This is a genomic window from Adlercreutzia rubneri (assembly GCF_009755265.1).
In the GTDB taxonomy this organism is placed as follows: Bacteria; Actinomycetota; Coriobacteriia; order Coriobacteriales; family Eggerthellaceae; genus Adlercreutzia; species Adlercreutzia rubneri.
Genome location: NZ_WPOO01000007.1, coordinates 57,672 through 107,842 on the forward strand (window position 1 = coordinate 57,672; position 50,171 = coordinate 107,842).

Sequence of the window (50,171 nt, forward strand, 5' to 3'; positions counted from 1 at the left end):
TCCCGCGGCTGCGGTTCATGCTGCCGGAAATCGTGCTCATCGAGAACGAACGCGGGCGGTTTCTCCAGGTAAACTCGCTCGGTCCGGTGTATCCCGGTCGCGTGGCTCGCTTCACGCGCATGGTGGCCGCTGCACCGCCCCGCCAACGCGCGGTCATTCCATTTTCCCTCGAGCCAGATTCTCGCGAGGCTTGGGACGAGGCCATGGGTGCGGCGCTTGCGGCCATTGGGGAGGGCCGGGTGTCGAAGGTGGTGCTCTCGCGTCGGTTGCGCCTTGTGGCTGAGCATCCTTTCTCGTCGAAGGATCTGCTCGTGAACCTCATCGATGGCGACGCCCGGGGCACGGTGCTGCTGTACCGCTACGCCGACGTGTTCTTCTGCGGCTGCACGCCGGAGCTGCTCGTGCGCAAACGCGGCGATGCTGTGGCGTCGATGTGCCTTGCGGGAACGTGCCCGACGGGGGCCACCTCGGCGGAATCGGATGCGCTGGCGGAGGCGCTCATGGCTGACGGGAAGAACCGCGCCGAGCACGATTATGTGGTGCAGCTCATCCGCAGCGTGCTCGACCGTGTCTGCTACGACGTGGATGTGCCCGCAGTGCCCGAGATCATGCGACTTGCCCATGTGCAGCACCTGTACACGCCGGCCCGCGCCCGTGTGCTCGCCGGCGTCACCCTGACCGACCTGATGGAAGACCTGCATCCCACGCCTGCCGTGGCCGGCACGCCGGTGGGCGAGGCGAAGATGCTGCTGCGGGCCATCGAGCCTTACAGCCGCGGCTTCTACGCGGGAGCCTGCGGCTTTGTGGACGGTGCCGGCGACGGCGAGTTCTCCGTGGCCTTGCGCGCGGGGGTCTTCGACGGCGAGATGGGCTATGTCTACGGCGGTTGTGGCATCGTGGCGAGCAGCGACGCCGACGCCGAATATGCGGAGATCGACCTGAAGCTGCGCACCATCCTTTCCGCTTTCGGCGCGTAGCCTCTTGTCGCGCGGCTCTCCGGGGGCGTTTCGTGCGCTATCATGGACGGACGAAATTCGCGAAAGGAAGTGGCGATGGCCATAACGACGACTCATCAGCAGGATACCGCGCTGTTCGTGGCGACGTTTTTCGACGAGATGGTGCGCTGGGGCGTGCGCGAGGTGGTGGTGAGCCCCGGCTCGCGGTCGACGGCCTTGGCTATGGCGGCCTACGAGTTAGAACAGCGCAGACCTTGCGACCTGCGGGTTTACGTGGATATCGACGAGCGCGGGGCTGCTTTTCTCGGCCTGGGTCTTGCGAAGGCGAGCGGTCGCCCCGTGGCGCTCGTGTGCACCTCGGGCACGGCCTTGGCGAACTACTACCCGGCGGTTATCGAGGCGGAAACGTCCCGGGTGCCGCTCATCGTTCTGTCTGGCGACCGGCCCCCGCAGCTGCAGGGCCTCGGCGCGCCGCAGACCACCGATCAGCTGAAGGCCTATGGCAGTCACGTGCGCTCCTTCCGCGCCATGCCCACGCCGCGCGGACGCGACCGCGACATCGCCTTTGCCCGCCAGGCGGCTCGCGAGGCGGTGCTCGCCGCGCTTGGCCCGACGGCTACGCTGGCTCCCTACCGAGAGCCGGCGCCGGTGAAGGAGGGGTTGCGCGAGCCCGTGGCGACCGGCGTGCATGAAGGGACGGATTCTGCGGTCGCGGCGGCTTCCCTCGGCAAGCATGCTGCTGTTTCAGCTGGCTCCGGGGCCGCCGCGCTGCCGAAGGACCCTGCTGCCACCATCGCGCTGCCGATGGATCCTGCTGCTACCGTCGCGATGCCGGCGAATTCTGCGATCGATGACGCTCCCGCCGATGCTCCTGCGTGGGATACTGCTGGCGACTTTGCGGCCGCAGCCGTTGAAGAGGCCGATTCTTTCCAGCCTGTCTTCTACAACGAGGCCGGCGACATCGTGAACTACGATCCAAACCTGCAGGTGGCTTCCCGCGCCTGCATGCACCTGGCCGGCCCCGTGCACGTGAACTTCCCCTTCGATGCCCCGCTCAAGCCCGATTTCGCCGGCGCCGATTTGCAGGCCATGCAGCGCGCCGCCCACGACTGCTTCGCTCTGGGCGCTCGCAACGCCAGTATCGCCGCGAAGGACGGCACCCTTCTCGATTTGGGGCCGCTCGTTGGCCCTGCCGGCACATTGCCCCCCTCGAGTATCGAGGCCATCGAGCGCTTGCTGTGGAAGCGCCCCTCTTTGGTGCTCGCCGGCGAGGGCTCCTGCGAGACCGTGGCGGAAGCCGAGGAGATTCTCGCTTGGGCCCGCAAGCTGTCGCTGCCGGTGCTTGCCGATCCGCTGTCGGGTCTGCGCTCCATCGACGACCCGCTCATCATCGACAACTACGACAACCTCTGCGCCCGCGCCGACTGCCCCGTGCCCGAGGTGGTCATCCGCTTCGGCCGCTATCCTGTCTCGAAGAGCGCAACCGCCCTGCTTGAGAGGACGCGCCCCGTCTCCCTGGCCGTCGACATCGCTGAGACCCGCGACTTCAACGCGACCACAGACGTGTTCGTGGGCACGACGCCCCTCGGGTTCGTGCGCAGCGGATGGCGCGCCGAGGGCCGCAAGGCTCAGCACCGCTTCGCTGATACCTGGGTCGCCCTCAACGACGAGGCGCGCCTGCGCATTCTCGCCGTGGAATGGGACGGCGTGGCCACCCACGATTCCGAGGCCACGGAAGGCGCCTACGTGCGCTCGCTTCTCGAGCTGGCGCCGGAAGGCTCGTGCCTCTTTTCGGCGAATTCCATGAGCATCCGTGCCGTGGACACCTTCTATGTAAAGGACGGAAAGCCCCTGGCTGTGATGGCCAATCGTGGACAGAACGGCATCGATGGCGTGGTTTCCACGGCGGTAGGCGCGGCGCAGCACTTCGCCCAGACGACGTTTCTCACCGGCGACTTCACGCTGCTGCACGACCTTTCCGGTTTGGCGCTCCAGCGCGAGATGTTGCTCCAGCGCCGCGGACCCGCAGGGACGCCGTCGCTGGTCATCGTTCTTCTGAACAACAACGGCGGCGCCATTTTCGACATGCTGCCCCAGGCCTCCGCCGACCCGTACTTCGAGCGGCTGTTCCTCGCGCCCCAGGACGTGCGCTTCACCGAAGCCGCCGCCGCCTTCGGCATCCCCTCGGCCAGCGTGCACACGGTCGGCGCCTTCCGCAGCGCCTACGAGCAGTTTCTCGGCACGCCGGGCATAAGCCTCATCGAGGTCGCCCTGCCCCTGCGCGGCGTCCGCGATCGCTACGCCCCCTATCAGCGATAACGCTTGTGGGTTCGGGTGAGTTGCGCGATGGCGGGACGATTACGGAGGGACGCGGTGGAACCGTGGTGAGATCTGCCGGTGAAGGGATGGCCCCCTGCATCCTTCTGCACGGGTTCGCTCAAACGCCTGCGTCGTGGGATGCGGTAGCGCAGCGGCTGCAGGCGGCCGGTCACCGCACCTGTGCACCCGATTTGTACGAGTGCAAGGGCGACCTCAATCTGTCAAGCGTTGAGGAGGTTTTGGAAGGTACGGAGGCGGGGGAAGACGGGGAGGGCGCGGAAGGCGACGCGAATGCCAAAAACGTCTCTGGGGCGGTGCGCGACCCGCTGACCTCCCTCGATGCGGCGTGTGATCGGGTGGCGGCCATCGTGCGTTTGGTCGCGCAGGTCGATGCCGCGCCCGTGCTCGTTGGCTATTCCATGGGCGGCCGCATCGCCGCTGAAACCGTGGTGCGCTATCCCAATCTGCCGCTGGCCGGGCTTGTTTTAGAAAGCGCGGGGCTCGGGCCTGCCGACGAAGCCGCTCGGGCCGCCTTAGCCGAGCGCAATGGCGCCTGGGCTCAGCGGCTTCGCGATGAGGGCGTTGCGGCCTTCATGGACTGGTGGGAGACGCTGCCGTTGTTCGCCAGCCAGCGTGCGCTTCCCGCGGAAGCGCGCGCCGCCATTCGAGCCGAGCGCACCTCCCGCGATGCAGAGCCTTTGACCCGCTCTCTGGAAGCCTGGGGTGCTCACCATCAAGCTGCCGAAACGGTTACGCTTGGCGTCCTTGCCGACCTGGCCAACCGCGGCGTTTCGGTGCTCTACGTTGCCGGCGTCCTTGATGAGAAGTACTCCGCGGTAGCCGCCCGCGTCCGCGCTGCCGGCCTTCCCACAGAGCTCGTCCCCGATGCTGGCCACAACGCGCACCTCGAAGCCTCTTCCAATTTTGCGGGAATCGTTGAAGGCGTTCTCGCTGAAGATGTTCTTGATGGAGATGCCTTGGCGCGAAATGTGGCTTCAAAATCACGAAAGATCGGATACGGGGCCTAAAAGAGACCTTCCCGCGGCCTTTTTGGCTTAGAAATCACGAAAGATCGGGCGAAGAGCGCCAAAAAGGCCTCTCAGTAATACAAAAGCGCTCGTTTTCCCAGGTGGCGTATTACAAAAAAGTCTCTACTACTCCGATCGCGCCGATTTTTCGTGATTTTCAAGCCAAAAAGGAACTCGAAGTCGCGAAAGGGACTTAATGTCATCACGGCTTCCTGATATCTTCTAAGCCATGGCCGCGACAGTCGTGGCTGCAGCACCTTCTCGCCGGCTTTTCCAAATTATGACTCACAAACACACTTTATTATGCTAAAGTGTCGGCCATGATTTTCGTTCAGGGACATAAAGGTGGCATGGATGCGGCGGCGCTCGCTGTGGCAAGCCAGCACATCGCCCAGCAGTCGTGTGCCCGCGAGGCCGCGGCTATCTTCGGTGTTCGCGCGATGACTCGGGGGGCCGGAGCGGTTGCGCTGACCTGCCGCGATGCGGTGGCCTGCGCCCTCATGAGCGCGCATAAGGCTGCCCAGTGTTGCACCGACGCGGTCGAGCGTGCGCTGGCCAGTGCGCACAAGGCGGCTCAGTGTATCGCCGAGGCGGCCCGCGCTGTTGCCAGCCAGCATGAAGCCCAGCAGTCCCTGCGCGAGGTCTCCCCACAATTTGAGTTCCGATACCAATAGCACACGGGTTTTCGCCCGTGGCTATTTTTTTGTAGCCCCGGGCGAAAAGTCGTGTGCGCCATCGGACGTATCCGCACACTGGAAGGAAAGAAGAGGGAAATGATCGCGAAAGTTCTTTTGGTAATCGCCTTCGTGGCCGTGGCCGTGGCGGTGGGCATCTACTGCCGTCGGCACACGGGCACCGTGGATGGCTTCATCCTGGGCGGCCGCAACGTCGGTCCGTGGATGAGCGCCTTCGCCTATGGCACGAGCTATTTCTCGGCCGTGGTGTTCGTCGGCTATGCGGGCCAGTTCGGCTTCAAGTACGGCATCTCGGCCACCTGGGCCGGCATCGGCAACGCTATCATTGGCTCGCTGCTTGCCTGGTGGGTCTTGGGCCCCCGCACCCGCGAGATGACCCATCGCCTGCAGGCCTCCACCATGCCGGAGTTCTTCGGCAAGCGCTATAACTCCCGGGCGCTGCGCATTGCGGCGGCGGCCATCATCTTCGTGTTCCTCATCCCGTATACCGCCAGCGTCTACAATGGCCTGTCGCGCCTGTTCGGCATGGCCTTCGCGCTGCCCTACGACGTATGCGTCATCGGCATGGCGGTGGTCACCTGCATCTATGTGGTGCTTGGCGGGTATATGGCCACGGTCATGAACGACTTCATTCAGGGCATTGTCATGCTGCTCGGCATCATCGCCGTCATCGTGGCGGTCATCTTGAACAACGGCGGCTTCTCCGAGGCCATCATCTCGCTGTCGCAGATCCCCGCCGAGGGTTCGGCCATGCAAGGCCCCTTCGTCAGCTTCTTCGGGCCCGATTTGTTCAACCTGCTCGGCGTTGTCATCCTCACGTCGCTGGGCACCTGGGGCCTGCCGCAGATGGTGCAGAAGTTCTACGCCATCAAGACCGGCCCGGCCATCAAGCAGGGTGCCATCATCTCCACCATCTTCGCCTTCGTGGTGGCCGGCGGCTCCTATTTCCTCGGCGGCTTCGGTCGCCTCTACGAGGGCCAGATCGAGTACGCCGCCAACGGCACGCCCATCTACGACTCCATCATCCCGACGATGCTGTCCACCTTGCCCGACGTGCTCATCGGCCTGGTGATTGTGCTCGTGCTGTCGGCCTCCATGTCGACGCTCTCGTCGCTGGTGCTCACGTCATCTTCTACGCTGACCATCGACTTTATCAACGGCAATATCATCAAGAACATGTCCGAGAAGAAGCAGCTCATCTGGATGCGTGGGTTGCTCGTGGTGTTCATCGCCATCTCCGCGCTCATCGCGTTGTTCCAGTATCATTCCTCGGTGGTGTTCATCGCCCAGCTCATGGGCTACTCCTGGGGTGCGCTCGCCGGCTCGTTCCTCGGCCCCTTCCTGTGGGGCTTGTACTCCGGCCGTATCTCGAAGGCGAGCGTGTGGTGCTCGTTTGCCGTGGGCGTGGGGCTGACGGCCGTGAACATGGGCCTGGCCCTGTCCGGTGGCACGCCGCTTATCGCGAGCCCCATCAACTGCGGCGCTCTGTGCATGATCCTTTCGCTCGTGATTGTGCCGGTGGTGAGCCTGTTTACGCCAGCGGTGCCTTTCCAGATTAAGCCGCCGACTCCGGAAAGCGCCATCGACCGCGAATACGACCGCGAACTCGCCCAAGAGGAGCTAGAAAGCGCCACCGCAAGCGCCGCCGCCGACGTGTAAGTGCGGAAAGCCACAACTGAAGACGAGAAACCTGGAAAGTCCCGCGTGATCGCGGGACTTTTCTCTGACCAACTCGGATATACTTAACGAGTTCTGTCACCAGAAGGCCGGGGGCAGGGCACCGATGCCGATCGCTTGCGGTGTCATGCCCTCGGCCTCTTGAGGAAGGAAGGTCATGGAAGGGTTCGAACTCATTGCCACGGGCCTGTGGTCCATTGTGCCGCCGATTCTGGCACTGGTCCTGGCGCTCATCACCAAGGAGGTGTATTCGTCGCTGACCATCGGTGTGTTCACGGGCATGATCATCTACCAGTTCACGTTGAACGGCGCCGGTGGCGAGCAGCTTATCGCCTCGTTCACCATGGTGCCCCAAATGATGGCCGAGCAGATAGCCGGCAACGGGGCGCTGTTGTTATTCCTTGCGCTTTTAGGGGCGCTCACCGTGGTCATTGCCACGGCCGGCGGCTCCCGCGCCTATGCGGAATGGGTCACCACCCATGTGAAGAACGCCCGCGCCGCTTCAATTCTCACGGCGCTGCTTGGCATCATCATTTTCGTGGACGACTACTTCAACTGCCTCACCGTGGGTGCCGTCATGCGCCCGGTGACGGACAAGTTCCGCGTCAGCCACGAGAAGCTCGCTTGGATTATCGACTCCACGGCGGCCCCGGTCTGCATCATCGCACCGGTGTCCTCCTGGGCGGTGGCCGTGGGCGGCTATATGGGCGAGGACGGCTTCAACACTTTCGTGGCCTCCATCCCCTACAACTTCTACGCGCTGCTGACCATCTTCTTCGTGTTTTTCATGCTGTTCCTCCAGAAGGATTTCGGTCCCATGGCCGCGGCTCAGGCCGATGCCGAGGGGCGCATTCCGGCTGAGGGCTCGGCGCTGGAGGCGATGTCCCTCGCTCGTATCGCCGACAAGGCCCAGGTCGATTTGGAAGGCGCGCCGAACATCCCCACGGTGGTGACCGAGGAGGGCGACATCGACGACGCCGCCGCCGGGGCCATTGAGGAGTACAAGGGCCTGAACATCTCCGAGCGCGGTACCATCTGGGATCTTATCGTGCCCATTTTGGTGCTCATCGTGTTCTCCATTCTGGGCATGATGTACATGGGCGGCTTCTTCAGCGGCGTCGACTTCGCCACGGCTGTGGGCGAGAACCCGGTCATGGGCCTGTGCATCGGCGCGGTGGTGGCCCTGTGCGTGGCGGCTGCCATGTTCCTGCCGCGCAAGCTCATGAACCTGGGCGGTTTCGTGGAGGCCATGTCGGAAGGCGTGCGCTCCATGATCGGCGCTATCATGATCCTCGTGCTGGCCTGGTCGCTCGGCGGGTGCTGCCGCTACCTCTTGGGCACCGGCGAGTTCGTATCCGGCTTCCTGAACGGCCTGGGCGTGGGGCTCGACCTTCTGCCGGCCATCATCTTCCTGGTGGCGGCGTTCATCGGTTTCGCCATGGGTACGAGCTGGGGCACCATCGCGCTCATTCTGCCCATCATTATCGGCGTGTTCGCAGCCGACGATCCGCTGTTCCTCGTGGCTGTGGGCGCGGCGCTGGCCGGCGCAGTGTACGGCGACCACATCTCGCCCATCTCGGATACCACCATCCTGTCCTCGGCGGGCGCGAAGTGCAACCATCTGCGCCACGTGGCCACGCAGATTCCCTACGCGACGCTGGTTATGATCGTGTGCTTCGTGGGCTACATTATCGCCGGCATCACCAAGACGCCGTGGATCTCGCTCGCGCTCGGCGTGGTGCTCATCGTGGCAGCCGTGCTCGTGCTGGTGAAGATGGAGGCGGGGAAGGCTGCTGCGGAGCAGTAAGATCTCGGCGCCTAGAAAAAGGTTGTTCGATCGTCATAGAACGCCGCGATCTAGAGTGGTGTATCGCAGAAGGTCGCAGCCCTCATGGGCTGCGACCTTTTCTATTTAATTACGCTTTTGTCGATGGTCCGTGACACGAGTTCGATGAGTTCATCCTGAGAGCTAACTCGAAGCTTGTCGTATATATGCCTGATGTGGGTTTTGACTGTTCCGTTTGCAAGGTAGAGTGTCTTGGCTATGTAGGGACCGCTGTAGCCGTTGGCCAAAAGCGCAAGAACGTCGCACTCGCGAGCTGTCAGTTGTTGGAAATATGCTGAAAGCTTCTTTTTTTCGTTCATATCGGAAACAATCGGCTCATCTGCGCTCGCTGTCGGCTGGTAGTTGAGGATATGTCGAATTAACGCGCCGGCAGAGAAAAACACCAATATGGATGTTGCCGATACAACAAGGAGGGGTATTAACTCAAAGGGGATGGCGACAGAAGTCGGGTAGCTAAATGCGGCAACGGCGATATAGAACGGTATGATTTGTGCAGCGTACTCGTAGTAGGCAAACGTCGAGGGCCTTATCGCGGTCATCTTCAAATATAGAGGAAGCTGGAAGAGGTTCTGCGTTGACCACACAATCTCCGCCATCAGCGCACCAAGAGACACCAGACCTAATGGACTATTGTCAAAGAAGCTCACAATGATGAAGCAAATGGAAAAGATCGGAGTTACAACGACAAAATAAAGGCTGCTCCTCGATTCACGGCCAAGCGTTAACACGCCCCCCAGAAGCAAGAGCGTAGTCAGCAAAGCGACAACGATGAGCAGAGGTGATTCAGAGGCGCCTGCGGGAGCGAGGGTAGATAGGCATAAAGTGAATCCCAGTGCTGCTCCATAAAGAACGCGGGCGCCAAAATAGAGGACGCGGGTACGAGGTACTGATTCTTTTATCACATCGTTTCTGCTTAAGGATTGACTCTTGATAGCTTCATCAAGCAGCTCGGCATTTTTCTGTATACCTACGAAGCCAAAGTTGATGACGGCGCTCGCCATCGCCGCAAACAGCATGAGAGTGAGTGCCGCATGGGCGCTCATTAGATTTGAAAAGAGAAACAGGGCGACGGAGGAGAGTACGGCTCCTGATGTGTACCAAGCGACATCCGTTGCCCGCTTCAGCGAGAAGTGGAAATTCCATTGGATATTGATAAACAAAGTCGCTAATCTGCCACACACGCCGATAGCCACTCCAAGTACGGCTGCTGCGTCACTTCCTGACTTTTCAATCCAAAATTGCCAAAGGAGAAGCAGACACCACAAGCTACAGAGAAGAAGGCTGAGAAGTGCAAAAATGCGTCTTGCAGGTCCACCCGCTAGAAGGGGGACAGCTAACACGAAGAGAATTGCAACTAAGGCGCAAAATGCGAAAGAAGGGTATTGAAAGTACTCATACCCAGTAATCTCGGTAATTCTCCCCGACAAAGACATGAGCAAAACGTAGAGTGCGCAAGCTTTTCCCGTAATAACGGCCGCTGCAGTACCCCAGCATTTCATAGGTGCCCCTCCTTAGGTCCTTTGGTCGCATATTATCAGAAAAGTATGCTTAGACAGGTAATTTACCCCTTTAGGGTAGAGGAAATTGCGCCTTGGAGGGGGAGCAAAATATCCGTTTACGGTCGATGCGATTAAACGTCAAGGGCGAGAGAATCTTGTTCGTCAGCACATGAAGCATTGGCTGGCATCGAGAGAACGCGTCGCCCACGACGGGCAACGGAACTAAAGGAGGACGGCAATTATGAAGAGCATGAGCAGACGAGGGTTTCTGGCGGGTGCCGGTATGATGGCAGCGGCGGCGGGATTGGCCGGCTGCGCTCCTCAGAGCCCAGAAGCATCAAGTAATGAAGGGCTGGCAGAAACCGGTACCACGAATCAGGACGCTCGTTGGAGCTGGTCTGTGGTGCCGGAGCCTCCCTCTGCAGACGAAATTTCCGAAGAGGTCGATTGCGAGATTCTCGTAATCGGTCTGGGTTCTGCGGGCGTGCCTGCCACCGTGTATGCTGCCGCCATGGGAGCCGATGTGGTAGCCGTTACCGCCAGCGCTACACCCGAGGGAGAAGGTGCCTACATCGGCGCCTACAATTCCAAGTATAACGAGCAGTATGGCATCAAGTACGATCCCGCGGAACTCCGCTCCGAGTACGCTTACTGGGGATTCGGCTCTAACAACGGCGATGTTACGGGAACTATCTGGGATCGCTCCGGCAATGCCGTGGACTGGTTCGCAGAGTATTGCAACGATGTCTGGAAGTTCGAGTGCGGACCCGACAGCGTCATCAATGAAGGTATTCACATTCGCGATACGGCAACGCATATGGTTTACGTGTTCCCGGATCCCGATGAGGAGCAGGCGCAGGAGCGCGTGTACAACGGCTTCCCCAAGTTCCTCCAGGCAGCTTGCGATAAGGCTGAAACAAAAGGTGCTCGTATCTTCTACTCTACGCCCGCTCGTCAGCTTATTCGCGAGGACGGCGGCAGGGTAACAGGAGCGTATGCACAGAAAGAGGACGGAACGTACTTAAAGGTGAACGCCTCGCTCGGTATCGTTCTCGCTACGGGCGATTTTCACCAAAATGATGAAATGCTCGAGGCTTGGCTGCCTCTCATGCGCGGCGATTTGCAAACGCGCAATCCTTACGGTACGGCTCAGGGCGACGGTCAGAAGATGGCTTGGTGGGTTGGAGCAGCGCAAGACAGCGGCCCCTTTAATATCGGTCTGTGCTGGCCGCACGACTTCACTTTTGCGCAGAATTCGCCTTCCCGTTGGGGCTCGCTGCCTTGGCTTCGCGTGAATATCGCGGGCTATCGCTATACGAATGAAACCATCGGATCGCACGAGTGGTACTCGACGAGCCCCATGTGCATGATCGACGTGAAGCAGCCTGGTCATACTGGTTATCAAATTTGCGATAGCAAATTTGGCAAAATGCTCAAAGATGACGAGAGCGAGATTGCCATTTTCAACGACTGTGTCGAGCGCGGTGTTATCTGGCAGGCGGACACTATTGAAGAGCTCGCAGAGAAGGTTGGGTTCACCGACCCGGAGCGACTTGTCGAGACTGTGAAGCGCTATAACGAGGTATGCGCTAGCGGGTCCGACACAGACTTTGGCGTACCTTCGGAGTATCTGGCTTACTCGAGCGTTGTGGAGCCTCCCTTCTACTGCATGCATCGCGAAGTACTGAAGCAGTGGACCGACGGTGGCGTGAACACCAATCGCTACGGTCAGGTCCTCGATGCAGAGTGCGAACCCATTGAGGGTCTGTATGCTGCTGGCAATATCCGATCGGGCCTTTGCGGTACCCATTATCTTTGGAAGTCGTTTGGCTCTAACAAGTTGAATGCAACAACGGGTGGCATGCTTTGCGTAAAGCATATGCTTGGCACTTGGGATGAGGAGTTCTAAGTTCTAGCATTCGAAGCCCTCCTCTTTAGCCGCCGCAACGCATCCCTCCCACGTTGCGGCGGTTTGCTATTGCGGGGATTAATGCTCTGCCATCGTTTGGTGCAGCGATATTATGACTGGCAATCAAGCAAGAAAGAAGTTAAAGCTAGATTGTCGGGCAATGTGAAAAAGCCCCTGAACAGGGGCTTTTTCTGTGGGTGATTACGGAAGCGGCGCGGTCCTAGGCCGCGGCAGCAGCTTCGGCGAGCAGGCGCTGGCTCTCGGCGATAAGGCGTCCGGCCAGAAATTCCTTGCCCATGGACTCATCCTGGGACGCGTCCAGCAGCATTTGCAGCGTGATGCTGTCGAAATAGGCGTCGTAGCCGGTGAGAACCAGATCGTACGCTTGCTTGATGCCCTGCACCATGGACGCGTCGGCGCGACCCTTGCGGCGGGCGCGTGTGGTGTCCTTGGCGTCGTCGTCCAGCGCGTTTACCACTTGCAAAAGCGTGATCTTCGAGGGCTCCTTGGCCAGGCGGTAGCCGCCGTGCTTGCCCGGGCGCGCCTCGATGATGCCGGCGTTGCGCAGCAGCTGCGCGAGCTGGATGAGATAGTCGCGGGGGATGGACATGTCCTGGGCGATATCCTTCGACGAGCAGGTTTGGCCCTGCGCGGCCAGATACAAAACGGCACGCAGTCCATAATCGGTTGATGCTTTGAGTTGCACTGCAGCCTCCTAACGGGTCGACACCTCGGGGCTTGCAGCGTGCGCCGCATCGACGGCCGCATCCGACGAACCGCCGGTGCGCGTCACCCCCAGGTGTGCCGGAAAGCGGTCTTCTTGCCTTCCGACACTTGCAGTTTAGCCATGGGCGGCGCGTTAATACAAGGGTTGTACCAAACGATGAGCGCACCGATTCGCATACGTTGCCGCCACGTTAAATTCGCCGCCGATTTCGCAGGTGAAAGGGCATCAGGATTGGATTCATAGGGCGTTGGACGAGAAAACTAGGTAGCGTAAAACTTAAGTAGGGTTTGAGCGTCTCATGTTTTTCTTAAAATGTGGTGGTATGGTGGGTGCGGGCTAGACGGAGAGAGTTTAAATGAGGAGGATCGCTGGTGATTGACCCCGTAACTAACGCACTTACTCCGGAGGCGAAATTTTTATTATTCGCACTCTTCATGGCGATCTTGGTTCTGGTCGCCGTGATCGTACTAGTGGCAATTATAAGAGGACTCCCTAGGAGAAAATTTAACAAAGAGTACGGCATTGATCTGTCGCGTCAAATAAAAGTTAAGCACCGCAAGCAGGCTTTAGGGGGTGACGGTCTCTTTACTCTCGGATGGCCTGTATGGGCAAGTGCCAAGAAAGATGGCACTCGGGATAGGCGTGTGAAGGGAAACTCAATCATATGGATTTCGAGCGTTCTCGATATTGATGGATGGCATCTTGAGGGGAAAGACCCTTTTGTATTCTACTGGGTGGTCAATAAGTTGCGCGCCCAAGGGAATAGGATCCGACTGTGCTCTGAGGAGGCAGATAAACGGCAGTGGCTTCTAGCCGAAGCCGCATCACAAGCGAAGAGCGATTCGATTGATGAAATAATCGCTCGCTTCGAAAGCCGACCATCTGAATTTGAAGCATACTGCGCGGATATCTTTGCCGCCTTAGGCTGGGAGGCCGAAGTTACTCCCCCTGTTCGTGACGGAGGGTTTGATCTTCGTCTGAGAGACACCCAAGGCCAAACGATTATCGCAGAGTGTAAATGCTATGCTCCGGCAAATAGAGTGGGGCGTCCCGTAATTCAGAAACTGCATGGGGCAAATGCAATTGAGGGGGCGGACAGGATGATGGTGATTACAACATCAACATTTTCCTCTGATGCGGTTCTCTATGCTAATCAGGTTGACATAGAACTGTTCGATGGAGATCGTCTGTTTGAATTGCAAGAGATGGCATGGGGATCCTATAGCGATGCGAAGCCTGTAACGGAATATGACTGTCGCCTGACCACCGCCGAACTCAAAGAATATTGTCCAGAAGATATGTTTTATTAGGCGAAGTAAAATGCTTTGCCAAGCTAGGCGAGCCCCATCACCTGCATGACGAGCAGCACCGCGGTCAGCGCCGCCACCACACCGACGGTGGCCCACAGAAGCACCTTCGACACGCGCCCGCTTCGGTAGTCGCCCATGATGTACTTGTCCGCCGAGATGATGGCCATGAGTGCCAGCAGAATGGGCAGAATCACGCCATTGACGAACTGGGCCGTCAGCATCATGCCCAAAAGGTTCACGTCGGGAATGAGCACCACGATGGCCGAGAACGCGATCACGAAGGTGAAGATGGACTTGAACGTGGGGGCCTCGCGCCATTTGAAGGACACGCCCGCTTCCCAGCCGAAGGCCTCGCAGATGACAAATGCGGTCGTCAGCGGCAGCACGCAGGCGGCCAGAAACGACGCCGCGATGAGCCCCACGGCGAAGAGCGCCTCGGCGTAGGGGCCGGCGAAGGGGGCGAGCGCCGCAGCGGCATCGGCCGCCGAGTCAATGGTGATGCCGGCGGGGAAGAGCACCGCACCTGTGGTCACGATGATGAACCAGGCCACCACGCAGGCGGCGATGGTGCCGGAGACGGCGTCGGCCTTCTGCGAGAAAAGGTCTTTGGGCGTGAGGCCCTTCTCTACCACGTTGCTCTGTGAGAAGAACATCATCCAAGGCGCGATAGTGGTGCCGATCATGGCGATGACGAGCGAGATGAAGCTCACATCGCCGACAAAGGTGGGCACTACGGTGTCATGCAGCGCCTCGCCCCAGTTCGGTTGCGCGAGGAACGCCGCCACCACATAGGTGAGAAACACCAGCGACAGCCCGAGGAACACCCGCTGCACGCGCTTGTAGGAGCCGCCCACCACGAGCAGCCACACGCCGAGGGCCGCCACGGGCACCGAAATGTACTTCGACACGCCGAACATCTCCATGCCCGAGGCGATGCCGGCGAACTCGGAGAACGTCGTGGCCACGTTGCCCACCAGAAGCGCCAGCATGGCGAAGGCGGCGATGCGGATGCCGAAGCGCTCGCGGATGAGCGCGGCGAAGCCCTTGCCCGTGACGGCGCCCATGCGGCCGGCCGTGGTCTCCACGACGGCGAGCAGCACGCACATGATGGGGATGACCCACAGGGTGCCGAAGCCGAAGTTCGCACCGGCCGTGGAATAGGTGGAGATGCCGCCGGCGTCGTTGCCGGCCATGGCGGTCACGATGCCGGGGCCCATGGCCGCCAGCACCAGCAGTAGCTTCGACGGCTTTTTCGTCGCGGCGGGGCCGATCTGCTCGCCGGCGGGAATGCCCGTATCGGCGACCTCCTCGGCTGCCTGGTGCCGCGCGCTCTCTTCGGCGCCCAGGCGCCCGGCGGCCGTTGTGCGCATGTCCTTCGCGTTCATGGCAGCCTCCTAGTAGTGCAGGCCGCCGAGATGCAGCGAGCCCGCCAGTTGCAGCAAAATCAGCGAGTAAAGGAACAGGCCCATGAGAGACGCGACGGTAATGCCGGCAATCGACAGCACATTCATCTTCGTCTTGTCGCCCGCCACATCGTCCTCGATGGCGTCCCAGGCGTCGTCGGTGGTGACGATGCCGAGCAGGGTGCCGTGCTCGTCCACCACGGGCATGGCCGGGATGTCGTACTTGAAGATGTCGGCGGCCACGTCCTCCTCTTCCTCGGAGGGAAGGCAGCTGATGATGTCGTCGTACATGATGTCGCCCATGAGGCGGTCGGCGTTATACAGAACGAGCGTGCGCAGGGAGTTCACGCCGAGCAGCTTGCCGTACTCATCGGTGATGTACACGTAGTGCACCGTCGGATGATCCTCGGGCAGCGCGCGCAGCACTTCGATGGTGTCAGCCACGGTGGCCGTCTTCGGCACGGAGACGAACTGGGTGGTCATCATGCCGCCGGCGGTGCCGTCCTTGTAACCGAGCAGGCGGCGGATTTCCGCGGCGTCTTCCACGCCCATGAGGCGGAGCAGCGTCTCGGCCTTCTCGTAGGGAAGGTCGCGCACGATGTCGGCGGCGTCGTCGGGGTCCATGTTGCCGATGAGCTCGGCGGCCCGGGCGTCGGGCAAGTCGTCGATGAACTCGGCTTGGTACTCGTCTTCCATCTCGGAGATGGCCTCGGTGGCGCGGCTGTCGTCCAGGTGCGCGAACACGCTGGCGCGCTGCTGGGGGTCCAGCTGCTCCAGGATGTCGGCTACGTCGGCGGGGTGCAGCTCGTCCAAGCGGCGGTGGGTCACCGACAGCTGCACTTCGGACAGGTCGCGGTCGAGCAGATCCATGTAGTTCCAGGCGATGAGCTGCTCGTCCACCTTCTTGTGGAAGAGCTTCGCCACGTTCACGACGGCCTTTTCCAGCAGCGGATGCAGCCCGCGCAGGATGCCGCGCACGCCCACCTCGGCACCGAGCAGGCGCAACTGCGTGCCGGACTGTGAGAGCTTCAGGTCGTTCACGCGCACGACCTTAAGGCCCTGGGTGTCGACGATCTGGCGGTCCATAAGGTCGCGGGCCAGCAGCACCTCGTCGGGCTGCAGGTAGCTGAAGCGGATGTCGTGGGCGTCCACCGACAGCGTGATGCCGTCGTCGTCGAAGGTGTCGACGTACTTGCGCCACGAGATCATGAACGGCACGCGCCCGGGCCCCTGGAAGGCCAGGCTCGTGATGCGCGGAAAGACCTCGCCGGTGGAAATGGCCAGGTCGGATATGGTGCCGAGTCGCTCGCCTTGGGCGTCGACTACGGGCTCGCCGATCATTTGAGAGAGATAGAGCATGTGCGTTCCTCCGTGCGGTGGGCATCAGCGCATCGGAATGGGACGGCGTGCGCGAGTCGCTGACTCTGCGAGATTAAGCGCGGTGACGCCCAGGGCGATGGATGATGCTCAGCAGTCGTCCCTTCCGACGACCGCGCGGAGGCGAGAAGCCGGAAGTCTACATACTGTGAGGTTTCGATTTTCGAACCTTCAAGTACGTTCCTTTCCTTGGCCTGACAAAAAAAGAACCGCTCGAGGCGGCTTCTATTCTGTTCTGAACGATCTAAAATGGTGCGCCGTGAGGGATTCGAACCCCCGACGTACTGATTCGTAGTCAGTCCCTCTATCCAGCTGAGGTAACGGCGCACTTCCGAACAGCAACGACTATTTAACCATGACCCCAAAGCCTTGTCAACGAGAATTTTCAACTTTTTTGAAAATGCGCCGTTCGCCGCGCGGGGCGGCGGTCGCCGAAGCCCCCGCGCGCCCCGCCTTGTGCAGGCGTTAGAATAGTCCGATACCCGTGTAGCGACCATTTTCCGGGAGGGTGCCCCATGGCCATGGAAATAGATGAAGCCGTCATCCGCGTGGACAACCATGCCGAAATCGACGAGGTCGAGCCTATCGAGATCAGCGACGACGAGGCCCGTCGCGTGCGCCTGTACGAGAACTTCTACCAGGTGAACTCCATCGACCCGGCGCTGTACGCCGCCCACGACGTGAAGCGCGGCCTGCGCAACGCCGACGGTACCGGCGTGCTGGCGGGCATGACCAACATCTCCAACGTTCACGGCTATGTGATGTCCGACGGCGAGAAGATGCCGGCCGAAGGCTCGTTGCGCCTGCGCGGCTACGACCTTTACGACCTTCTGGGCGATTTGGATCCGACGCGCCGCTTCGCTTTCGAAGAGGTGGCCTATCTGCTGCTCATGGGAGAGCTGCCGACGCAGGAGCGCCTCAACCGGTTCGTGGAAGTGATCGATTCCCAGCGCGAGCTGCCCGACGGATTCACGGCCAGCACGCTTATGGTGGACACCTCGCCCGATCTCATGAACATGATGGCTCGTTCCATCCTGCGCCTGTACGCGGCCGACGAGTCCGCCGAGGACCGCTCTCCCGAGCACGAGATTCACACAGCGCTCTCGCTCATCAGCCGCCTGCCGCGCATCATGGTGCTGGCCTACTACGCCAAGCAGGCCGCCTTCAACCACGAATCCATGATCATGCACCGCTTCGTGCCCGGACAGTCCACGGCCGAGACCATCTTATCCATGCTGCGCCCCGACCGCTCGTTCGCACCGGAAGAGGCCCGCATGCTCGACATCATGCTGTGCCTGCACGCCGAGCACGGCGGCGGCAACAACTCGTCGTTCACGACCCATGTGCTCTCCTCGGCGGACACCGACCCTTATTCCACCTATGCGGCGGCCTTCGGCTCGCTGAAGGGCCATCGCCACGGCGGCGCGAACCATCAGGTGCGCGCCATGCAGGCGGAGATCAAGGAAAATGTGAAGAACTGGGAAGACGACGACGAAGTGGCCTCCTACCTGGCGAAGATCGTGAACAAGCAGGCCTACGACGGCACGGGGCTCGTCTACGGCATGGGGCACGCGGTGTACACTTTGAGTGACCCGCGCGCCGTCATCGGCAAGCGCTTCGCCGAGCAGCTGGCCGCCGGCACGGAATACGAGGCTGAGCTGAACCTGCTGAAATCCATCGAGCGTTTGACGCCCGAGGTCTTCGCCCGCGAGAAGGGCTCCACCAAGGAGCTGTGCGCGAACGTGGACATGTACTCGGGCTTCATCTACTCCATGATGGGCATCCCCGAGGATCTGTTCACGCCGCTCTTCGCCTGCGCTCGCATGGCCGGCTGGGCAGCGCACCGCTTCGAGGAAATCGCCGCCGGCAAGCGCATCATCCGCCCCGCCTACAAAAACACCATCCGCGGCACCAAGCCCTACGTCCCGATCGAGCGGCGGTAGGGATCGGAGCCGGCAAGGCTGGTATACCCGGTGACAGAACGCCCGGTTTTGCGCCGGTCGAGCGGCGATGGGGGTCGGACACGGCAGCACTGCTAGCCTGGTGACAAAACATCCCTGTTTCGTGCGCGTTTTTGGATTTATATAGGCATCGGTCTTCCGTTTCGTAGCGCGCGCCAACTCGTCACGCAAAGCATGATGGGTCTGACCAGGCAAAATGCAAATGTGGCATTCCCGCACCTCCTGACTAGGATCTTAGCAGGCTTTCTGAATGTCTATATAAGTCCATAAATGTGCACAGGAGGGTCTTGTTTTGTCACCGACAAGGGTCGAGATTTGAAAAAGGCCCGAGCGAGTCGGGCCTTGGAGGTTCTGGCGGAGGCGGTAGGATTTGAACCCACGGTACCTTTCGGCACGACAGTTTTCAAGACTGCTTCCTTAAGCCACTCGGACACGCCTCCGCATCATCGGGCTGTCGCCGCTGTGCGGCGAACGCGACGCACAGGATACCACATTCCGCTGCGATTATGGGGAATCGCCTGCTTTGCCGCGTCGCGCGGCGGTTGTTTGCGCGGCACCGCTTATAATTCCCTCCATGAACGAACATCGCACACTGGAAGAGCAGCAGGCGCTGGACGCGCAGTATATGGCGCTGGCCTTGGAAGAGGCGCGGGCTGCGGGCGCGGCGGGGGAGGTGCCCATCGGGGCCGTCGTGGTGTACGAGCCCATCGACCGCGGCACGCGCCGGCCGATGGCCGAGCCGCGCGTCATCGCTCGGGGCCGCAACCGCCGCGAGGCCGATCGCGACCCGGCCGGGCACGCGGAATTCCTCGCCATGAAAGAGGCGGCCCGCGTATTGGACGCCTGGCGTCTAACCGATTGCACCGTCTACGTCACGCTGGAACCCTGCATCATGTGCGCCGGTCTCATGCACCAGGCGCGCATTGCCCGCTGCGTGTACGGTGCGCCCGACCAGAAGGCGGGTGCGGTGGGCACGCTGTACGACATTCACGCCGATGGGCGCCTGAACCACCAGTTCGAAGTGACCGGTGGCGTGCGGGAGGAAGAGTGCGTGGCCCTGCTGCGCGACTTCTTCCGCGCCCGGCGCAAGAAGCCGATGTCAAATCTTGGATGAGGCGTGGCCGGTCTCGCCTACGAGTCAACCCATTTATCTCTCCGGCGCAAATGTATCTAAAATTTGAGCGCAAATCTCTCCAACAGAATATCGCAAATCAGTGTAAAATACGATGTAGATAATGAAATCGGATAAGCTCTGAGAAGGGAGTAAGCGACAGTGCAGTATCGCAATCGCATTGCCGATCGAGAGCTTGAGTTTCGTCTGGAATCTTTCGGTGCAACGCTTATTGTGGGCCCTAAGGGCTGCGGTAAAACTACCACAGCGAAGCAGAAAGCCGCCAGTGTCGTGGAGCTGCAAGATGAGGATAAGCGCGACAATTACCTTGCTGTAGCGGCAACGCAGCCTTCGCGGCTGCTGGAGGGCCCGAAGCCGAGGCTCTTCGACGAGTGGCAAGATGCGCCGAAACTATGGGGCGCTGTTCGCAAGTCGGTGGATGATGAGCAAAAGAACGGGCTCTATATTCTTACTGGATCGACGTCGCAAGAGGTGGACACCCCGCATACGGGTACTTTGCGCATCTCAACGTTGAAGATGCAGCCGATGAGCCTTTTCGAGAGCGGCGAGTCAGAGGGCTCCGTATCTCTTAAAGCGCTCTTTGATGATTCGACGAGTTATGACGGCTGCACCTCGAAGCTTTCCATCGATGAGTTGATCGTGGCGATATGCCGAGGAGGATGGCCGCACGCCATCAACAACGCCTCCTTGCGTTCGCAGCTAGCAGTGGCCAAGGATCTCTTTCGCCAAACATGCTTTGTTGATATGTCTAACATAGATGGACAAAAGAGAAATCCGCGCTGGGCTGAAGCGATTCTGCGCTCCTACGCACGCAATCTATGCACTTTAGCAGAGACGAAGACGATCTACTGCGACGTGCGAGCAACGACGGAGCTGTCTGAGTCGACGTTCTACGATTATCTTGAAGCGCTCGAAAAACTCTACATTGTTGAGGACGTTCTTGCCTGGTGCCCGGCCATTAGATCCAAAACGGCAATACGGGCTTCGAGAAAGCGAAACATGGTAGACCCGTCAGTTGCCGTCGCCGCGCTTGGACTGAGCCCAGCGTATTTCAACGAGGATTTCAAAACGTTAGGCTTCCTCTTTGAGTCGCTCTGCATGAGGGATCTGAAGGCATATTCCTCGGCGCTCGGGGGCGAGTTGTCGTACTATCGCGACCGGTACGGATTGGAGGCCGATGCGGTGCTCCATCTTGACGATGGGCGGTATGCGCTTGTTGAATTCAAGCTGGGCGAAAGCGAAATTGATGAAGGCGCAAAGCATCTTCTTGAAATTGAGCGGCTTGTTTCCGAGCGCAACAAAAAGGAGGAGCAAGTTCCATTACGTCTTCCCGACGTGAAGCTCGTTATCACCGCCACCGAGTACGGCTATCGTCGTGAAGATGGTGTCTGCGTGGTGCCCATTGGATGCTTGAGACCATAGGTTTCCAGTTTTGGTCAACTGGATTTCTGACCTGTCTCTATTCCTGGCGGAGATTTGAAAGAGCGCTGGTGACTCTCTCAGGCGTCGCTTTCCCATTCGCTATAATTTTTCCCACGAACGAATGACGAACGCCTAGGGAGCGGCAAGCGGCCGACTACGGAAAGGAACGCGAATGACCGAGAACGCCCAGCGCAATCGCGAGGCGGAAGTGAACCTGCTGGCGGCGGCCCGGGAGGCCCAGTGGTCGGCGGCTGCTTTCATGGGGCCGAACACGATGAAGCTGGTGTCGCCGGCGAAGGTGAACCTGCTTTTGGCCATTGGGGCGCGCCGCGAGGACGGCTACCACGATGCCGATACCATCATGCACGCGCTCGCGTTGCATGACACGCTGTATTTGCGTGCGGAAGATATCTCGGCGGATGAACTGGCGAAGAGCGTTGTCGAAGGGGCGTCTCGCGAGGACGTTGCCGTGGGCGGCCCGGCGGACAACCTCGTCATGACTATCGACCTGGCCGACCGCACGGGCCAGGACTTGAACGTGCCGGCGGCTGACAATCTCGCCTTCAAAGCTGCTGATCGCCTGTCCCGGGCGGTGGGTCGCGACCTTCCCGAGGCCATCCAGCTGCGCATTGAGAAGCACATCCCGGCCCAGGGCGGCTTGGGCGGCGGCTCGTCGAACGCGGCGGCGGTGCTCGTGGGCCTTGCGAAGGCGTGGGGCCTTGCGGCCGATGACGAGCGCGTGGCCGACGTTGCCCGGTCGCTTGGGGCTGACGTGGCGTTTTTCCTCCACGGGGGTTGTGCCTTGCTCGGCGGTGTGGGCGAGGTTTTGCAACGCCGTCTGGAAACGTCGCGGCGCTCCGTGGTGCTGGTGAAACCAGCAGAGGGCGTCTCCACCGCCGCGGCCTACGAGCGCTTCGACGCCGCCCCGCGCCCCGTGCCCCAAGACGTGCTCGCTTGCGACCTCGCCGCTACTCGCGCCGACGACGTGGTTCTCGCCAACAACCTCGCGCCGGCGGCCGAGGCCCTGTTGCCCGAGCTGCCCTCCATTCGCGAATGGCTCGCGGAACAGGCGGGCAGCGAAAGCGTGCTCCTCTCAGGCAGCGGCTCGGCCACTTTCGCGCTGGTGGACACGTTCGCCGAGGCCAGCCGCATCGCCACGGCTGCCACGGCCCACGGCTGGTGGGCACGCCCAACGAGCCTCTCCGGCCTGCGCGCCGCCGTCGCCCCCACGCGCTAGGGGGCGCTGGGTAACGAATGGCCGCGCCGCCGTTCCGCACCGGTCATTTTCGTATACACTGGTGTCGCTTCAAGCGCGCCCGTCAAAGTCTGCCGGGCATCTCGTCGATGCCGCCGAAGAGAGAGGATGAGAAATGGGCTTTCTCGCTCGCCTGTCCCGCGTCGTCCCTTTGCTCATCATCATGGCGGTGGCGGCGGGGCTCATCTACGTGGTGGTTACCTACCGCCATTCTCCGGCTCGCGCCAAAGAGGTGCTCATCAAAATTTTCACCTGGTTTAACGGCATCGTCGTCGGCTTTTTCGCCCTGGTGTCGGTGTACGCCTTTTTCGACGATGCTCCGGCGGTGCTCGACCTCTCGCTCAGCTTCATGATCGTGGGTCTTGTCGGCCTCCTCATCACCCGCATCGCCAACTGGCGCTTTCTCAAGCACAACCCCAACTACCGCAAAAAGCGCCTCGCCGCCACCACCCGCCGTCGCTGGCCATGGGGGAAATAAAAAAACTCCCTGTAGGGAGTTCGAGAAAAGGCAAAGTGGCGGAGGAGTAGGGATTCGAACCCTAGATGCCCTTGTGGGGCATACTCACTTAGCAGGCGAGCACCTTCGGCCTCTCGGTCACTCCTCCGCGTAATGTTGTATCTTACCTGACCTTTGAACGTTTCGCAACGAATAAATCGGCGACTTTGGTAATCTACGCAATAAGGAACCGCACATTGCCAGGGAAAGGAAACGCGCATGATCGGTCGCTACACTCGTCCGGAAATGGGTCGCATCTGGGAACTTGAGAACAAATTCGCCATTTGGAAGGAGATCGAGGTTCTGGCCTGCGAGGCCCAGGCTGAGCTCGGCCAGGCGGGCATCACGCGCGAGGAGGCCCAGTGGATCCGCGATCACGCCGACTTCACCGTTGAGGAGATCGACGAGATCGAGAAAGTGACGAATCACGACGTCATCGCGTTCACCACCTGCATGGCCAACTACATTGACGCCGACATCCCCGAGGGCGCCGACAAGCCCAGCCGCTGGGTGCACTACGGCATGACCTCCTCCGACCTGGGCGACACGGCCCTGTCCTATCAGGTCACGCAGGCTTGCGACATCATCATCGACGACATCAAGCGTCTCGGCGAGACCTGCAAGCGCCGCGCCTTCGAGTTTCAGAACACCCTGTGCGTCGGTCGCACCCACGGCATTCACGCCGAGCCCATGACCTTCGGCATGAAGTTCGGCAGCTGGGCCTGGGCCTTAAAGCGCGCCCTCATCCGCATGGAGGAGGCCCGCGCCGTGGCCGCCACGGGCGCTATCTCGGGAGCTGTGGGCACCTATTCCTCCATCGACCCCTACGTGGAGCAGTACGTGTGCGAGAAGCTGGGCCTCACGCCCGATCCGCTGTCCACCCAGGTGCTGGCCCGCGACCGCCACGCCCAGGTGATGGCGGCGCTGGCCGTGACGGCTTCCACGCTGGAGTCCATCGCCATGCAGGTGCGCCTGCTGCAACAGTCCGACGTCATCGAGGCGGAAGAGCCGTTCACCAAGGGGCAGAAGGGCTCCTCGGCCATGCCCCACAAGCGCAATCCCATCACGGCCGAGCGCGTTTGCGGCCTCGCCCGCGTGGTGAAGGCGAACGCCCAGGTGGCCTTCGACAATGTGGCCCTGTGGTTCGAGCGCGACATCTCGCACTCCGGCGCCGAGCGCGTGGTGCTGGCCGACAGTTTCACGGCGCTCGATTACATGTTCGGGAAGATGCAGTGGATGCTCGACGGCCTGCAGACCTACTCGGCCAAGATGGAGCACAACCTGTGGCGCACGAAGGGCCTCATCTTCTCCAGCAAGGTGCTGCTGGCGCTCGTGGACGCGGGCATCTCCCGCGAGGACGCCTACGTTATCGTGCAGCGCAACGCCATGAAGGTGTGGGAGGACATCCAGAACGCCGTGGACGGCCCCACCTACCGCGAGCGCTTGGAAGCTGACGACGAGGCCATGGCCCTGCTTAGCCAGGAGAAGCTGGACGAGATCTTCGACCCCTGGGACTTCCTCACCCGCAAGGACGTGGTCTTCGACCGCCTGCAGGAGCTGGAGTTCTAGTCGGGTATCGGCATACCTATATGGAAGGCCCCTGGCGCTGATTGTGCTAGGGGCCTTCTTTGTACGAACAAATGCTGAAAGAGGCGTCTACTGCGCAGCGGGGGCAGCGGTGTTGCCGGTGAGCATGTCGATGCCCTGGGCGATTACTGAGGCATCCATGGCGCCCATGTAGGCGCCGATGATGTTGCCCTCGGCGTTGATCAGGTAGGTCTGCGGGATAGAGCTCACTCCGAAGGCCGTGGCCGCCGAGTTGTTGGCGTCGAAGTAGCACGGGAACGTGTAGTTGTTCTCGGCGAGGAAGGCCTTGGCGGACTGCTCGGTCTCGCCGTTCATGTCGGTCATGTTCACGATGACGAACTCGACGTCGTTGCCGTGTTCTTCCCAGGCAGACTGGATGTCGGGCATCTCGCTGGCGCAGGGGCCGCACCAGCTAGCCCAGAAGTTCAGCAGCACCGGCTTGCCCTTGAAGTCGGCCAGGGTGAGGGTCGCTCCATCCGCGTCGGTCATGGTGAAGTCCGGGGCCGGGGTGGTGGCTGCGTTGGCGCCGTTGCCGTCACCGGTATCGTCGGAAACGTCGGCGTCGGCGGTGGCATCTACCTCGGTTTCTTGGACGGCATCGGTGCCGGTAACTTCTATCTGCTTGTCATCGGCCGTTGGCGCCAGGACGCTGTAGGCCACGCCCGCGCCGATGAGCAGCACGGCAAAGACGACCGCGGCTACGATGACGCCCACGTGCTTCTTGCGGTCGGCCTTCTCTCCTTCGGGGGTGGCAGCGTTGGCTTTCTCCTCTGCTTCCAAAGCCGCCAAGCGCTCGCCGATGACCTCGCCTCGCTGCTCGGCTGCCGAAGATGCAGTTGCCGCGGGGGTCGCGCTTGCCGTTGCCGGAGCGCCCTTCGTCGTTGCTTGTCCGCCAGCATCGGGAGTCTGCTCGTCGGCCGCGATCTCCGTCTCAACCGGAGTTCCGGCGTCGGTCGGCGTCTTCTCGTTCTCGCTCATGTTCGAACCTTTCTCCTTCGGGCCGGGTTCCACCGGCTAGCTCAGCAGGCGCAAGAAGCCGCCGAGCAGCCCCGTCGCCATGAGCACGCCCACGGCGACCAGAAACCAGCCGCATACCTTGTTAATGATATCGTAATGTTGCTTGATGACGGCAAAAGCGCCCTTCAGCTTGTCGATGAGTACGGCAGCCGCCACGAACGGAATACCGAGGCCGGCCGAGTAGCACAGAAGCAGGATAACGCCCTGCGCCACCGATGCCTGCTGCGAGGCCAGCATGAGCGCCGAGCCGAGGAACGCCCCCACGCACGGCGTCCATCCGATGGAGAAGATGACGCCGAACAGCACCGAGGAGAAGAATCCCAGCTGCCGCCCCGCCAGCGGGTTCTTCGCGCCGTGGAAGAGGTTGATCTTGATGATGCCGAGAAAGTACAGCCCGAAGGCGATGACCACCAGGCCGCACACCACGTTGACGGCACTTTGATACTCGATGAAGAACGCGCCCACCGACGAAGCCAAAGCTCCCATAGCGATGAACACGCACGTGAAGCCGAGCACAAAGCCGAGGGCGTTGCGCAGCACCACCGAAGTGCGCACCTCCTCGCCGGCGGCGAAGTAGGTGACGTAGATGGGAATCATGGGAAGCAGGCACGGCGACACGAAGGTGATGATGCCCTCCAGAAAGGTGATGAGATAGGTCACAAATCCTCCTCCTGCTTCGATCGCCGTTTTGCGATATCTCGCATTATTCCCTATTTGCGAGCGGCGTGCCTCCGTCTTCACAGAAAGTGAAGTGACCGTTACGTGCTTCGGCATCGTGCGGTGGCCCGTTGCCGCAAGGCGTTTCTGGCGCTATGCTGGTGGGCGTAAGTGAAATTGCGAGTGCATGCGCGATTGGCTCGAAGGGACTGCGTCGTTCGAGGGGATCGCGTTGTTCGAAGGGAAGTAGTGTGACTGTTCTGGTTGATTCCATCACCCGCCGCCGTTTTGTCTGGCTGGCGGCTTTGGCCGGCGGAAGCCTAGCGTTGAGCGGCTGCGCGGGCGACGGATCGAACGGGACAGGCGGACCGACCGGGGTGGACGGTTCGGGCGGCGAAGGCGCTGGTGACGGCCAGAATCCCGAAGACGCCGCAGCCGCCGCGCGTGCTGCTGTGGACGAGCGCATCGGCGCCATGACGCTCGAGCAGAAGGTGGCCCAGCTGTTTATCGTGACGCCGGAAGCGCTGGTGGAAGGCGTGTCGCAAGTCACTCAGGCCGGCGACATGACTCGCGAGGGAGTAACGGCCCATCCCGTGGGCGGCATCGTCTACTTCGCTCAGAACCTGCTCGACCCCGAGCAGACGACGGCCATGCTTGCGAACGTCAAGCAGTTCTACGCCGATGCCGGAAACGTGGCGCCCTTCATCGCTGTCGATGAAGAGGGCGGCACGGTGGTGCGCGTCGCCGACAATGAGGCCTTCGGGGCTCAAGATGTGGGCGACGCCTCGGCCCTCGGCAGCGCCGGCGACACCGAGGCGGCCAAGCGCGCCGCCGAGCAGATCGCCGACTACCTGGCGCCGCTCGGGTTCAACCTGGATTTCGCCCCTGTGGCCGACGTGGTGAACCCGCTGCGCAGCGACACCATGGGCCTGCGTTCGTTCTCGAGCGACGCCGCCGTGGCCGCCGACATGGTGCGGGCCGAGGTGGAGGGCTTCCGCGACAAGAAGATGCTTTGCTGCGCCAAGCATTTCCCGGGTATCGGCGCGGCGGCTGGCGATTCCCATGAAGATGCCATCACCATCGACTCGACGAACGAGGAGCTGGAAACGGTGGATCTCGTGCCCTTCCGCGCGGCCATCGAATCAGGGGTGCCCATGATCATGGTGGGACACGTGAGTCTGCCGAACATCGTCGGCGACAGCACGCCGGCCCCGCTCAGCTCGGCCGTCGTTCAGGGCATGCTGCGCGATTCTCTCGGGTACACGGGCATCATCGTCACCGACTCGCTTTCCATGGGTGCCATCACCAACTACTACACCCCGGCAGAAGCGGCGGTCGCGGCGCTCAAGGCCGGCTGCGACATCCCGCTCATGCCTGAGCGTTTCGACGAAGCTTACCAGGGGGTGCTGAACGCGGTGCAGGCGGGAGAGCTGACCGAAGAGCGCATCGACGAGTCCCTCATCCGTATCCTCGCCGCCAAACAGGAGTACTTCGGGCTGTAGGCTTAACGGCAGCGATCGGGACGGGAGGACCCCGCGAAGACCTCTGCGCGTCCCCCGGAGAACGCGGCCGTTAAGAAACAGCTTCCACTTCAGCAGCAGTGGTGTCGGGATGGTACCGACCCATGTGCGTTCCTTCCGCTGTTTCTTTTGCCGCGTTCGCAGGGGGATAAAGCGCGCAGCGGGCTTTGCGGGGTCCTCCCGTCCCGATCGCGGACAGGGTAGGTGCCCCTACGCTGCCGGTTCCCAGATGCGGACGAGGCAGTGCTTTTGCTGCTCGCCGCCGATGGGGGTGTAGTCCACGTTGCAGTAGGTGACGGCCCGCGTGCCCGCATGCGTGGAAGCGAGGAAGTCATTGTAGTCGCCCGACCCCTCCTCCAGGGGCAGCTGCGCATAGCGCCGTCCTGCCAAGTCGACGGCCACCACGAAGCTGCCGCCGCGCACCATAAGCCAGTCGCCGCACCAGCACGGTGCGGAAAGCGGGTTCGCCGCGAAATGGAACCAAGGTACTGCGCTGTAGGTCTCGGTGCCGGGGTTGGCGCAGGTAACAGGCAGGTACGGTGCGCCGCCGTCTGCCTCGCCGCCTTCTGAAGCCATCTCTTCCGTATTGGCCGCCGTGAGCGAGACCGCTGCGGGGGCCTCCATGGGCAGGTAGGTGCCCAGATTCGCAATGCCCTCGCCGTAGTTGTAAATGCCGTCGAAGGCGAAGCTGAAGCCGGTTTTGCCCCAGCCGCATTCCATCGGCTTCATGGACGAGGGCAGAACGCAGGCGTCGGTGACCTCGCCGGTGGCGGCGTCCAGGTGGGTGAGCTGGTAGTAGGTGCCGCTTGTGCGGGCGCGGGGCGCCAGCGCGAGGCTGTCGCCGCAGGAGGTGGGCGCGCAGGCCATGCGTCCCTGGGAGGCGTACACTACCTGGGAATCGGCCGTGCCGAAGGCGGCGCGCAAAAGCCGCGAATCTTCCACGCGGGCGTTGCCGTCGAGCTGTGGAAGCCGCTGCCAGAAAGCGTACCCGTCGGCGACGGCCAAGGTGGGCATCTCCCAGTTCACGTCGCCCTCGTCGAGCAGCTGCGGCTCGCCCAGCGTGGTGCCGGAAAGCGACGCCGCGTACACGCGCCAGAGGTTGTCCAAGATGTCGGCCTCGGTCCAGACGACGCCGGCGGCATTGGCGCGCACGTCGTAAATCTCGAAGCCCTCGGCCTCGCCCACGGCGTGCTCGATGATAGTGGTGCACTCGGCGGAAGACAGATCGAGGAGCCCCACCTCGGCCAGGGGCTTGGCGGTTTCCGTGGGAAGCAGGCAGGCGGCTACGGCGTCGTCGCTGCACCAGACGAGCGTGCCGAAGGGCAGTTTCGCCGAGCCGGCCAGCGTGACGGCGTCCTCATAGTTTTCCATCTCTTCCAAGGCGGTCTGCGCGGTGACGGCGCTTTCGGGCACCTTAAGGGTCTTCAGGGCGTCGTCGTCGCTAGAGCGGCCGGCGGCCCAAGCGGCCCCGCCGCCCACGGCGGCCAATGCGGCCACGCCAGCTGCGCCGTACAGGAAATGACGGCGCGTCAGCAAGACCTCGTGGCCTCCGGGCAAGGAGAGGGATGTGGGTTGTTTTGTCGCAACGCGCCGCGTGGGCGCGGATCTTCTCTGTGGCATGGGGCTATTGTGTCATTTCGCATACGCCTCGGCGACCGTATGGGGCCAAACGCTACAATAAACGCAAACACGACTGCCGGGCTGATATATGGGCCAACTGCCGATGAAATCGCAGGTCAGCACAGATTTCAGCTTTGGCATCTTAGAAACTGCAAGCGAGTATGCAAGGAGCACATTCCATGAGCAACGAGACGCGACGCATTCTTCTGGTTGAAGACGAGAAGGCCATCCGCGATGCGGTGACGGCCTATTTGGAGCGCGAGAACTACTGGGTGACCGCCGTCGGCGACGGCCAGGACGCCCTGGAAGAGTTCCAGAAGCATCACTTCGATCTGGTCATCCTCGACCTCATGCTGCCCCGCGTGCCGGGCGAGCGCGTCTGCCGCGTCATCCGCGACACCTCCGATGTGCCGATCATCATGCTGACGGCGAAGGGCGAGGTGGAAGATCGCATCATCGGCCTGGAGCTGGGCGCCGACGACTACTTGGTGAAGCCCTTCAGCCCCCGCGAGCTGGTGGCCCGCTCCCGCGCGCTGCTGCGCCGCGTGCACGCCGATTCCGAGCCCCAGCGCGAGGTGCTCGAGTTCGGCGAGCTCACCATCGACGTGTCGGGCCACAAGGTGCTCGTCTCCGGCGAGGAGATCGATCTTACCGCCAGCGAGTTCAAGCTGCTCACCACGCTGTCCCGCTACCCCGGTCGCGTGTATTCCCGCATGGAGCTCGTGGAGAAGGTGCTCGGCTACGACTTCGAGGGCTACGAGCGCACCATCGACTCCCATGTGAAGAACCTGCGCGCCAAGATCGGCGACAACCCGCGCAACCCGAAGTGGCTCCACACCGTGCACGGCGTGGGCTACCGCTTCGAGGATCCCACCAAGAACGGCCAGTAATCGCCCGTTCATTTCGCGTACTTGCCGCCGGAGCCGCTCGGCTTTGGTGTCCGCCGTCTGCTTCGAAGGAGTTCCATGACCGAGACGGAAGCAAAACCGCGCATTCTGGAAACCGCTGAAGAGGTCGCCCCGCCGGCGGCCTCTTCGCCTTCTCCGGAACGCAAGAAGGAAAAGAAGCACCTGCGTTGGTCGAACCTGTCCTATACGACCCGCGTGACCTTAGCCTTCGCCCTCATCGCCGCCATGACCGCCCTTGTGGCCATCGGCGTGGTCTCCTTTGTGTGGGAACAGCATTTCCGCACCTACACGGCCGACAACATGCAGACGCTCTGCGAGACCACGGCGAACCGCATCGCGGCCATTTACGAGGAGACCGGCGATTTGTGGAATCCCGAGACCACCCGCCCGGCCGCCCAGGCCACCGAGCTCACGAGCGGTGTGGGCGTGCGGGTGATCGACTTGAAGGGGAACACCGTTTTCGACTCCTCCGTCATCATCGACGAGCAGCAGGGCGACGTGTTCACGTCCTTCGCGCCGCAGGACCGCTCGCAGGCGGCCACGGCCTCCATCGTGCTTCCCGACGGCGAGAAAGTGGGCACCGTGCGCCTGTGGGTCTATGGCTCCGAGGCCCTTATGCGCCAGCCCGACCAGGAGTTCCGCGATAACTCCTACCAGGCTATGTTCATCGCCGGCGGCGTGGCCATCGTGCTCGCCTCCTGCATCGGCTTCCTCTTCGCGCGCAACTTGGTGTCGCCGATCAACCGCATTATGAAGACGGCCCGGGCCATCGGCGACGGCGATCTGTCGGCCCGCACGAAGCTGACCGGCGAGGACGAGGTGGCCCGCCTCGGCGAGACCTTCGACGCCATGGCCGAGTCGGTGGAGAAGGACCGCGATTTGGAGCGGCGCCTCACCACCGACGTCGCCCACGAGCTGCGCACCCCGCTCATGGCCATCCAGGCTACGGTGGAGGCCATGATCGACGGCGTCTACGAGGCCGACGAGGAGCGCCTGGTCACCGTGAATTCCGAGATCCAGCGCCTGTCGCGGCTGGTGAACGCCCTTCTGAAGCTGTCGCGCTTGGAAAACCGTGCCGAGCCCATGAAGGAAGAGGTTGTCAACGTCGGCGATCTCATCGCCGGCATCATCGCCACCCATGAGATGTTCGTGTCCGATTCCGGCCTCACCCTGGAGTACGACGCTCAGCCCGACGTCATGGTGGTGGGCGACGCCGACATGATCCGCCAGGCCACGGCGAACCTGATTTCCAACGCCGTGCGTTACACGCCGGAGGGCGGCCACATCACGGTGTCGGTGAAGAAGGGCGACATCATGGCCTCCATTGCTGTGCGCGACACCGGTATCGGCCTTTCCAAAGAGGAGGCCCGCATGGTGTTCTCGCGCTTCTGGCGCGCCGACGCCGGCCGCAACCGCGAGAGCGGTGGTTTGGGCGTGGGCCTGGCCGTGGTGAAGGAGATCGTCGACCGCCACGGCGGCTGGGTGCAGGTGGAAGGCGAGAAGGGCAAGGGCGCCTGCTTCACCATCCATATCCCGTTGTACGACGAAGACGCCTCCAAGCACCGCCGCAACTCCAAGAAGCGCACCGGCCACAAAAAGCCCGCGAAAGCAAGCCGATAGGAGAAGGTGCCCTTCGGCGTTCTGCAAGTTTTGCGGCCTCGAAGCAACGTCGCGGCGATCCGGATGCGCGATTTACGGCATTGCTGGGCGCCTGACGATCGAGATGGACAAAAACGGGTAGCTAGCTGCGAGCTAGCCCCTGGGCTGGTAACGTTTTGGCCGAAAAGGGGTCGTTAACTGCGAGCTAGCCCTGCGGTGGACACGTATTGGACAAAAACGGGTAGCTAGCTGCGAGTTGCCCCCTGTGCTGGCCCCGTTTTGGCCAAAAAAGGACCGCTAGCTGCATTTGGTGCGCGCGCGTCCATGTTCTCGTCGATTGCCGCGTCTTCTGACCAGGCGAAACGCGAAACGGATGGAGGGCTTTTTGCTGGCCGGACAATCAATGGCCAGAAATGGTGCGCCGACTGACAGTTAATGGGTACTTTTTGGCCATTTCGAACAGAAGGGGTATCGTGCCGTTCTCTGTGAAGCGACGGTGCGAGGGCCGTATTTGTGCCATAATGTCCGATACGCGAAAAGCGCTTGGGTACCTGCGCTCGAACGGCGTCCGTTGGGCGGTGTTCGAGCGGAGCGGCAGCCGGGCCATCAAGGAGAAAGGGCGTTCCATGGCGGGAATCGACATCACCCCCGACGCGCAGGGCAAGGTGCGCGATCTGTACGATTTGGGCGACAAGCTGCTGCTTGTGGCCACCGACCGCATTTCGGCCTTCGACTACATCTTGGAAGACGAGATTCCCTACAAGGGCCAGGTGCTCACCCAGCTCTCCAAGTTCTGGTTCGAGCTGCTCGATGGCGTCGTGGAAAATCACCTCATCTCGACCGACGTGGCCGACCTGCCCGAGGAGTTCAAGCCCTACGCCGACTACCTGCGCGGTCGCTTCATGCTGGTGAAGAAGGCCGACATGTTCCCCGCCGAGTGCATCGTGCGCGGCTATTTGGCCGGCAGTGGCCTAAAGGAGTACAACCGCGAGGGCACCGTCTGCGGCATCGAACTGCCCGAGGGCCTCGTGAACTCCTCGAAGCTGCCCGAGCCCATCTTCACTCCGTCCACCAAAGCCGAAATCGGCGACCACGACGAGAACATCTCGTTCGACCGTCTCGTGGAAATCCTGGGCGAAGAGGATGCCACCGCCCTGCGCGATCTGGCGCTCAAGGTGTACACCACCGCTGCCGATCACGCGGCGGCCCGGGGCGTCATCATCGCCGACACGAAGTTCGAGTTCGGCCGCTTGGGCGATTCCATCATTTTGGCTGACGAGGTGCTCACGCCCGACTCATCGCGCTTCTGGCCCGGCGACACCTACGAGGAAGGCAAAGACCAGCCCAGCTTCGACAAGCAGTTCGTCCGCGACTGGCTCACCGCCCACTGGGACAAAACCGGCAATCCGCCGCGTTTGCCCCAGGACATCATCGACGCCACCTCGGCCAAGTACATCCAGGCCTATGAAACTATTACGGGCAAGACCTTCGATCTTGAAACGTTCTAACGCCGACCGCCTGATCGACCACTGAAGGAGAACCACAGTAACATGTCCCAGCGCAACCCCATGAACGAACGGTACACCTCCGAAGACCGCACCGGCACAACGCGCAAGTCGGCCGCCTCGGCCAAGCCGAAGGCCAAGGCCGCCGCCTCGGTCACCGTGAAGTCGGCGAAGAAGACGCCCGAGCAGCGCAAGGCCGAGGAGAAGGCCGCCCGCAAGGCCGCTGCCGCAAAGCAGCGCGAGGTGGAGCGCAAGTATTACAAGCCTGACACGCCGCGCTACAAGCGTCTGCGCGCCATCTGGTGGGTGCTGCTCATCGCGGCCATCGGCTGTACGACCTTGAGCTTCGTCGGCCAGCAATCGCTGCCGCCGGCGGTGGGCGTGGTCACGCTCATCTTGGCCTATGTGTTCATCATCGCCGCCTTCGTGCTTGATTTTTGGAAGATCAAGAAGGAGCGCGTTGCCTACCAGGAGCGCATGCTGGCGCTTGAGGAGAAGAACGCCAAGGCCGAGAAGCAGGCGCGTCGCGTGCAACAAGCCAAGCAGGTGAAGGCGAAGGGCTCCGGCAAGAACCAGAACCGCCATGCGGCCCAGAAGAAGGGCGGCGAGCCCGACGAGGGCGCGGAGGGCGCCGGTGCCGGCGAGTCCGATGAGGTTCCGGTGAGGCCGGCCCGTCGCGGCCTGTTCGGCAGCGGTTTCCGTCTTTCCAACCGTGAGAAGATGCAGGCCGAGAAGAAGGCTGCGAAGGAAGCCGAAAAAGCTCAAAAAACCGAGTAGCACCTACCGTAGGGGGCGACCTCGGTCGCCCCTCCTCAAGTGGGATAATCCCGCTTGGGAGGGCAGACCAAGGTCAGCCCCTACAGAAAAGTTCGAGCGCCCGTCCCTTGAAGAGAGAGGCACATCCATGGTATCTCGCGTCTATGTTGAGAAGAAGCCCGGGTTTGATGGCGAGGCTCGCGCCCTGGCAGCCGAGCTGCGCGACATCGTCGGCATTTCGGGGCTGACCGGCGTGCGCCTGGTGAACCGCTACGACGTGGAAGGCGCGACGGACGAGTTATTCGCCGCCTGCGTGCCCACGGTGTTCTCCGAGCCGCAATCCGACACCGCTACCTTCGAGCTGCCCGAGGCCAACGGTGCGGCCGTGTTCGCCGTGGAGTTTCTGCCCGGCCAGTTCGACCAGCGCGCCGATTCGGCGAGCGAGTGCATCCAGCTCATCAGCCAGGGCGAGCGCCCCGCTGTGCGTTCGGCGGTGGTGTACTACTTGGAAGGCGATCTCGCCGACGATGACGTGGAGGCCGTGAAGCGCTACGTCATCAACCCGGTGGAGGCCCGCGAGGCGTCGCTTGAGCCTCGCGACACCCTGGCCATGGCCTTCGAGCGCCCGGCTGACGTGGAGGTCATCGAAGGCTTCACGGCCTTTTCCGATGACGAGCTGGCCCGCTTCATCGACGAGCGCGGCCTGGCCATGGACCTGGCCGACATCCAGTTCTGCCGCGCGTACTTTGCCGAGGAGGGGCGCGATCCGTCCATCACCGAGATCAAGATGATCGACACCTACTGGTCCGACCACTGCCGCCACACCACCTTCGGCACCGTGCTCGATGACGTGGAAATCGCCGACGCCAGCGTGCAGGCCGCCTTCGACCGCTATCTGGAGCTGCGCCACGAGCTCGGCCGCGACGAGAAGCCGGTCTGCCTCATGGACATGGGCACCATCGGCGCGAAGTGGCTGAAGAAAGAGGGCATTCTCACCGGCCTCGACGAGTCCGAGGAGATCAACGCCTGCACCATCAAGTGCAAGGTGGATGTCGATGGCGAGGAGCAGGACTGGCTGTACCTCTTTAAGAACGAGACCCACAACCACCCCACCGAGATCGAGCCCTTCGGCGGCGCGGCCACCTGCGTGGGCGGTGCCATCCGCGATCCTTTGTCGGGCCGCTCCTACGTGTACCAGGCCATGCGCGTCACGGGCGCGGCCGACCCCACGGTGCCCGTGGCCGACACCATTCCCGGCAAGCTGCCCCAGCGCAAGCTGGTGACAACGGCGGCGGCCGGCTATTCCTCCTACGGCAACCAGATCGGCCTGGCCACGGGCCAGGTGCACGAGCTGTACCACCCCGGCTACGCCGCCAAGCGCATGGAGATCGGTGCCGTGGTGGGCGCTACGCCGGCCGATCACGTGCGTCGCGAGACGCCGGCGCCGGGGGATGTGGTGGTGCTCCTCGGTGGCCGCACGGGCCGCGACGGCATCGGCGGTGCCACGGGCTCTTCCAAGGCCCATTCCGTGGAATCTCTGGAAAGCTGCGGGGCCGAGGTGCAGAAGGGCAACGCGCCAGTGGAGCGCAAGATCCAGCGCCTGTTCCGCCGCGGGGATGCTTGCCGCATGATCAAGCGCTGCAACGACTTCGGCGCCGGCGGCGTGTCGGTGGCCATTGGCGAGTTGGCCGACGGCTTGGACATCAACCTGGATGCCGTGCCCAAGAAGTACGACGGGCTCGATGGCACGGAGCTCGCCATCTCCGAGTCCCAGGAGCGCATGGCCGTGGCCTTGGCCCCCGAGGACGTGGATGCCTTCATCGCGCTCGCCCACGAGGAGAACCTTGAGGCCACACCCGTGGCCGTGGTTACGGAAGAGCCGCGCGTGCGCATGCATTGGCGCGGCGACACCATCGTGGACGTGAGCCGCGAGTTCCTCGCGAGCAACGGCGCGCCGAAGCATGCGGCGGTGGCGGTACCCGCGCCGGCCGACGAGAGCTTCGCCGAAAGCGCCTGCGACCGCGCTTTCGAGGCGACAAGCGAGCTGACTGATCCCGTGGTGGACGCCGTGTGCGATGCCGATTCACTGGAAGTGTCCCTCGCAGCGCTTATGGGCGACATCAACCGCGCGTCGAACAAGGGTCTTGTGGAGCGCTTCGACTCCACCATCGGCGCGGCCACGGTGCTCATGCCCTTCGGCGGCACCCGCCAGCTCACCCCGTCGCTCGCCATGGTGGCGAAGCTGCCGGTGCTCGGCGGCAAGACCACGACGGTCTCGGGCCTGTCCTGGGGCTTCAACCCGTATCTTTCGTCCTACGACCCCTATGCTGGCGCCTACATGGCCGTGCTCGATTCCGTGGCGAAGCTCGTGGCCACCGGCTTCGAGCGGGCGAACATGTACCTCACCTTCCAAGAGTACTTCGAGAAGCTGCGCCAGGATCCCGAGCGCTGGGGCAAGCCCATGGCGGCGGTGCTCGGCGCGCTCATGGCCCAGATCGATTTCGGGGTGGGCGCCATCGGCGGCAAGGACTCCATGTCCGGCTCTTTCGAGGACTTGGACGTGCCGCCCACGCTCGTGTCCTTCGCGACGGCCATCGGTGACATCGACCGCGTCACCTCGCCGGAGCTGAAGGAAGCGGGCGACAACCTTATCTGGGTTTCCTTCGAGGACGCGCTGGCGTCGAGCGTCTGCGCCGCCTTCGACGCGGTGGAGTACCTCATCGGTGCGGGTGTCGTGCGGGCCTGCGCGAGCGGCGCCTACGGCGGCTTGGCCGAGACGCTGGTGAAGGCGGCCGTGGGCAATGGCCTGGGTATCACCGTGGACGAGGACATCGACATGGGCCAGCTGTTCGAGCCGGCCTACGGCACGTTCGTGATCGAGCTGGCCGCCGGCGAGGATGCCCAGTCCGTCGTCACGCGTTTGGAAGATGCCGGGCTCGACGCCAACGTGGATGTGGTGGAGCTTGGCCAGGTGACCAGCGCTTACGAGTTGACCTGCGACGGCCAGGTGGCCGATCTCGCCGTGGTGCAGGAGGCCTGGGAGCGCGGAGGCGGCCTTGAAAGCGTGTTCCCGTACCGCACCTCGTCGGAGGAGCGCGCCGTCGCCGAGTCCGTGCCCGCCATCAGCTTCGAAGGGGAGGCGGCCCCGGCCTACCACGGCCCGGCGCTGCTGGGCGACGCCTCCGGTGCTCCGCGCGTGGTCATTCCGGTGTTCCCCGGCAACAACTGCGAGTACGACTCCGCTGCCGCCTTCGAGCGGGCCGGCGCCGTGCCCTCCGTGTACGTGGTGAACAACCTGACGCCCGAGGCGGTGGCCGAATCCACCGCCGAGTTGGCGCGTCTTATCCGCGCGTCCCAGATCGTCATGATTCCCGGCGGCTTCTCCGGCGGCGACGAGCCCGACGGTTCCGCGAAGTTCATCACGGCCTTCTTCCGCGCCCCTGAGGTCACCGAGGCGGTGCGCGATTTGCTGCAGGCGCGCGACGGCCTCATGCTCGGCATCTGCAACGGCTTCCAGGCGCTCGTGAAGCTGGGCCTGGTGCCCTTCGGCGACATCCGCCCCATGGACGCCGATTGCGCCACCCTCACCTTCAACAACATCGGCCGCCACCAGAGCACGCTCGTGCGTACGCGCGTGGCCAGCACGATGTCTCCCTGGATGAGCCGCATGGAAGTGGGCGAGATGCACACCGTGGCCATCAGCCACGGCGAGGGCCGCTTCGTGGCGCCCCCCGCGCTGCTCGACTCCATGATCGCAAACGGGCAGGTCGCCACCCAGTACGTGGACGCCGCGGGGCAGCCCTCCATGGACTTGGCGGTGAACCCCAACGGGTCGATGCTCGCCATCGAGGGCATCACGAGCCCCGACGGCCGCGTGCTCGGCAAGATGGGTCACACGGAACGCGCCGGCGCGGGCCTGTACAAGAACGCCTTCGGCAACACCTACCAGCCCCTCTTCGAAGGCGGTGTCGACTACTTCCGCACGAAGTAGTTACTGCCACGCGAGGTAGTTGCCGCTGCATGAGGTGGCTGCTCGGGAGGGTGGCGTGCGACCGCCCGTCGGTGGGACCGGGGGTTTGATGCCCGAAAACAACAAGGGCGACGTCAGGAACGGAAGTTTGGTACCTGGCGTCGCCCTTTTTGCGGCCAACTTGCGGAGTTTGGCATCGAATGGTGCCAAGTTTGGCAGTTTGGTACCCTGCCTTGGTCAAATTGCGAAGTTTGGTACCCGAAAACTTGCACGTACGAATTTCTGACCTGGTGTTTCTTCGGAGTCGAGGTACCAAACTGCGAGTTTTGGCCGAATTCGGGGGTGCCAAACCCCCGATCTTGGAAGAGGGCAGGTGCCATATCGCGGATCTTCGCGGATCTTGTCCGAGAAAGATGGATACCGGTTCATCGGGCGGTAGGGCTGTGGTTGTGGTCTCCTTGTCGACGGCGCCAGATGAATCGTCGAGGTCGTCGCGCGGCAGTGCCCCGGGGTCGAGTGCGCTGTGGATCCGCTCTATGTGGTGCAGTGGGTGATCGACGTGCTCGACGAGACCCGCAGGGAGGCGTGGCGCGGCTGCGAAGGCTGAGGGTTCTCGCCTGGGCCTACCTTCTGCACCGCCGCTGCCGCAAAGCCGCCGCCGAAGACCGCAGCCAGACCTTCGAAAATGTCAACGAGTGACGACGCCCCTGGCAAAAAGTCGCCCCGGGCTACGGTGTTGTATGCAGCAAACTTTGTAGTATAGAACAAAAAAGCAGGTCATTGCTTAGCATCTATTTGTCAACATGAGCTAACACCGTAGCCCGACCCGCAAAAATGACGAAGGCGCGCAGTTGCCCTGACAAAAAAGCGCCTCGGGCTGCGAGTTGTACTCGGGTGTGTGGCGAAAAGGCACCTCGGGCTACGGGCTGTGCTTGAAAAACGGCAAAAGAGCGCGTTGTGCTGTGGATACTCTCGGGCCCCCTGCGAATTGCTGCCAGGCTACTGCCACAGCCTCACTTCGGGCTCCAGTTCCACGCCGGTGGTCTGGCGAACGCGGCGCTGCACTTCGGCGATGAGTGCTAGCACGTCGGCGGCGGTGGCGTCGCCGGTGTTCACGACGAAGCCGGCGTGCTTCTCGGACACCTGCGCGCCGCCCACGCGCAGACCTTGGCAGCTGGCCTCTTGGATGAGCGCCCCCGCAAAGTGGCCCTGCGGCCGTTTGAAAGTGGAGCCGGCGCTCGGCATCTCCAGCGGTTGCTTGCTCTCGCGGCGCTCGCGCAGCTCTTCCATGCGCGCGGCGATGGCGGCAGGGGAGTCGGCGCGCAACTGCAGCGTGGCCCCGAGCACCACCCAGCCCTCGCGCATCATGCGGCTGGTGCGATAGCCCCAGTTGGCTTCCGCTGCCGGCACGTTCACGATGCTCCACGAATTCCCGTCGGGCACCAGGCAGCGTACTTCCACGGCTACGTCCGAGAACTGGCCCTCGTAGGCGCCGGCGTTCATGATGGCCGCGCCTCCGACGGTGCCGGGAATGCCGCTGGCGAACTCGTAGCCTGCAAGCCCGGTATCCCGCGCCACGGCGGCCACGGCGGCGTTCGTGGCCCCGGCCGCTGCCCGCACGAGGCCGCCGGGCAGCACCTCGACGTCCGCGAAATTATCCGCCAGCAGAAGCGTCACGCCGTCAAGTCCCTCGTCGGGCGCGAGCACGTTGGAGCCGAGTCCCAGCACACGCCAGGGAACCCCGCCCGCCTCGCAAGTCGACACGACGGCCGCCACCTCGTCTTCGGAGCGCGGTGTCACGAGCCATTGCGCCGGCCCCCCAATGCGAAATGTCGTATGCTCGGCCAGGGGCTCGTCAGGACGCACATTCTGCGAACCGACGATATCCCGAAGGCTCTTCTCGAAGTCCTGGGCGTTCACGGCTTGCTCCTCCTCAGCTGGATTACGGATGCAGAGGAGGTGCGGGATGCCCTGACCGAGCAAGTTCCGCAGCGAACAGAACAGGACTGAATGTCCTGTTCTGCAGAGCGAGGACTGTCTGAGCGAATCAGGGCGTCCCGCACCTCCGGTCGGCAAAGAGTTTCAAGCCCGCGTGTTCTGGGCCGGTATCCTCCGTTTATCATGCCGTGCGGGTTACCGTTGGTGACCCGCATGGCTCATTGTACTAGAATACGCCCATGACGAAATCGCTGACATATCCGCGCGATCGCCAAAGCGCTTCCGCCCATCGTTGCTCGCGCTTCGCACCCGCTTGCGGGCTCGCATCCGCACCCGCTTTTGGGCTCGCATCCGCACCCGCCCCAGTGGCCGCCCTTGCGGATGCTTCCGCACGCACGAAAGTGGGGCGCTAGGCCATGGCGCGCAGGGTTCCCGAGGTCAAGCCCACCTCGCCGGCGGCGGCCATCGTGCTCGTGCTGCTGTTCATTGTCTGCTTCATTATCGGCCTGTGGGTGCTTATGGCGCTCACGCGCATCGTGCTCGGTTAGGGGCAAGGACTATGTGGCAGCGATTCACCCCCTACGACTTGCGCGTTATCGGGCACTACCTGGGAACGCTCCTGTTGTTCTTCGCCGCGCTCATGGCCCTTCCCTTGGCGACGGCGCTGGTCTTTCAGGAATGGGAGCCGGCGGCGCGCTACCTCGCGGCAATCGGCATCACCATGGTCGCGGGCTGCAGTCTGCGTTTTCTGCGCATCGAACCCGGACGCCTCGATCGCCGTCAGGCGCTGGCGGTGACCGGTTTCGCCTGGGTTGTTCTCGCGCTGTTCGCCTCGTTCCCTCTGTACTTCTCGGGGCATTACATGACCTACCTCGATGCCGTCTTCGATGGCGTCTCCGGCCTGACCACCACGGGCGCCTCGCTCATCGTCGATTTGGATCACCTCTCCTACGCCGACAACATGTTCCGCTTCGCTATGCATGCCCTGGGCGGTCTCGGCCTTATTGTGGTGGCGTTGTCCTTCGGGCTTTTCGGCCGCGGCGGCGGCGCGTCGTTGTTTTCGTCGGAAGGCCGCAGCGAGCACGTGGTGCCCAACGTGGTGCAGACCACCCAGTTCATTGCTCGTATTACCCTGGTCATCGTTTCTGTCGCCACGGTGATCATCACGGCGTTGTGTCTGCTCATGGGTATGGAGCCCACCCGCGCCTTCCTGAACGCGCTGTGGATGTCTACCTCCGGGTTCGTGACCGGCGGTTTCACGCCCATGCAGCTTTCCATCATGTACTACCATTCCTTCCCCCTTGAGGCGATTCTCATGGTGCTCATGATTTTGGGCTCCATCAGCTTTGTCATTCACGCCGAGGTGTGGAAGGGGCGTCCGCTCCCGTTTTTCCGAGACATCGAGACGAAGACGATGGTGCTTTGGATCGGGGTCATGGCCTTCGTCTTCACGGCCACCCTTGCCCTGTCGCCCTTCGATGACATGCTCGCCCTCTTGCGCCGCGGCCTGTTCATGATCATCTCGGCGTTCACCACGACGGGCTTTCAGGTGGTCACCACCAACCAGATCACCACCGCTTTCAGCAATGGCGCTTTCCTCACCCTGGCGTTCATCATGGCCGTTGGCGGTGCTTCCGGCTCCACGGCCGGCGGCATCAAGTTCTCGCGCATGGGCATCATCTTCAAGTCCATCGTGTCGAACGTGAAGGAGACGCTGGCACCGGATTCGGCTCGCGTCGTCGTTTCCTACAATCACGTGGGCAGGCGCACCTTGACGCCGGAAATTGTGAAAGAGGCCATGACGGTGTTCATCCTGTACGTGATCACCTACGTTATCGGCGCGCTGGTGGGCATTGCACACGGGTTCGAGGCCATTCCCGCAATCTTCGAGTCGGTGGCCATGACGTCCAACGGCGGCATCATCACGTCGGTGGCGGGGCCCGGCATGGCGGGAACTCTCGAGCTGTTCTATATCTTCCAGATGTGGGCCGGACGCTTGGAGTTCATGACGCTGTTCGCCCTTATTGTGGAAGTGGTGGCCTCCCTGGTGCCGCGGCCTCGACCGAAGGAGCGCTCATGAGGCGGCGGGGTATCGCGCTTCTGGCGATCGCGCTCGCGGCGGTTCTGGCCGCGCCGGGCCCTGTGGCTTGGGCGACGGGGGCTGCCAACGGCGCCACGACGGCTTCCTCTGATGCCGGTGTGACCAACAAGGATGTGCCGACGGACGACACGGGCGTCGTAGAGGCCGGCGAAGGCGCTGGGAACGAAGGCGCTGGAAGCGAAGGCGCGGACGGCGGCGCGGTGCAAGGCGGAGGCGCCGAGGGCGAAGGCGCGAGCGGCGGCGCGACCGAGGGCGAAAACGGGGCCGATGGCGAGGACGGCCAGGCCGTCGTCCAGCCCGCGCGTCCGAAGCTTCCCGACCCAGTCTTCGGCGAGGACGTGAGCGAGGATAACCTCGTGAACCCCCAGCAAAAGCCCGACAGCTCTTTCATCTACGATACCTCCATCTCCGCTTTGCAGGAGGCCGATTCCTACCTGAACAACCAGACGGTGCAGGTGACGGGCGAGGTCATTGGAGACCGCATTCGCGCCGAGTTCGATCCCGGGTACAGCTGGATCGTCCTGCAGGGCTCCGATAGGGCTCACTCCGAAATCCCCGTGTTCATGGACACGGAGTCCACCGAGGTCATCGATACCTACGGAGCCTACGGCCGCAAGGGCACGACGCTGCAGGTGCGCGGCACCTTCCATCTGATCTGCCCGGAGCACGAGGGGCTAACCGACCTGCACGCCGACGCGGTCACCTTCGTGGAAAAGGGGTCGGTCACCGAGCAGCCTTTTGACATCGGCGCGTTTCTGCCGGGGCTTATGCTGGTCGCCATCGGTTTCATCATGCTCATCGTGTTCCACCAGATGAGGGAGGGGCAGCGCTGATGGCCGAGGCGCGCTATCGCGGCGAAGTGGTGAAGCTGGACCGGGGGTACCCGCTCGTGCGTTTGGAAGACGGCGAGCTTCTGCGCTGCGAGCACGCGACGGCCCTGGTGAAGGGGGAGCGCCGACGGGCCGTTATCGGGGACGTCGTGGAAGTGGCGGTGCCCCCGGCGCACGATAAGGGCGTCATCGAGGCCATAGCGCCGCGCACCCGCGAGTTCGTGCGCAAGGATCCCACCGAGCGCGCCGTGCCCCAGGTGCTCGCCGCCAACTTCGAGCGGGTCATCGTGGCCCAGCCCGTGGGCGAGGTGAACCTGCGGCGCCTCGAGCGCGAGCTGGTACTGGCCTTCGAGACGGGGGCCGAGGTGACCGTCGTGCTCACCAAGGCCGATCTGGCCGACGACGCGGCCACCCGGGCCACCGTGGAGGCCGTGCAGGCTCTGGCTGCTCCCGCGGCCGATGTGCTCGTCGTGTCCGAGGACGACCCGGCATCGGTGGAGGCCGTGCGCGCGCTTCTGGCGCCGGGCACCACCACGGTGCTCATCGGGCGCTCGGGGGTGGGGAAGTCCAGCCTGGTGAACATGCTGGTGGGCGCCGAGGTCTTAAGCGTCGGCGCAGTTCGCGAGGGGGATGGCAAGGGCCGCCACACCACGGTGAGCCGCGAGATTGTGGAGGTGCCCGGCGCCGGCCGCATCGTGGATATGCCGGGCGTGCGGGGCTTGGGACTGTGGGACGCCGAAGAGGGCATCGGCGCGGCTTTTCCCGATGTGGAGGCGCTGGCCGCGCAGTGCCGCTTCCGCGACTGCACCCACCACGAGGAGCCGGGCTGCGCCGTGCGCGCGGCTGTGGAATCCAGTGAGCTGACACCGGAGCGCTACGCGTCCTACCAGGCCCTTCAACAGGAGATGGCCGCCATGCGCGATCGTCGCGAGGAGGCGCGCCGCATGAACAAGGAGAAAGTGAGCGATACCAAGCGCCGCCGCGCCGGTGCGCCCAAGGGCGGACGACGCCGGCGATAACAGGGCGCGACTGCGACAATACCCCGTGTATGGGCGGGGTGGTCTTCGCCATGCCGGCTCGTTCCGTTCATGACATTTTGCCTACCGAGATTGCCGCCGGATGCAGACGCGCTAAAATGATGTGACACTCTTCGACTGAACTCGAAAGGACCTCCATGAATCCCGTCGTCGTCATTCCCACGTTCATCTACCCTCGCCGCCACCGCGGAGGGGCTGATGTGGTGAGCACCTACGACCACCCTACCGCCCCCAACCAAGAAGGGGAGCTCGGCCGCTGCCTGGAGTCGCTGGCGAAGGTGGAGGGCCTGGGACTCGTGGTCATCCTCGTGTCCGCCGACGTGTCTTTGGAAGTGCAGGCGGCCGAGAAGGTGCAGGCCATCGCCAACCGCCATCCGGACGTGACCACGCTCGTCATCGGCGCGGCGGAGCTGGCGCTTATCGAGCAGCGCATGGCCCAGCAGAATATCGAGCGCCTTTCCAAGGAAATCGGCTTGCAAGGTTACGGCGCCATCCGGAACTTGGGGTTGCTCGTGGCCAACGTGCTCGGCTTCGATGCCGTGGTGTTTTTGGATGACGACGAGGTGATCGACGATCCGAAATTCCTAGAGAAGGCCATGTACGGCCTCGGGAAGCTCACGCGCCAGGGCGTGCCCATCGTGGCGAAGACGGGGTACTATTTGAACGACCAAGACTCCTACCTCTCGAAATGGGAGGACAAGTGGTACAACCGCTTCTGGCAGCAGGGCCGCGCCTTCAACGAGTGGATCACCAAGGCCATGCGCGGCCCGCGCTTGTCGCGCTCGAACCATGTGTGCGGCGGCTGCTTGGCCGTCCACAAGGAGGCGTTCCGGCGCCTCGCCTTTGACCCGTGGATCACCCGCGGCGAGGATTTGGACTACATGCTCGACCTGCGCATGTACGGCTCGGATATCTGGTTCGACAACCAGTGGGTGCTGCGTCACCTGCCCCCGCGCACCGCAAGCGAGGGCACGCGTTTCCGCCAGGACATCTTCCGGTGGCTCTACGAGTACCGCAAGCTGGAATACTCCCGAGCGCTCATCGACCTTCAGCAGGTGAAGCCGGCCTCGCTCGAGCCCTACCCGGGGCCGTTTTTGGAGCCGGGTCTTCTGCGCCGCATTCGACTCACGGCATGGATGCGCAGCTTCGGACGCCCCGACAAGAAGGCCTACCGCCTGGCCGCCAAGGCCGCCACGGGCGCCGCTTCCGCCTACGCCGAGGCCAACTGCGCGAAGTACTTCGAGTTCCAGTACGTCTGGCCCGAGGCCATGAATCGTTTGGAAAGCGATCAGCTGCTTTCCGAGGCGCTGGTGCGCTCGGCCATGCTGCGCGCCCAGGATGTGGCGGCCGCAGCCCCGGCCCCGGCTCCAGTCGCTGCTGCGCCCGCCACCGTCGCCTCGAGCGCCCCTGCAGGCGGCGCTACCCCCATGTGTCACCCTGGGCGCAGCGCCGCAGGCGCGGAGCCGAAGGATATCCCCGCCCCGCCCGTTCCGTTGCCCCATGCCGACATCGATCCCGGCATGACCACCCAGATTCGTTTGGACATGGAGGACTAGCGTCGTGGAAGCCATGATTCCGCTGTTTCTCGTGTCGCTCGTCGTCGGCCTGGTGGTCGGCGTTTTGGCGGGGCTGCTCGGCATCGGCGGCGGCATGCTGCTCGTGCCGGCGTTCAAGCTCGGCTACGCCATGGACTCCCTCATGTGCACCGCCACCTCGCTGTTCACCATCATCCCGACATCTATCTCAGGAGCGGTTTCCCATATTCGGAACAAGACCTGCCTGCCAAAGCTCGGCGTGGCAGCGGGCCTCGGGGGCGCCTGCATGTCGCCTTTGGGGGTGTGGCTTGCCGCCCTCTCGCCGGACTGGGCCGTCATGGGAGCCGCCGCGCTCATCATCGCCTACTCTTCCGTCACCATGTTCCGCAAGGCGTTGAAGGCCCCGAAGGCTACCAAGCCCGTCGCCCCCTCATGTCATCCTGAGCGCAGCGCTGCAGGCGCGAAGTCGAAGGATCTCGCCGCTGTCGAGGATCGCGCCGCCGCCATCAAGCGGGCGCACTTGGAGGCCCCCGCTATCGGCTGGCGTGAGGCCGCCATCGGTGCGGCCATCGGCCTGTTCGCTGGGCTCGCTTCCGGGTATGTGGGCGTGGGCGGCGGCTTCATCATGGTGCCGCTCATGATGTCCGTCCTGCATGTTCCCATGAAGCTCACCTCGGGCACGTCCCTTATCGCCGTCATGATCCTCGCCGTGCCCGGCACCATCACCCAGGCGGTTCTCGGCAACATCAACTGGGTTGCCGGTATCGCTGTGGCTTGCGGTTCCATCCCCGGCGCGGCCTTGGGCGCCAAGCTCATCCCGAAGGTGCCCGAGCGCCAGCTGCGCTTTCTGTTCGCCGGCTTCCTCGTGGTGGCCGCCGTTCTGCTCGTCGTCAACCAGCTGGGGGTTTGGGGCTAGGTCGTTTCCCTGGCGTTCCCAAGTTTGTTATACTGGCGTCAATTATGGCGGCGATCAGGGGGTACGATTATGACGAAGCGCGAATCGGGCACGGTTTCCACGCGGGGCATCGGCGTGCCCAAGTTCAACCAGGAAATGCTCGCGGCCACCATTGCCGCCCTGGCGGGCATCACGCTCGTGTGGACGTTCTCGCAGCCGGCGTTCCCCGTGCCCGTGCTCATAGCGGCCGGCGCCGTGTTCACCGTTTCCATCGTCATGGTCATCCGGCTCATGATGGATCCCGATTCCGTGCGCGCCCTGCAGTCCGATGCCATGCTGCAGCTGGCCTCCTCCATGATCGACGCCATGGGCGACGGGCTCACCGAGGAGGCCTCCCAGGAGGTGTGCGAGCTTTTGCTGCCGAACACCTCGGCCATTGCCGTCGCCCTCACTAACTGCGAAAACGTTCTCGGCTATGCGGGCTACCAGGAGGCTCACAACCCGGCGGGAATCGCCATACGCACGAGCGCCACCCATGAGTGCATTCGCCGGGGAAAGACGCTCGTGTTGCTTACCCCCGAGGAGATCGGCCTGCCAGTGCCCATCGATCAGAGCCGCATCAAGGCCGCCATCGTGGAGCCGCTGTTCGTCGGCGGCCGAGTGGAGGGAACGCTCAAGTTCTACTACCGCGATCCGCGCAAAATCACCGAAACCCAGCGCTCCATCGCCCACGGCTTCGCCCAGTTGCTCGCCACCCAAATGGCCGCCGTGGAAATGGAGACCCAGCGCAAGCTGGCCACCTCCATGGAGCTGAAGATGCTGCAGACGCAGATCAACCCCCATTTTCTGTTCAACACCATCAACACCATTGCCTCGTTCATCCGCACCGACCCCATGAAGGCCCGCACGTTGCTGCGGGAGTTCGCCGTGTTCTACCGGCGCACCTTGGAGGATTCCACCGAGCGCATCTCGCTCGCCCGCGAGCTCGACCAGGTGCAGCGCTACTTCAACTTCGAGCTGGCCCGCTTCGGAGACGCGCGCCTCGCCTTCGAGGTGGACGCGAGCCCCGCGCTGCTGGACATGATGGTGCCGCCGTTTTTGGTGCAACCGCTGGTGGAGAACGCCATCAAGCACGCGATGCCCACCGAGGGCAAGCTCACCATCACGGTGAAGACCGATGCCGACGGCGACGACGTGGTCATCGTAGTGAGCGACGACGGCGTGGGCATGACCGAGGAGACCTGCGCGAACATCACCCAGGTGGAGTCGTCCACCGGCCTCGGCATTGCCGTGAAGAACGTGCATGACCGCATGATCGGCTTCTTCGGCCCCGATGCGCAGATGGTGTACACGAGCGTGCTGGGGGAGGGCACCCAGGTAACCCTGCGCTGCCCCGGCTGCGCCAAGGCGCCGACGTCCTCGGCTGCATCGGCGTCGGCGGGGGCGCCCGCGGCGGCCGAGGGGGCGGCGCAAAGCGCGGAGAAGACGGCGCGCAACAACGCCACGGTGGCCGAGCTGGCCGAGCTTGTGGCCCAGGTGTCGGAATAAAGGCCGATCCCAGCAGGTAAATCGCCTATTTTCGTATCGACAATAGGGGCGCAGTCGTATATCATCCCATTCATTGGTTGTTATCTTTTATGGGGAAGGGCGCGCCCGTGTTTGAGTTTCTATCTTCGCCGTTTGGCCTGGTGGCTGTAGGCCTCGGTGTGTTGGCGGTGGCCGTGCTCGCCCTGTGTCTGTGGATCACGACCCTCGACCGCCGCATGCGCGGCATGGCCGATGGCTTGGAAACTGAGCGCCGCAAGGTGGCCGAGCTGCAAATGGTCATCGGGCGCCGCGCCAACGCGGCCCGCAGCTACGGTAACCGGGGGAGGGCGGCAGCGCCAGCGCCAGCTCCTGCTCCGGCGTCGGCCGTCGCTGCCGCTTCGGCTGGTGCGCCCATGCCGCCGCGAGGGGCGGCGGCTCCGATGCCAATGGGCACCCCCGCTGGCGCTTCCGTGCCTCCGCGAAACGTCGTTCCGGCCTCCGCGGCCGTTCCTTCGGGCGCAGCGCCTCGAGGCCGTGCGCCCCGGCCCGCTCCGGCCGGCAGCGGCTGGACGCCCAGCAGCATCCCGATGCCGGCGCAGTCGGAGGTGGATGCCTGGGTGCAGGGCGGCCCGGCCGTGCAGCAACCCATTGTGGTGCCCGATCGCAAGATGTCACGCAAGGCTCGCCGCGAGGCGGAGCGCGCCTTCGCGGCCCGCGCGGCTGCCGAACTGGAGGCTCGCCAGGCCCGTCGCGCCCAGGAGGCCGCCGCGGCCCAGCGCTCTTTCGGGTCGACCCCGGCCCGCGCGGTAGCAGCTTCTGCGCACCCCGCCGCAGCCGGCCGTCCTGCTGCGGGCGTTCCCGCCCAGGCCCAGGGCTTCGCGCCGGTGCAGCCGGCTTACGGTGCGCCTTCCGGCGCTCGCGCCCGCCACACGCGCTAGCGGTCTTCCCGCTGCGCCACTTTCCCAAACTCAAAAGGCCAGCGCCGAGGATGCTTTCGGCGCTGGCCTTTTCGTGATGCAACTGACGTGCTGGGCTTCTACCCCTTGTAGGCCTCCTGGAATCGAGCGACGTCGCGCTCGTAGATGACGAGCGTTGAATCGGGCTCTTCCAGATAGAACGGCACGCCGGCCAGCTTGGGATGGTTCACGAGGGCCGCTAGGGCGTCGAAGCCGATCTTGCCTTCGCCGATGCGCGCGTGGCGATCGACGTGGCTGCCGCGCTCATGGGTGGCGTCGTTCAGGTGCACGGCCTTCAGCTTGTTCAGGCCGATGGTACGGTCGAACTCTTCCAGCACGCCATCGAGGTCGCCTACGATGTCGTAGCCTTCGGCCCACACGCCGGCGCAATCGAAGCACACGCCCACGTGCTCTGGGTGCTCCACCTTGGCAATGATCGCGGCCAGCTGCTCGAAGCTCGTACCCACTTGGGTGCCCTCGCCGGCCATGGTGTCCAGCAGCACGCAAGTCTTCATGGATGGCGTGATGATCTTGTTCAGGGCGTCGGCCACGTCGGCCAGCCCCTCTTCCACGCTGATGTTCAGACGGCTGCCCGGGCGGATGAGGTACAGCGAGCCGTCCACCTCAGCCAGGCGCGCCAGATCCTCTGAGTACACCATGAGGGCGAAGTCACGCTCGTTCATCTTGTCCGTGGCCGGGTCGGCATCGTAGGGGGCGTAGGCCAGCGCGTCGTGGATGCCATGCTCCTTCGCGAAGGCAAGATAGGCGGCGACGTCCTTCTCGTCGAGGGCCGCCTGCTCGCTGCCGCGCGGGCTGCGCGTGAAGTACTGGAACGTGTTTGCGTTGATGGACGCCGCCTCTTTGGCCATCTCCAGATAGCCGCGGCGCTTCGAGAGATGGCAGCCAATGGTCAGCATGATGGGTCCTTTCGACAAAGATTTCTAAAAACTTGGTCAAAAAATCGAGTTATGAGTCTTGTCCTGGCCAAAAATCATAGTTCAGATGCCCTTGAGTCGGTGCAGTGCGGGCATTTGTTCAAGATTCCGTTGAATTAAGAGCGATTTGGAGCGCTTCAGGGGGTGCGGACAGTTACTTGGACAGCGGCCTACGCCGCCAGCCCCAACCGCCTCCTGCGGTTGTCTATCGTATCGTAGACGGTCCTGCCGCCCTCCCGGAAGGCCTTTAGACGGACGGTCGAGTA

General features: G+C 63.0%; 37 protein-coding genes and 3 tRNA genes (1 of these 40 only partly in view). 28 read left to right on the forward strand and 12 right to left on the reverse strand.

The window, feature by feature from the left end:
• From GO707_RS05840 to GO707_RS05865, 6 genes are all read left to right on the forward strand, one after another.
• Positions 1 to 977, forward strand: the 3' portion of a protein-coding gene (locus GO707_RS05840; RefSeq protein ID WP_232325629.1) for an isochorismate synthase. It extends 433 nt beyond the left edge of the window; only the last 977 of its 1,410 coding nucleotides appear in the window; its start codon lies beyond the left edge, outside the window; its stop codon occupies positions 975 to 977.
• Positions 978 to 1,052: 75 nt separating this feature from the next.
• Positions 1,053 to 3,275, forward strand: a complete 2,223-nt coding sequence (gene menD, locus GO707_RS05845) for a 2-succinyl-5-enolpyruvyl-6-hydroxy-3-cyclohexene-1-carboxylate synthase (RefSeq protein ID WP_157012489.1) — start codon at positions 1,053 to 1,055, stop codon at positions 3,273 to 3,275.
• 62 nt (positions 3,276 to 3,337) lie between these two features.
• The gene (locus GO707_RS05850; RefSeq protein WP_157012490.1) at positions 3,338 to 4,303 is read left to right on the forward strand and encodes an alpha/beta fold hydrolase; all 966 of its coding nucleotides are present in this window, start codon (positions 3,338 to 3,340) and stop codon (positions 4,301 to 4,303) included.
• 320 nt (positions 4,304 to 4,623) lie between these two features.
• Positions 4,624 to 4,977 (forward strand): hypothetical protein, encoded by a 354-nt coding sequence (locus GO707_RS05855; protein WP_157012491.1) that lies wholly within the window; start codon positions 4,624 to 4,626, stop codon positions 4,975 to 4,977.
• Positions 4,978 to 5,076: 99 nt separating this feature from the next.
• Entirely contained in the window at positions 5,077 to 6,657 is a 1,581-nt protein-coding gene (locus GO707_RS05860; RefSeq protein ID WP_157012492.1) for a sodium:solute symporter family protein, read from the forward strand.
• A 175-nt stretch (positions 6,658 to 6,832) separates the two neighbouring features.
• Complete coding sequence (locus GO707_RS05865; protein WP_157012493.1) at positions 6,833 to 8,482, forward strand: Na+/H+ antiporter NhaC family protein; 1,650 nt, start codon at positions 6,833 to 6,835, stop codon at positions 8,480 to 8,482.
• 101 nt (positions 8,483 to 8,583) lie between these two features.
• Here GO707_RS05865 and GO707_RS05870 read toward each other — a convergent pair whose 3' ends face one another.
• Positions 8,584 to 10,020: a helix-turn-helix transcriptional regulator gene (locus GO707_RS05870; protein ID WP_157012494.1), complete on the reverse strand. Its 1,437-nt coding sequence runs from the start codon at positions 10,018 to 10,020 to the stop codon at positions 8,584 to 8,586.
• Positions 10,021 to 10,261: 241 nt separating this feature from the next.
• On the opposite strand from GO707_RS05870, the gene GO707_RS05875 reads away from it, so the two are divergent.
• Positions 10,262 to 11,929: an FAD-binding protein gene (locus tag GO707_RS05875; protein ID WP_157012516.1), complete on the forward strand. Its 1,668-nt coding sequence runs from the start codon at positions 10,262 to 10,264 to the stop codon at positions 11,927 to 11,929.
• A 220-nt stretch (positions 11,930 to 12,149) separates the two neighbouring features.
• Here the strand turns inward: GO707_RS05875 and GO707_RS05880 are convergent, their stop codons facing one another.
• Positions 12,150 to 12,635, reverse strand: coding sequence for an Rrf2 family transcriptional regulator (locus tag GO707_RS05880; protein ID WP_335878763.1), 486 nt, complete (start codon positions 12,633 to 12,635; stop codon positions 12,150 to 12,152).
• 392 nt (positions 12,636 to 13,027) lie between these two features.
• On the opposite strand from GO707_RS05880, the gene GO707_RS05885 reads away from it, so the two are divergent.
• Positions 13,028 to 13,966, forward strand: coding sequence for a restriction endonuclease (locus GO707_RS05885; protein ID WP_157012495.1), 939 nt, complete (start codon positions 13,028 to 13,030; stop codon positions 13,964 to 13,966).
• Between the two features lie 23 nt (positions 13,967 to 13,989).
• Here GO707_RS05885 and GO707_RS05890 read toward each other — a convergent pair whose 3' ends face one another.
• The 3 genes from GO707_RS05890 to GO707_RS05900 all read right to left on the reverse strand — a co-directional run bounded on the left by GO707_RS05890 (position 13,990) and on the right by GO707_RS05900 (position 17,073).
• Positions 13,990 to 15,351 (reverse strand): NRAMP family divalent metal transporter, encoded by a 1,362-nt coding sequence (locus GO707_RS05890; protein ID WP_232325631.1) that lies wholly within the window; start codon positions 15,349 to 15,351, stop codon positions 13,990 to 13,992.
• Positions 15,352 to 15,360: 9 nt separating this feature from the next.
• Positions 15,361 to 16,728, reverse strand: coding sequence for a magnesium transporter (locus GO707_RS05895; RefSeq protein WP_114540102.1), 1,368 nt, complete (start codon positions 16,726 to 16,728; stop codon positions 15,361 to 15,363).
• A gap of 268 nt (positions 16,729 to 16,996) precedes the next feature.
• A tRNA-Arg gene (locus tag GO707_RS05900) sits at positions 16,997 to 17,073 on the reverse strand.
• A gap of 188 nt (positions 17,074 to 17,261) precedes the next feature.
• Here GO707_RS05900 and GO707_RS05905 point away from each other — a divergent pair.
• Positions 17,262 to 18,689, forward strand: coding sequence for a citrate synthase (locus GO707_RS05905; RefSeq protein ID WP_232325633.1), 1,428 nt, complete (start codon positions 17,262 to 17,264; stop codon positions 18,687 to 18,689).
• Between the two features lie 370 nt (positions 18,690 to 19,059).
• Here GO707_RS05905 and GO707_RS05910 read toward each other — a convergent pair.
• Positions 19,060 to 19,147: transfer RNA gene (locus GO707_RS05910), tRNA-Ser, on the reverse strand.
• Positions 19,148 to 19,281: 134 nt separating this feature from the next.
• Between GO707_RS05910 and tadA the strand changes: the two genes are divergently transcribed.
• The 4 genes from tadA (at position 19,282) to GO707_RS05930 (ending at position 22,994) form a co-directional block, all read left to right on the forward strand.
• The gene (gene tadA, locus GO707_RS05915) at positions 19,282 to 19,821 is read left to right on the forward strand and encodes a tRNA adenosine(34) deaminase TadA (protein WP_157012496.1); all 540 of its coding nucleotides are present in this window, start codon (positions 19,282 to 19,284) and stop codon (positions 19,819 to 19,821) included.
• 159 nt (positions 19,822 to 19,980) lie between these two features.
• Positions 19,981 to 21,261, forward strand: coding sequence for a DUF4143 domain-containing protein (locus GO707_RS05920; protein WP_198161024.1), 1,281 nt, complete (start codon positions 19,981 to 19,983; stop codon positions 21,259 to 21,261).
• A 172-nt stretch (positions 21,262 to 21,433) separates the two neighbouring features.
• Positions 21,434 to 22,498 (forward strand): 4-(cytidine 5'-diphospho)-2-C-methyl-D-erythritol kinase, encoded by a 1,065-nt coding sequence (locus tag GO707_RS05925; RefSeq protein ID WP_157012497.1) that lies wholly within the window; start codon positions 21,434 to 21,436, stop codon positions 22,496 to 22,498.
• A 133-nt stretch (positions 22,499 to 22,631) separates the two neighbouring features.
• Positions 22,632 to 22,994 (forward strand): guanylate cyclase, encoded by a 363-nt coding sequence (locus tag GO707_RS05930; protein ID WP_157012498.1) that lies wholly within the window; start codon positions 22,632 to 22,634, stop codon positions 22,992 to 22,994.
• A gap of 36 nt (positions 22,995 to 23,030) precedes the next feature.
• Here GO707_RS05930 and GO707_RS05935 read toward each other — a convergent pair.
• A tRNA-Ser gene (locus GO707_RS05935) sits at positions 23,031 to 23,121 on the reverse strand.
• A gap of 110 nt (positions 23,122 to 23,231) precedes the next feature.
• On the opposite strand from GO707_RS05935, the gene purB reads away from it, so the two are divergent.
• Positions 23,232 to 24,581, forward strand: coding sequence for an adenylosuccinate lyase (gene purB, locus GO707_RS05940; protein ID WP_157012499.1), 1,350 nt, complete (start codon positions 23,232 to 23,234; stop codon positions 24,579 to 24,581).
• Positions 24,582 to 24,668: 87 nt separating this feature from the next.
• Here the strand turns inward: purB and GO707_RS05945 are convergent, their stop codons facing one another.
• Together GO707_RS05945 and GO707_RS05950 are read right to left on the reverse strand one after the other, a co-directional pair.
• Positions 24,669 to 25,577, reverse strand: coding sequence for a TlpA family protein disulfide reductase (locus GO707_RS05945; RefSeq protein WP_157012500.1), 909 nt, complete (start codon positions 25,575 to 25,577; stop codon positions 24,669 to 24,671).
• A 36-nt stretch (positions 25,578 to 25,613) separates the two neighbouring features.
• Entirely contained in the window at positions 25,614 to 26,276 is a 663-nt protein-coding gene (locus GO707_RS05950) for a cytochrome c biogenesis CcdA family protein (protein WP_114540111.1), read from the reverse strand.
• Between the two features lie 248 nt (positions 26,277 to 26,524).
• Here GO707_RS05950 and GO707_RS05955 point away from each other — a divergent pair, with 248 nt between their 5' ends.
• Positions 26,525 to 27,775, forward strand: a complete 1,251-nt coding sequence (locus GO707_RS05955; RefSeq protein ID WP_198161025.1) for a glycoside hydrolase family 3 N-terminal domain-containing protein — start codon at positions 26,525 to 26,527, stop codon at positions 27,773 to 27,775.
• Positions 27,776 to 28,003: 228 nt separating this feature from the next.
• On the opposite strand, the gene GO707_RS05960 is transcribed toward GO707_RS05955, so the two are convergent.
• A complete protein-coding gene (locus GO707_RS05960; RefSeq protein WP_232325634.1) occupies positions 28,004 to 29,329 on the reverse strand; it encodes a twin-arginine translocation signal domain-containing protein in 1,326 nt (441 codons plus the stop codon).
• A 263-nt stretch (positions 29,330 to 29,592) separates the two neighbouring features.
• Between GO707_RS05960 and GO707_RS05965 the strand changes: the two genes are divergently transcribed.
• From GO707_RS05965 to GO707_RS05985, 5 genes are all read left to right on the forward strand, one after another.
• Positions 29,593 to 30,303, forward strand: a complete 711-nt coding sequence (locus tag GO707_RS05965) for a response regulator transcription factor (RefSeq protein ID WP_022741169.1) — start codon at positions 29,593 to 29,595, stop codon at positions 30,301 to 30,303.
• Between the two features lie 75 nt (positions 30,304 to 30,378).
• Entirely contained in the window at positions 30,379 to 31,941 is a 1,563-nt protein-coding gene (locus GO707_RS05970) for a sensor histidine kinase (protein ID WP_157012504.1), read from the forward strand.
• A 605-nt stretch (positions 31,942 to 32,546) separates the two neighbouring features.
• Positions 32,547 to 33,428, forward strand: coding sequence for a phosphoribosylaminoimidazolesuccinocarboxamide synthase (locus tag GO707_RS05975; RefSeq protein WP_157012505.1), 882 nt, complete (start codon positions 32,547 to 32,549; stop codon positions 33,426 to 33,428).
• Between the two features lie 42 nt (positions 33,429 to 33,470).
• Entirely contained in the window at positions 33,471 to 34,202 is a 732-nt protein-coding gene (locus tag GO707_RS05980) for a hypothetical protein (protein WP_157012506.1), read from the forward strand.
• A gap of 127 nt (positions 34,203 to 34,329) precedes the next feature.
• Positions 34,330 to 38,172: a phosphoribosylformylglycinamidine synthase gene (locus GO707_RS05985; RefSeq protein ID WP_157012507.1), complete on the forward strand. Its 3,843-nt coding sequence runs from the start codon at positions 34,330 to 34,332 to the stop codon at positions 38,170 to 38,172.
• A gap of 978 nt (positions 38,173 to 39,150) precedes the next feature.
• On the opposite strand, the gene murB is transcribed toward GO707_RS05985, so the two are convergent.
• Positions 39,151 to 40,071, reverse strand: coding sequence for a UDP-N-acetylmuramate dehydrogenase (gene murB, locus GO707_RS05990; protein WP_335878764.1), 921 nt, complete (start codon positions 40,069 to 40,071; stop codon positions 39,151 to 39,153).
• A 434-nt stretch (positions 40,072 to 40,505) separates the two neighbouring features.
• Here murB and GO707_RS12570 point away from each other — a divergent pair, with 434 nt between their 5' ends.
• From GO707_RS12570 to GO707_RS06025, 8 genes are all read left to right on the forward strand, one after another.
• Positions 40,506 to 40,637: a hypothetical protein gene (locus GO707_RS12570; protein ID WP_256156164.1), complete on the forward strand. Its 132-nt coding sequence runs from the start codon at positions 40,506 to 40,508 to the stop codon at positions 40,635 to 40,637.
• Between the two features lie 11 nt (positions 40,638 to 40,648).
• A complete protein-coding gene (locus GO707_RS05995; protein WP_157012509.1) occupies positions 40,649 to 42,169 on the forward strand; it encodes a TrkH family potassium uptake protein in 1,521 nt (506 codons plus the stop codon).
• Positions 42,166 to 43,023 (forward strand): hypothetical protein, encoded by an 858-nt coding sequence (locus GO707_RS06000; protein ID WP_114540122.1) that lies wholly within the window; start codon positions 42,166 to 42,168, stop codon positions 43,021 to 43,023. The genes GO707_RS05995 and GO707_RS06000 overlap by 4 nt, the downstream gene beginning before the upstream one ends.
• Entirely contained in the window at positions 43,023 to 44,039 is a 1,017-nt protein-coding gene (rsgA, locus tag GO707_RS06005) for a ribosome small subunit-dependent GTPase A (RefSeq protein ID WP_114540123.1), read from the forward strand. The genes GO707_RS06000 and rsgA overlap by 1 nt, the downstream gene beginning before the upstream one ends.
• 155 nt (positions 44,040 to 44,194) lie before the next feature.
• Complete coding sequence (locus GO707_RS06010) at positions 44,195 to 45,613, forward strand: glycosyltransferase (protein WP_157012510.1); 1,419 nt, start codon at positions 44,195 to 44,197, stop codon at positions 45,611 to 45,613.
• A 13-nt stretch (positions 45,614 to 45,626) separates the two neighbouring features.
• Positions 45,627 to 46,508, forward strand: a complete 882-nt coding sequence (locus GO707_RS06015; RefSeq protein ID WP_157012521.1) for a sulfite exporter TauE/SafE family protein — start codon at positions 45,627 to 45,629, stop codon at positions 46,506 to 46,508.
• Between the two features lie 69 nt (positions 46,509 to 46,577).
• A complete protein-coding gene (locus GO707_RS06020; protein WP_198161026.1) occupies positions 46,578 to 48,035 on the forward strand; it encodes a histidine kinase in 1,458 nt (485 codons plus the stop codon).
• 107 nt (positions 48,036 to 48,142) lie between these two features.
• Positions 48,143 to 48,952 carry a hypothetical protein gene (locus tag GO707_RS06025; protein ID WP_114548586.1) on the forward strand — a complete coding sequence of 270 codons (810 nt, stop codon included), beginning with the start codon at positions 48,143 to 48,145 and terminating at the stop codon, positions 48,950 to 48,952.
• Between the two features lie 98 nt (positions 48,953 to 49,050).
• On the opposite strand, the gene GO707_RS06030 is transcribed toward GO707_RS06025, so the two are convergent.
• Positions 49,051 to 49,887: a deoxyribonuclease IV gene (locus GO707_RS06030; RefSeq protein ID WP_114540126.1), complete on the reverse strand. Its 837-nt coding sequence runs from the start codon at positions 49,885 to 49,887 to the stop codon at positions 49,051 to 49,053.
• Positions 49,888 to 50,171 lie beyond the last annotated feature (284 nt).

What these genes read in the sequence shown, in the direction of transcription:
- GO707_RS05985 (WP_157012507.1), top strand. Translation starts at nt 34,330, where the DNA reads ATGGTATCTCGCGTCTATGTTGAGAAGAAGCCCGGGTTTGATGGCGAG.
- GO707_RS05965 (WP_022741169.1), top strand. Translation starts at nt 29,593, where the DNA reads ATGAGCAACGAGACGCGACGCATTCTTCTGGTTGAAGACGAGAAGGCC.
- GO707_RS05875 (WP_157012516.1), top strand. Translation starts at nt 10,262, where the DNA reads ATGAAGAGCATGAGCAGACGAGGGTTTCTGGCGGGTGCCGGTATGATG.
- GO707_RS05895 (WP_114540102.1), bottom strand. Translation starts at nt 16,728, where the DNA reads ATGCTCTATCTCTCTCAAATGATCGGCGAGCCCGTAGTCGACGCCCAA.
- GO707_RS05890 (WP_232325631.1), bottom strand. Translation starts at nt 15,351, where the DNA reads ATGAACGCGAAGGACATGCGCACAACGGCCGCCGGGCGCCTGGGCGCC.
- GO707_RS05870 (WP_157012494.1), bottom strand. Translation starts at nt 10,020, where the DNA reads ATGAAATGCTGGGGTACTGCAGCGGCCGTTATTACGGGAAAAGCTTGC.
- GO707_RS05975 (WP_157012505.1), top strand. Translation starts at nt 32,547, where the DNA reads ATGGCGGGAATCGACATCACCCCCGACGCGCAGGGCAAGGTGCGCGAT.
- GO707_RS05970 (WP_157012504.1), top strand. Translation starts at nt 30,379, where the DNA reads ATGACCGAGACGGAAGCAAAACCGCGCATTCTGGAAACCGCTGAAGAG.
- GO707_RS05945 (WP_157012500.1), bottom strand. Translation starts at nt 25,577, where the DNA reads ATGAGCGAGAACGAGAAGACGCCGACCGACGCCGGAACTCCGGTTGAG.
- GO707_RS06020 (WP_198161026.1), top strand. Translation starts at nt 46,578, where the DNA reads ATGACGAAGCGCGAATCGGGCACGGTTTCCACGCGGGGCATCGGCGTG.
- GO707_RS05930 (WP_157012498.1), top strand. Translation starts at nt 22,632, where the DNA reads ATGGGCTTTCTCGCTCGCCTGTCCCGCGTCGTCCCTTTGCTCATCATC.
- GO707_RS12570 (WP_256156164.1), top strand. Translation starts at nt 40,506, where the DNA reads ATGGCGCGCAGGGTTCCCGAGGTCAAGCCCACCTCGCCGGCGGCGGCC.
- GO707_RS06015 (WP_157012521.1), top strand. Translation starts at nt 45,627, where the DNA reads ATGATTCCGCTGTTTCTCGTGTCGCTCGTCGTCGGCCTGGTGGTCGGC.
- tadA (WP_157012496.1), top strand. Translation starts at nt 19,282, where the DNA reads ATGAACGAACATCGCACACTGGAAGAGCAGCAGGCGCTGGACGCGCAG.
- GO707_RS06030 (WP_114540126.1), bottom strand. Translation starts at nt 49,887, where the DNA reads ATGCTGACCATTGGCTGCCATCTCTCGAAGCGCCGCGGCTATCTGGAG.
- GO707_RS05995 (WP_157012509.1), top strand. Translation starts at nt 40,649, where the DNA reads ATGTGGCAGCGATTCACCCCCTACGACTTGCGCGTTATCGGGCACTAC.
- GO707_RS06000 (WP_114540122.1), top strand. Translation starts at nt 42,166, where the DNA reads ATGAGGCGGCGGGGTATCGCGCTTCTGGCGATCGCGCTCGCGGCGGTT.
- menD (WP_157012489.1), top strand. Translation starts at nt 1,053, where the DNA reads ATGGCCATAACGACGACTCATCAGCAGGATACCGCGCTGTTCGTGGCG.
- GO707_RS05855 (WP_157012491.1), top strand. Translation starts at nt 4,624, where the DNA reads ATGATTTTCGTTCAGGGACATAAAGGTGGCATGGATGCGGCGGCGCTC.
- GO707_RS05925 (WP_157012497.1), top strand. Translation starts at nt 21,434, where the DNA reads ATGACCGAGAACGCCCAGCGCAATCGCGAGGCGGAAGTGAACCTGCTG.
- GO707_RS05860 (WP_157012492.1), top strand. Translation starts at nt 5,077, where the DNA reads ATGATCGCGAAAGTTCTTTTGGTAATCGCCTTCGTGGCCGTGGCCGTG.
- GO707_RS06010 (WP_157012510.1), top strand. Translation starts at nt 44,195, where the DNA reads ATGAATCCCGTCGTCGTCATTCCCACGTTCATCTACCCTCGCCGCCAC.
- GO707_RS05905 (WP_232325633.1), top strand. Translation starts at nt 17,262, where the DNA reads ATGGCCATGGAAATAGATGAAGCCGTCATCCGCGTGGACAACCATGCC.
- GO707_RS05865 (WP_157012493.1), top strand. Translation starts at nt 6,833, where the DNA reads ATGGAAGGGTTCGAACTCATTGCCACGGGCCTGTGGTCCATTGTGCCG.
- rsgA (WP_114540123.1), top strand. Translation starts at nt 43,023, where the DNA reads ATGGCCGAGGCGCGCTATCGCGGCGAAGTGGTGAAGCTGGACCGGGGG.
- purB (WP_157012499.1), top strand. Translation starts at nt 23,232, where the DNA reads ATGATCGGTCGCTACACTCGTCCGGAAATGGGTCGCATCTGGGAACTT.
- GO707_RS05980 (WP_157012506.1), top strand. Translation starts at nt 33,471, where the DNA reads ATGTCCCAGCGCAACCCCATGAACGAACGGTACACCTCCGAAGACCGC.